Raw genomic sequence first — 57,671 nt, forward strand, 5'->3', positions numbered from 1 at the left:
TTCGACGATGATGCAGGCAATATCTTCCCCGTACTGCTCGAATGCCGAACGGACGGCTTCCAGATCATTGTACGGGACGGCAATCGTGTTTTGCGCGATCCCGAGCGGCACGCCGGGGCTGTCCGGCAAACCCAGTGTAGCAACGCCCGACCCTGCTTTGATCAGGAGCGAATCGCCATGTCCATGGTAGCTGCCTTCGAATTTTAAAATTTTATTCCGGCCTGTATAACCTCTTGCCAGGCGCAAAGCACTCATCGTGGCTTCCGTACCGGATGAGACCATGCGGACAATTTCAATCGACGGCACGCGTTCTTTCACGAGTGACGCCAGTTTATTTTCCATGATCGTCGGCGTGCCGAAACTCGTCCCTTTTTCAGCCGTTTTTTTCAGGGCATCCACGACTTTGGGATTGGCATGGCCAAGGATGAGCGGCCCCCATGACAGCACGTAATCAATATATTCATTTCCGTCAATATCATAAATTTTTGCGCCTTTGCCGTGGTCCATAAAAATCGGGTTCATGCCGACCGCTTTAAAGGCACGGACAGGGCTGTTCACCCCGCCCGGCATTAATGTGACCGCTTCTTTGTATGCTTCGATTGAGTTTTCATATGAGCGCATCTTTCAACCTCCGTTTATTCCGCAAGCCAGCGGGCAATATCGAGTGAAAAATAGGTAATGATGAGATCGCAGCCGGCGCGTTTCATGCTTGTGATCATTTCAAGAACAATCGCTTTTTCATCAATCCAGCCGTTTTGTGCAGCGCCTTTTACCATAGAATACTCTCCGCTCACATTATACCCGACAACCGGGAGGCGGAATTCATTCCGCACATCACGGACGATATCAAGATAAGAAAGCGTCGGTTTTACGATCAGAAAATCCGCCCCTTCTTCCACATCCGACTGCGCTTCACGCAATGCTTCGAGCCGGTTGGCCGGATCCATCTGGTAGGTTTTCCGGTCCCCGAAAGCGGGGGTGCTGTCAGCGGCTTCGCGGAACGGGCCGTAAAAAGCGGATGCGTATTTGACCGCATAACTCATGATCGGCACATCTTCAAAGCCTGCTTCATCAAGCCCTTTGCGAATCGCTGTGACAAATCCGTCCATCATATTCGAAGGCGCAATGATATCAGCGCCTGCTTTTGCCTGGCTGATCGCCGTTTTCGCAAGCAGGTCAAGGCTCGGGTCGTTTAAAATTTTCCCGTCTTCCACAACGCCGCAATGGCCGTGATCGGTATATTCGCACAGGCAGGTATCAGCGATGACAATGATATCCGGGTAATTTTTTTTGATGAAACGGATGGCTTCCTGGACGATGCCGTGGTCGTGGTACGCTTCCGTTCCGGTTGCATCCTTATGGTTCGGTACGCCGAATAAAATGACGGATTTGATGCCGAGGGAAACAACTTCATCCATGATTTCATGGAGGCGGTCCAGCGACCAGTGGTACACACCCGGCATCGAAGCAATTTCATTTTTAACATTTTCGCCTTCAACAGCAAAAATCGGATAAATCAAGTCGTTCACTGTTACATTCGTTTCGCGCACCAAAGCCCGCATATTGGCGCTTTGGCGGAGCCTGCGGTGGCGGGCAAACTGCAAATCTTTCATTTTATTTCCTCCTAAACTGGTAGAATGCCGCAATGCATTGCATATGCACGACGGGCCGGCTTGTTGGCGATGATTGCGGCGGCGGGCACATCCCGCTTTTTCTATTTTTTCTTTGCGGTCAAGCGTCGCCCGGCTGTCCCCCGGGCAAACCATGCACGGCAACCGTCTGTCAGGCCGGCCGCTTCAATCCCGGGTTCTTGCCGGTTCTTGCTATTTTTCTTCTAAACGGACAAAATCGCATAATGCCCCAAGCATGGCCCCGACGGTGTATTCATCCGGGCAAACCGCTGCACGGCTTCCGGCTTTTTCCACTGCCTGCCTGGTTGAAGGGCCGATGACTGCGATCCGGGTTGAAAGCCCCGCGATATCTATGCCGTTTTCCTCAAGCGCGCCTTTAAAATGGTGGAAGGCGGAAGGGCTTAAAAACAGGGCAAAATCGATTGTTTCCCGCCCGAGCAAGCGGGCAAGCTTTTCTTTTGCCCCTTCTGGCATATACGTTTCATAGACAATCCATTCCTCTGCTATTATACCGCTTTTTCTTAGAAAATCCGCAATTTCTGTCCCGGCCAGGTTTCCTTTCGGGAGAAGGACGCGTCCTGCACGGTGCCCGCTCCGCATAAATTCCCGGGCAAAATCTTTTGCCGTAAACTTCCCGGGTGCAAAGGAAACCTTTAAACCGGACTGTTCCATACAGGCAGCCGTCTTTTTCCCCACGGCTGCCCAGTTTATGTTCAAATGCTCACATGCTATACCCGCACGGCTGCATGCTTCCAAAAAATAACGGACCCCGTTTTTGCTTGTAAACACAACCCAGTCGTATGCCGGCAGTTTTCGCAAAAATAAAGGTGCGGACGGGTCGGCATATGCACGGAAGGCAACCATCGGGAAGACAAAAGGGGTGCCGCCGAGCGCTTCAATTTGTGCTGCGAGCTTTTCGCCGTCTTTTCCGCCTCTTGTGACCAGAATGTTTTTTCCGCTTAAAGGCCCGTTTGCCGTCATGGCTGCCCGAGCTCCGCTTTCACTTGTTCAATCAGCGCCTTTGCCCCCTGCCGGCTTAAAATATCTGCCGCCTTTTCTCCGGCTGTTACCGGGTTGCGGGAGACAACCGTTTCTTTGTAAACCGTTTTGCCATCAGGGGAGGCGACAAGGGCCGTGAGGGAAATGCCTTCTGCCGTTTTCTTCGCAAGGCCGGCAATCGGTACCTGGCAGCCGCCTTCCATTTTATCAAGGAAGACGCGCTCCGCCCTTACTGTTTCCGCCGTTTCTGCGCTCTCAAGCTCCCGGAGCGCATCGAGCAGTTCCCCGTCATCAGCGCGGCATTCGACAGCCAGCGCGCCCTGCCCGATTGCAGGCAGGCAAATATCCGGGTCAAAAAATTCGGTGACGGTGTCCGCACTCCAGCCCATCCGTTTTAAACCGGCTGCCGCGAGGACGATCGCATCGTAATCCCCGTTTTTTAATTTTTCCAGCCTTGTATCAATATTGCCGCGAACAGACTTAATCCGGATATCGCTTCTTACGGCAAGCAGCTGGGCGCCGCGGCGGAGGCTGCTTGTCCCGACAACCGCCCCTTCCTTAAGGCCGGAAAAAGGGGTGCCATTTTTGGAAATCAATGCGTCCCGCACATCTTCGCGCTCCGGAATGCAGCCGATCACAAGCCCGTCCGGAAGCACAGCCGGCACATCTTTCATGCTATGTACAGCCATGTCAATTTCATGATGCAGCATGGCATCTTCAATTTCTTTGACAAACAGGCCTTTCCCGCCGACTTTGGACAGGGTGACATCGAGCACTTTATCGCCCTTTGTGATGATTTCCCTGATTTCAAAACGAAAAGGCAGCCCGAGCTGTTCAAGCTTCGCCACCACCCATTTCGTCTGCGTCAGGGCAAGTTTGCTCCGCCTCGACCCTACGACAATTGTTCTCATCCGGCAATCCTCCTAATAATACAAATGAAAATCCGATAATCCCGTAATTAGAAAAAAGTTAATCAAAATGATCAAAAAAGCGGCCGTATTCCAGTAAGCCAGTGTTTTTCCGAACATGCGGCGGCGTTCGCCGGCATACAGGAGAAAACTGTATACAAGCAGCACGGCAAACGAACCGACAATTTTCGGATCGAACCAGTGAATGGCCGGAAGCCGCAAGTATGCCCATTCCAACCCGAGAATCAGCCCGATCAAAAGGACCGGGACCGCAATGGCATTCATCCATTTCGAAAGCCGCTCCAGTTTTGCCAGATCATTCAGGCGCCAGATTCTGTGGCTCCATTTCTTTTCCTTCAGCCACTTATATTGTAATAAATACAGAATGGAAAAGACAAAGGACAGGGAAAACAGCACGTAAGCGATCAGCGTCATCGTAATATGCATGAGCAAAAGTTCCGATACCCTTCTCCCTGCCCCTTGTGAGACCTTCCCCGGCGCAAAAGCGTGGACCGTCATGATGAAAAAGCCGATGACGTTTGTAAAAAACACGGTAAAGTCAACGCGCAGCAGGCGGTTCAGGGCCAGAGACAGCGTCAGCAATGCCCATGCATAAAAATAAAGCCCCTCAGACAATGTCAAGACAGGGAACCGTCTGGTGTGGGCCATATATAAGATAAATATCAAAGTCTGCAATGCCCAGACAACGGAAAGAAAACGGAAGGCAGCCTTGTTGGCCTTCCGGTTCCGGTGGAGAAAGTCAAGAAAATAAAGCAAAATACTGGCGGCATACAGCAAAATCATGCCTTCATGCAGCCTGTCCGTCCATACGGCATACATTGCCGGGCTCTCCGGTTAACCCGAATAGGACGGGCGGACTGCATGCCGCGCCATTTCGGCTGCCGGCTCCGCTTGCCCCGTCTCTGTTTCTAAATTGAAAATTTGGCGGAACAGTTCCAGATTCCGGGCTGCATCCGGCGAACCCGCCATTTCTTTTGCCTGCAGAATCGGATCTTTCAGCATCTGGTTGATGATGCTTTTTGTATGTTTGCTGATGACTTTCCGTTCGCGTTCTGTTAAGTCCGGCAGCTTCCGTTCAATGCTTTTCATCGTTTCCGCCTGGATCGCGAGCGCTTTTTCCCGGAGCGCCGTGATCACCGGCACCACTCCGAGTGTATGGACCCATTCATTGAATGCGCAAACGGCATCGGAAATCATGTCCGCAATCTGCCGGGCAGCTTTTTCCCGTTCTTTCAGATTGGCTTCCACGATGCCTTCCAGGTCGTCAATATCATACAGGAAAACGGATTCAAGGGACGCGGCTTCCGGATCAATATTGCGCGGCACGGCAATATCCACAAGCAGCAGCGGGCGCCCGTTCCGTTTCTTTTCAATGGGTTTCAGCATATCTGCTGTAAGGACGTACTCTTTTGCCGAAGTGGAGGTGATCGCGATATCCGCATCCAAAAGCGCGGTTTCCAAAGATGACAGCCCGAGTGCCTCGCCATGGAAGCGTGCGGCAAGGCGCCCGGCTTTTTCCGGCGTGCGGTTGATGACGGTAATCCGAGTGGCGCCGCTGCCGTGAATGTTTTCCACAGCCAGTTCGCCCATCTTGCCGGCGCCGATGATGGCCACTTTTTTATCAGCCATGCCGCCGAAAATTTTCTTCGCAAGCTCCACAGCCGCATAACTGACCGAAACGGCATTGGAAGCAATTTCCGTTTCTGTATGGGCTTTTTTTGCCAGTGTAACCGCATCTTTGAACAAGCGGTTAAAAATGGTGCCGGTTGAACCGGATGCTTGGGCCAGCAGAAAACTGTCTCTCACCTGCCCGAGAATTTGCGTTTCGCCAAGCACCATCGAGTCAAGCCCGCAAATCACTTTAAACAAATGCGCAATGGCTTCGTTGTCTTCGTAAATAAGCAGATAGGGGGCAAATGCTTCCTTATCTATCCCGAACCATTCCGACAAAAAATCTTTAATATAATAACGCCCGGTATGCGCCTGGTCGGCGACCGCATAAATTTCCGTACGGTTGCATGTAGACACGATGACATTTTCCAAAATGCTCTTTTTCTTTTGCAGCGCCGCCATCGCATCCGCGAGGTCCGCCTCATCAAATGACAGCTGTTCGCGGATTTCAACCGGCGCAGATTTATAGTTTAAACCGACAGTAAGTATTCTCATTGTTGCCCTCCGGCACCCCCATTTTATCTTGCCAAATGCATAGGATTGAATGTTGATCTATGTTAAGATGAATAAAAGAAAAAAGCTCGTTTTTCCCATTTGGCATAATAACCATTCCTACCTGTAAAATAGCAGAAACAGGCGATGGTTTCAAGCAACTAGATTGAAGGAAAGAAGTGTGTCCCATTGAAAAGCCGCAAAATTTTTTCCGCGATTATCCTGATCGGGTTCGGCCTGTATTTTTATTTGCAGCGTTTTGACCTTACCGGCATGAAGGATTACTTTACATGGCCGACGCTGTTGATCATTGTCGGGCTCGCTTTTTTAGGCGAAGGCTACTGGGGCCGGGACGAGGAATCGATTTTGCCGGGGGTCATTCTCGTCGGGTTCGGCCTCCACTTCCACCTTGCCGGCAAAATCGCAATTTGGCCGGACAATATCGGGGTCTTTGTTCTCATCATTGCCATCGGTTTTTTGCTCCGTTCGCAAAAAACTGGGGATGGCACGTTTTACGGCCTGCTGTTTCTCGTGCTGTCCATCCTGCTCCTGTTTTCCGATAAAGTGATGGGGTGGTTCGGCCTTGTCGAGAACAATGTTTCTTCCCTGATCAATTTCTGGCCGGCCGTGCTTGTCGTTATCGGCGTCTACCTGCTGTTTGCGAAAAGAAGGGGGCGGAAATAACCCGCCCGTAAAAGCCGGGCATTCAAACAGCCCGTGCGCCCGAAAAAAACGGCCAGGCGATTCCCACCGGCAAATTCCGGGGAGGGGCCGCTACAAGCCCGGCTGAATAAATACTATTTCGGATGCGGTCCCGAAGCCTGCAGAAAAGCCCGGCGCCCACATTGGCCCCGGGCTTTTATTCACTTGATTCTTTCCATCAGGGAAGCCCACACTTTGTCCTTCCCCTCTCCTGTTTCAGATGAAAATAAAATGATTTCGTCTTCTTTTTCCAAATTCAGCGTTTCTTTTGCCGTTTTCAAATGGGATGCCCATTTGCCTTTCGGGATTTTATCGGCTTTTGTGGCCACGATGATACACGGGATTTTGTAGTACTTTAAAAAATTGTACATCAGACAGTCGTCGTTTGTCGGCGGATGCCGGACATCCACAATGAGCACGACCGTCTTCAGCTGTTTTCTTGATGTCATGTACGCCTCAATCATCTGGCCCCATTTTTCCCGTTCTTTTTTCGACACCTTCGCAAACCCGTAGCCGGGAACGTCGACAAAGTACAATTTGTTTTCGATTTTGTAAAAGTTCAGCGTCTGGGTTTTCCCCGGCTTGGAAGAGGTCCGGGCAAGGGCTTTGCGGTTGATCATTTTATTAATAAAGGAAGACTTTCCCACATTTGATCGGCCGGCAAGCGCAATTTCCGGCAAATGCCCTTCCGGATATTGCTCCTGCCGCACCGCGCTGATGACCAGTTCTGCCTCCGTTACTTTCATTTCTCCTCACCTGCAATGGCAATTTCAATGACTTCATCCATATGCGTGACCGGGTAAAAATGGAGATCCCCGCGCACGCTTTCCGGAATGTCATCCAAATCTCTCTCATTTTCTTTCGGAATAATAATTTTTTTCAGCCCCGCTCTATGTGCGCCGAGCGATTTTTCCTTCAATCCGCCGATCGGGAGTACTCTGCCGCGCAGGGTGATTTCGCCTGTCATCCCGACTTCCTTATGCACGGCATGCTTCGTCAGTGCGGAAATCAGGGCGGTTGCAATCGTGATCCCGGCAGAAGGGCCGTCCTTCGGCACAGCGCCTTCCGGAACGTGGATATGAATATCATACTTTTCATGGAAATCCGGCGCAAGCCCGAGTGTTTCCGCTTTGGAGCGGACAAAACTGAAGGCGGTCTGGGCGGACTCTTTCATCACATCCCCAAGTTTTCCGGTCAGGACCAGCTTTCCTTTCCCCGGTGAAAGCGACACTTCGATCTGAAGTGTATCGCCGCCGACGGTCGTGTAGGCAAGCCCGGTCGCCACGCCAACCTGGTCTTCCATTTCGGCCTGCCCGTAATGGAAAAGCGGCTTTCCCAGAAAGTCAACGATATTTTTTGCTGAGACCGTGACCCGTTTTCTTTTCCCGGATACAATGACTTTCGCCGTTTTCCTGCAAACTTCGGCCAATCTCCGTTCCAGTCCGCGCACGCCTGCTTCGCGCGTATAGCGGCGCACGATCAGGCGGAGAGCCTCCGCATCCACCCTCAGCTGATTGCGGGCAAGCCCGTTTTCTTTTATTTGCTTAGGGAGCAGATGGGACTTGGCAATTTCAATTTTTTCCAATTCCGTATAGCCGGAGATCGAAATGATTTCCATCCGGTCGCGCAAAGGGCCGGGAACTGCAGACAGATCGTTGGCCGTTGCAATGAACATCACTTTCGACAAATCATACGGCTCTTCAATAAAATGGTCGCTGAACGCATGGTTCTGTTCCGGATCAAGCACCTCAAGCATCGCTGCTGAGGGGTCGCCGCGAAAGTCGCTGGCCATTTTATCGATTTCATCGAGCAAAAAAACCGGATTTATCGTGCCGGCTTTTTTCATGCCCTGGATGATCCGCCCCGGCATTGCGCCGACATATGTTCTGCGGTGGCCGCGGATTTCCGATTCGTCCCTCACGCCGCCGAGCGAAACGCGGACAAATTTTCTGCCCAAAGATTTTGCAATTGACCGTGCCAGGCTCGTTTTCCCGACACCCGGAGGCCCGGCAAGGCAAAGGATCGGCCCCTTGATCGACCGGGTCAGCTGCTGCACCGCCAGGTATTCAAGGACGCGCTCCTTCACTTTTTCAAGGCCGTAGTGGTCTTCGTTCAAAATCTTTTCCGCTTTTGCGACGTTGAGGTCATCTTCTGTAGCGTTCGACCACGGGAGCGTGATCAGCCAGTCCAAATAATTGCGGATCACCGCGCTTTCAGACGAAGCGGCCGGAATTTTTTCATACCGGTCCAATTCTTTGAACGCGGTATTGGCCACATGCTCGGGCATGCCGGCATTCAGAATTTTTTCGCGCAGCTCATGCACTTCCGCCGTTTTGCCTTCTTTATCCCCGAGTTCTTTCTGGATGGCTTTCATTTGTTCCCGCAAATAATATTCTTTTTGCGTCCGCTCCATCGACTTTTTCACTTGCTGGCTGATTTCTTTTTCAAGCTGCAAAATTTCCTGTTCATTTTTGATCAGCCCGATCAGCTTTCGAATTCTTTCTTTTATGTCAATCGTTTCGAGAATGTCCTGCTTTTGCGGAAGGCGGAGCGGCAAATGGGATGCGATAATATCGGCCGCCTTGCCCCCGTCTTCCATATCGGAGACCGCTTGGAAGGTTTCACCCGAAATTTTTTTCGACTGGCTGATGTACTGATTGAAAAATTCGAGCATCGTGCGCATCAACGCTTCCGTTTCTGCATCCGGCAGAAACCGCTCATCAAATGTTTCGACTTCGACGGAATAGAAGGTGCCTTCATCTTCAAAAGATACAATTTTTGCGCGCCGCACGCCTTCCACGAGCACGCGGATGGTCCCGTTCTGCAGTTTCATCATCTGGTTCACTTTTGTGAGCGTTCCGGTTTGGTATAAATCTTCCTGTTTTGGTTCTTCGATGGAAACGTCTTTTTGTGTCGTCATGAAAACTTCGCTGCCATGCATCATGGCGTTTTCAAGGGCCTGTACAGAGTAGTCCCGGCCGACGTCCAAGTGCAAAACCATCGATGGATACACAAGAATCCCCCGTAAAGGAAGCAAAGGAACTGTGTATGCGGATTGTGTTGTCATCTCAGCACCCCTATCTTGATACGTCTTTAGGGGGCCTGTCCATTAACCCCCTATGAGCGCATTGTCGTTAAAATGTTTCTTTAATGCGATATCCAGGACTTCTTCAAGCTGCCGGACCGGAACGATCGCAATGCCGGTGATTTCCTTGAATGAGGCCTGCATGTTTTCGGCAGGAATGATCACCGTTTTGGCGCCTGCCTGTTTTGCTGCTTTTATTTTGGCATACACGCCGCCGACCGGTTTGACCTTGCCGTGCAGGCTGATTTCCCCTGTCATGGCTGCTGTCTGGTCAACAGGAATTTTATAAATGGCGGAATAAATGCCGCATGCCATCGCAATCCCGGCGGAAGGGCCGTCAACCGGAATCCCGCCCGGAAAATTGACATGGAGGTCATACTGGTCAGCGGGCACACCCATCGTCCGTAAAACGGTAATGACGTTTTCGGCGGAACCTCTCGCCATGCTTTTTCTGCGGACCGATTTCCCTTCGCCGCCGATGCTCTCTTCGTCCACAATCCCGGTAATGTTGACGCTGCCCTTTTCTTTTGCCGGAATGGCCGCCACTTCAATTTCAAGAAGTATCCCTGTGTTCGGCCCGGTTACGGCAAGCCCGTTGACAAGGCCGGCCGCCGGCTGTTCAGGGGCCCTTTTCTCATAGCGCGGCGACAACTGGCTGGCTGTTGCCACCCATTCCAGGTCCTCCTCCCGGATAAAATCCTGTCCTTCCTGGATCGCAAGTCCTGCAGCAATTTGCACCATATTGACCGCTTCCCTGCCGTTTTGGGTATATTGCGCCAAAATGTCCAGGCCGTTTTCGCTGATTGCCATATGGATTTTATCAGCTGCCTTTTTTGCAACCTGTTTAATTTCGCTGCGGTCAAGTTCGCGAAAAAACACTTCCATGCAGCGCGAACGGATGGCCGGCGGAATTTCGTTCGGCGTTCTGGTCGTTGCGCCGATCAGCCGGAAATCCGCAGGCAGCCCGTTTTGGAAAATATCATGGATATGATGCGGAATTTCCCGGTTTTCAGGATTGTAATACGCACTTTCCAAAAAAACTTTCCTGTCTTCCAGTACTTTCAATAATTTATTCATTTGAACCGGGTGCAATTCCCCGATTTCATCAATAAACAGGACGCCGCCGTGGGCAGAGGTGACCGCACCCTGCTTCGGCTGCGGGATGCCGGCCTGCCCCATGGCGCCCGCCCCCTGGTAGATTGGGTCGTGAACGGAACCGATTAAAGGATCGGCAATGCCCCTCTCATCAAAGCGGGCTGTTGTGGCATCCAGTTCAACAAAAACAGCGCCGTGTTGAAAAGGGGATTTCGGATTTTTTTTGGCTTCCTCAAGCACAAGCCGGGCCGCTGCCGTTTTGCCGACACCGGGCGGCCCGTAAATGATACAGTGTTGCGGGTTCGGGCCGCAAAGCGCCGCCCGCAGCGCTTTAATGCCGTCTTCCTGGCCCACAATATCCGCGAACGCTGCCGGGCGGACGCGTTCCGAAAGCGGCACAGATAAAGAAATTTCCCGCAGTTTCCGCAACTGTTCCATTTCTTTTTTCGATTCCCTGTCTATCGTCATTTTTTGTGTTTTTTGGCTTTTTAACAAGTTCCAAAAGTAAAGCCCGATTATGACCCCGAAAAATAACTGGATCAATAAGGCAATCCCCGTCCAATTCATCCTATTCCCTCCAAGCATTTCAGTTGCAGCCTGATCATGCCGCTTCCTTATTTACCTAGTATCTCCGGCTGCCGGAGGGAATAAACGGGGATTTCTGAAAACCGGGAACGGGTAAGTGGAAGAAAAAAAGGCAAGCGCACCGCTCGCCCTTTGCTTCTTTATTCTGCTTCGCTTTTCATTTTGCCGGCGCTGTGCCAATACCGAGAATTTAACCCTGCTGCCGGAGGCCGGTTCCTGCTCAAAAAGAATGTTCACGCCGGATTGCCGGCGGGCAGCCCGGCTCCGTTTTATTTATGCCGATTTTGTCTGGTCGCTGCCTTCAATGACTGTGCCGTCTTTCAGCACAAGCCGCGGGAATTCTTTGTCCAGGACGGATTCTTTTGTGACAATACATTTTTTAATATCTTCCCGGGACGGCAAGTCGAACATCACATCGAGCATAATGCCTTCAATAATGGAACGCAGGCCGCGTGCACCCGTTTTTCTTTCGATCGCTTTTTTCGCGATTTCCTTCAGCGCATCCTGTTCGAATTCCAATTCTACATGGTCGAGTTCCAACATTTTTTTATACTGCTTGACCAGCGCATTTTTCGGTTCGGTCAAAATTTTAATCAATGCCTCTTCGTCCAATTGTTCCAAAGTGGCAATGACCGGAAGGCGGCCGATGAATTCCGGAATCAGCCCGAAAGAAAGCAAATCTTCCGGCAGTACCTGCTTCAGGAGCGATTTTTCATCGAGTTCGTCATTTTTTAAATCGGTGCCGAAACCGATCACTTTTTTGCCGAGGCGGCGTTTAATGATCTGGTCGATGCCGTCAAACGCACCGCCGCAAATAAACAGAATATTGGTTGTGTCAATCTGGATAAATTCCTGGTGCGGATGTTTGCGCCCTCCTTGAGGCGGAACGCTCGCAACCGTGCCTTCCAAAATTTTCAGGAGCGCCTGCTGCACGCCTTCACCGGAAACATCGCGCGTAATCGAAGGGTTTTCCGATTTACGGGCAATTTTATCAATCTCATCAATATAGATGATGCCTTTTTCCGCTTTTTCCACATCATAATCAGCCGCCTGGATCAGCTTTAACAAAATATTTTCGACGTCTTCTCCAACATAGCCGGCTTCCGTCAGCGATGTGGCATCGGCAATCGCAAACGGCACATTCAAAATGCGTGCCAGCGTTTGCGCAAGCAACGTTTTCCCGCTCCCCGTCGGCCCGATTAAGCAAATATTGCTTTTTGCCAGCTCTACTTCATCAATTTTGCTGTTGGAATTAATCCGTTTATAATGGTTATATACGGCAACCGCAAGCGATTTTTTCGCCTGTTCCTGGCCGATTACATATTCCGCAAGAATTTCACGGATTTCATGCGGTTTCGGAATGTCTTTGAATTCCACTTCTTCTTCCGTGCCAAATTCCTCTTCAACAATTTCCGTGCACAATTCAATGCATTCATCACATATATACACACCCGGACCAGCGACCAATTTTCGCACCTGGTCCTGCGATTTTCCGCAGAAAGAACATTTTAACTGCTGTTTTTCATCGCTGAATTTGAACATTCCATTCACCCCTTATATTGTACTTCTTCCACTCCATTGGCAGTTCCTGAAATAACAGGAACCCTTCATGACTCCCGCTTACCATTATACAAACCCCTTTTGCTGTGATTTGTATATGGATTGTATCACAAAACTATGGTGGCAGGAAATAAACTGCTTATATCATTCTCCATGCATATGTAAAATTCCTGTCTACTCCAGATTTTCCCAAAAACCAGACAAATATTCTTCTCCATCCTGAAAAATTGCACCGCTAAGTTTCTGGTGCGCTTCTCTTACAGTATAGGCTTCTATGTATTTTTTTGGCACAGCCCGCAGGTTAGAAAACAAGACACGAGCCAGTGCCGTGCCTTGTATTTCTATTTATATTATGCAACAGTTTTGCTGTTTTGCACAAGAAAATCGATCGCTTTGCGCGCTTTCAGATCGGCTTTGATGCCATCCGTAGAACCGAGCACCCGCCTGATATCTTCAACGGGCATGCCGTACATTTCGGACATGCGTTTCAGTTCTTCATCCACTTCTTCATCGGATACTTCAAGCTTTTCCGCATTGGCAATCGCTTCAAGCGTCAGATTAAAGCGGACGCGTTTTTCCGCATCTTCTTTCATCTGATTGCGGAGCGCTTCTTCATTCTGGCCGGAGAACTGATAGTAAAGTTCAAGGTTCAGCCCCTGGGCACTCAGGTTTTGTTCGAATTCTTGCAGCATGCGGTTCAATTCCGTATTGATCATCGCTTCCGGAATGTCCATTTCCGCATTTTCCGCTGCTTTTTCGACCACTGCATCTTCAACCGCGTGTTTTGCCGCATGTTCTTTCGATTCTTTTAAGTCTTTTTTGATTTTTTCTTTTAATGCATCCAGCGTTTCCACTTCGTCATCCGCATCCTGCGCGAATTCATCGTCCAGTTCAGGCAGGTGTTTCGCTTTGATTTCATGGACTTTTACCTTGAAAACAGCTTTTTTGCCTGCAAGTTCACTAGCATGGTATTCTTCCGGGAAAGTGACTTCGATTTCTTTTTCATCGCCGGTTTTTACGCCTACTAATTGTTCTTCAAAACCCGGGATGAAGTTGCCCGACCCAAGTTCAAGCGAATAGTTTTCCGCAGATCCGCCTTCGAACGCTTCGCCGTCAACGAATCCTTCGAAGTCGATGACAACCGTGTCGCCCATTTCCGCTTCGCCGTCTTCCTTGATCACGAGTTCGGCAAGGCGTTCCTGCAGTTTCTTCAATTCTTCTTCCACGTCTTCGTCCGTTACTTCTGTATCCGGTTTTTCGACTTCAAGGCCTTTGTATTCGCCAAGTTTTACTTCCGGTTTCACGGTAACAGTCGCTTTAAAGATTAACGGTTTGCCTTTTTCCATTTGTTCGACATCAATATTCGGCGTATCGACCGGTTCAATGCCGGTTTCTTCGATCGCTTTTTCGTATTCGCCAGGCACGATCATATCCAGTGCATCCTGGTAAAGAGATTCCACACCGAAACGTTTTTCAAATAAAGGACGCGGGATTTTCCCCTTCCGGAAACCCGGGACATTGATTTGTTTTACTACTTTTTTGAAGGCTTTATCCAGACTTTTATCAACCGTTTCAGCATCTACTTCAACTGTCAGGATCCCCTGGTTTCCTTCAGTTTTTTCCCATTTTGCTGACATACCTTTCCCTCCAACAATCTATAAATAATAATGTAATAATAGGAAATAGACCGGGTCTGTTTCCTGATTCCCTTGTCTATTGCTTTTTTCAAATACGGATTGAAAAAAGACAGTTTACAACCATTTAATTATAACACAGCTTTTTTGTCTTTCAATGATGAGCCTACAGATTCGGCAAAGAAATTTCCTCAAGGCTTTCGAGATAGCGGACGGCCTCAAGCAGCGCATCCGGCTCCACCGAATAGTACATCGCGATTTTATCCAAATACGCTTCCTGCCCGAAAAGCTTCAGGCCCATGCTGTAATAGGCAGCCGCCCACAGCGAGGGATCTTCCGGCTCCGGTTCAAACGGATACAGCAGGAAAAAGTGCCGATCCAAAACCGTTTTAACTTGGGCAAAAAGGGTCGGATTTTTTTGTTCGACATCCCTTGAAAGCCGCGTAATCAAAAGATTGTACAGCTGCGTTTCAAAAATCGGCAAAAGATGCGCGGGATTTACGGCGCCAGCCTTGCCGAGTTTTTGCACTTCGAATTCATCCGTGATCCCCTGTTCTTTTAAAACATTCAGCAAAAGGGTCTGGATAAACGGATGTTCGTCCGGATCCCGGATATACGCCCGGATTTCATCGAGATACGGGCGTATATTTTCATGCACCAGATGCGAAACCCGCAAGATTTGTTCTTCCTGGTTCTCGGTTTCAAAAAGTTTGCGGCCTGTCTGCCCGGGCTCCTGTTCCGGTTTTGGCATCTGCATCCGCTTTTCACTGAAAGCGAGCAGTTTTTCATAATGGTCCAGCTTGTCCGGCGGGGCTTCTTTTTCTTCCAGCAGGGCATGCAGGGTGCTGCTGATTTCTTCATGTTCACCGAGCTGCACAAGAATCATGAGAAACAGATCGAGAATTTCGAAGTAATCGCCGGTTCCTTCACGAAGCATTTGCCTGCCCTGTTCTTTCGCTCTTTCATAATCGCCGGCTTCATAGAGTGCAATCATGTAGGCGGTCCCGATCTCCCCATCGTCATGGTCAAGCCGGCGTGCCTGGCGAAGCAGCGCGGCAGCTTCTTTATATTCTTTTTGGCTGATGGATTCGAGTCCCCGCTCCAAGAGGCGTTCTTTCAGACGAGGGAACGGCACCACATTGCTTTTTCCGTTTTTCATTGTCCATTCCGCCTTTTTTTAGATCGTCACTAGTGTAGCATGAACCGGTTTTTTTGCAAAGGGATTATACTGCCGGGGGGCTTTCCATTATGAAAAAAGCCAAACACAGAAAGCCATAAAGCTTCCGTGTCCGGCTTGCTTATTTCTTATCCGGCCTGATATCGTGAATGTCCTCTTCCTCAGCCATTTCCGTGCCGTAAGCAAGGCGCTGGTTTTGCCTTTTTGCCGTTTTTTCGCCGCTTGGGGCATCATGTTGCAAAAACCTGTGCACGAATACTTCCGCAGCCGAAATCAGGCAGGCGGCAATGATGCTGCCCCATGCAATTTGCAAATAATTGTCAAGCACCACGTTCCCGAAAATCCAGACACTGACATAAACAAGCAAAAAGTCGACAACTGTTGCTTTCCAGTTCCCGATGCGCGGTAAAAGGAGCACATCCCCGACAACATAAGACACAATTGTTACAAGCAGGCTGAACGATAAAATATCTGTGATCGTCGCATAGAAAAAGAAGTCAAGCGCAACCGCAAAAGCGACGATGCACGTGATAAATTTTGCCAGTAAAACCATTGCATTCCGCATTCCAGTTCCTCCCTTAAACAGGCAGTTTTACTTATAGTTTGTCCAAATGAAAAAGGATTGAAACATATTGTGATGATTTAAAAGAAGAAAAAAGGGGTAAAGCTATAACAAGTCTACACATGACGGAGGGATTCGATGAAAAGGTCAACGATGAATCTGATTTCAGGCACTTTGCTTTCCGCCGGGGTAGCCGTGCTGGCCATGGCCGCTTGCAACAAACGGCAAAAAGATTCGGCTGAAACTTGGGAAGACACGGATATGAGAAACAGCAAAAAAATCGACCGGATGGAAAGTGTGGATGCAGACAAAGTGCCGGAAGAAAAAGGACTTACACAGCTGGACTCCACATACCGTTCCGAATGGATCGCAAACGGATTTCCGCAAACCCATAAAGAAATGAAAGAACTGGAAAAAGAAGGGCAAAAATCATAACTGCTCTTTCCGCCATTTTACACAAAAGGCCGGGCAACAAGGGAAAATCCCTGCTGCCCGGCCTTTTTGCGGTTATACGCTACGTCCCAGGAGGGATTCGAACCCCCGACCTGCGGCTTAGAAGGCCGATGCTCTATCCTGCTGAGCTACTGGGACACTTTAAAATGGTTTGTTGTCAAATATTTTCCATTTCAATCAAAAATCACTTGAAAACAAACCTTATAAGGTTTGTTACGAACATATTTCATTTTAATCAGCAGGTGGGCAAATGTCAATCATGAATTTGAAAAAAAACACGATTTTTTCCTGCAACGGGCGGGTGCAGCAGCAGGCAGCGGTTTCCGCAACCGGATTGGCCCGGCTTCGTACCCGCCTTGCTCTGCAGCCGGAGTTCCCGGCGTCATAACGAGAATTCCTGGCGTAAATCCTCAAGTTCGCGGTGCTTGTCCGTATAAAATGAAACACGGATCGTATTTCCGTTTTTCTCCACAATCGCATACGTCCGTTCCGTCCTGCCCCTTGGCATCAAAAGGCTGCCGGGATTCAGGAAAAGAGTATTTTCAATCAGCTCGGCACCGAGAATATGGGAGTGCCCGAAAAAAACAAAATCCGCCCCCACTTCTTTTGCTTTATAAGACAAATTCAACAGGGTCATTTTTACATTATAATGGTGGCCGTGGGTGACAAATATTTTGCTGTCCCCAATTTCTTTCGTGATATCAAGCGGAAATTTCCGCTCATAATCGCAATTGCCGCGCACGGTTAAAAAGTCCCGGATGGCCTCCTCGTCCGCACGCAACTCCGAATCGCCGCAATGGATCATCGCGTCCATTTCCCCAACGTACCGCCGTTTAAGCTCGAGCAGCTCTTCCGTAAGTCCGTGGCTGTCACTTGCAATCAGCAGTTTCATTTTTTGCCTTCCTCCCCTAAAATCGAATACAGTGCATCCGAAAGTTTCGCCAGTGCATGGGCACGGTGGCTGATTTTATTTTTTTCTTCGGCAGAAAGCTGGGCAAGCGTTTTTCCGGACGAAAGCATAAAAATGGGATCGTACCCGAATCCGTTCTCTCCGATCCTTTCCCGCGTGATCCTTCCCTGAAGCGTTCCGGAAACCGTAAATGTTTCTTTTCCGGGGCGCGCAACCGCAAGTGCACAATAGAAAGAAGCTGTACGTTTTTCATTCGGTACCCCTTCAAGCTCGGAAAGCACCTTATCGATGTTTGCCTCATCATTTTTCTCTTTCCCTGCGTAGCGTGCAGAAAAAACCCCCGGCCTGCCGCCAAGCGCATCGATCATAAGCCCCGAATCATCGGCAATCGCCATCATGCCGTATGCATTGGCCGCCGCTTCCGCTTTTAAAATCGCATTTTCTTCAAACGTTTTCCCCGTTTCCTCTACGTCCGGTGCGCCTTCCATATCCAAAAGCGTTTTAACCTCGAGCCCGAACCGGGAAAATAAAGCTGCAAATTCTTTTGCTTTGCCTTTGTTTTTTGTTGCAATTAAAACAGCCGCCAATTTTCTCCCCCTTTACCGGAAATGTAGTATGTATGCACGATACAAATAAGAGGTAGTCTGGCTACCCCTTTTGTCTCATATTCTATAGTATAACAAAAAAACGATGCTAAAAACTACCCGTGTTGACTTTTTCCGGCCTTGTCACCGGTTCTGAAACCGATTTTCCGTCTTCCGTAACAACCTTTGTACTGCCGTCCACTTCGACTGCAACGCTTTTAATCCCTTTTTGCTCTGTCAGCGTCAGGACGAGCGGCTCCAGCACTTCGTTTGAGATCATCTTTTTATCGAGGCTCCCTAAAATTTCTTTATTAAAATCAAGCGTCACTTTCCCGTTTGCAATTTCCGGCTGTTTCTTCAGTTTGACATCGTCCATGAATCCGGACACAAGATGGGAACCCGGGGAAGGACCTTTGACCAGTTCTTCAACCGCTGCTGCCACATCGTCCTTGCTGCTGTTCGCAACACGCTTTGTTACCGGCACATAATAGCTTTGTCCGCCTGTTTCCGCCAAATAATAAACGGTGACCGGATGGGTATTTGTAATATCGGCAACATACTTTGTATCTGTATTGATGCCTGCTTCCCTTGTCAAACCGCCCGGGCTTACCGGTGTCCCTGCAACCGGCATCGCCTTCAGTTTTTTGCCGTTCATTTTAAGCGAGACTTTTTGAATGGAGTCGAACTGGGTCAGCGTCCATGTGACCGATTCCAATATTTTTTGTTCATCGTGCGCTTGATAGTCTTTAAAATCCCCCGAAAAATCGACCGTCGCCAAACCGTCTTTCACATCTACCGACAACTGCGTATTCGCAGGAAGCACCGCGCGGAAGCCGTTCGGCAGCAAATTGGAAACCGGGCCGTCCTGCACGAGGTATTCCAGTGCCTGTTTTGCAATGCTTTTGCTTTCAGGCAAGGCGATCGTTTGCGGAACGACATAACCATTTTTGTCAATCAAATACAGTTCTGTCAGCACCTGCCCTTTCTTTGCTGTTGCGGTTTGTTTGGTCCCATCTTTTACAGAAACACTTTGATGCGGATCGATTTTTTCCGGCTGCTTCTCAGGCAGCAGGCTGCAACCCGAGATCCAGATGCCGCATGCCGCAAGCGCCAGGGCAAACTTGCCGGCTGCCTTTATCTTTTTTGCCATCCCTTTCCCCTCCCGAAGACTGTTTGTACTACTATGTATACTGGCTTTCCGCAAATTTAGACCGGACATGCAAAAATTTCCGGGGCAGAATAAAAACGGCACGCTTTTCCATAATAAAAATACAGCTGAACAGGAGAGATTGATTTGGACCAGACACTGGGCGTCCATGAAACGCTTGATATGCACGAAATATTAATGTTTAAAAACATCTGTTTAACAAAATCCGCAACCATGTCGGCCATTGCCGTTTCTATGCGGACTTGGGCTAAGGCAAAACAAAAAACCATCCAATCAGGAGAGCGTCTCCCCTAATTGAATGGTTTCCACACAAGTAATATCCTGTTCAAGCCAGTCTGATGCAAGCGCGGCAAATATTTTGCTCGAGCCGGTGGTGTAAAAGCGGTGCTTCTGCCGCGTGTCTTCCATATTAAAAAGGTCGTGGAAGTAAAGAAGCGTGCTTACTTCGCGCGCGGTTTCCTCCCCGGAACTGATGACCGAAACGCCCGCGCCCATCACGTTTTTGATAATCGGCCCGAGGAGCGGATAATGGGTACACCCGAGAATGACTGTGTCAATGCCGCAATTTTGGATCGGATACAAGGTTTCGGCGACAATTTTTTTGGCAATCGGGCTGTTGTACTGGCCGCTTTCCACAAGCGGGACAAATTTCGGGCAGGCAAGCGCTGTAATCCTGACTTTTTTATTGATGCTTTTTAACGCCCGTTCATACGCCTGGCTTTTAATCGTGCCGACCGTGCCGAGCACGCCGATCCGGAAATTTTTTGTATGTTTTAAAGCGGCCCGCGCGCCGGGATAAATGACGCCGAGAACCGGAATCTTCAGCTCTTCCCTGACTTCGTCCAAAATCACTGCCGTAGCCGTATTGCAGGCGATGACCAGCATTTTAATTTGTTTGTCCATCAGAAAACGGATCATCTGCCAGGTGAATTTTTTGACTTCTTCCACCGGCCGCGGTCCGTACGGGCATCGTGCTGTGTCGCCCACATAATAAATGGTCTCATTCGGAAGCTGGCGCATCATTTCCTTTGCCACGGTCAGGCCGCCAACCCCCGAATCAATCACGCCTATTGGTGCATTCAAACTTCTCGCCTCATTCTGTCTTCATTTCCTGATGCAACTGCAGCAAGTTGCTTTTTAATTTGACCAGCTCATCCGGTGAAAAATGGCTCAGCACACCCTGCAGGTAAGCTTGCCGTTTCCGGATCACTTCGCCGATTAATACCCGCCCTTTTTCCAGTAAATGAATGCGGACAACCCGCCGGTCATGCGGATCTTTTACGCGTCTGACGAGTTCATTTTTTTCCATCCGGTCAATCAGGTCCGTCGTTGTGCTGAAAGCCAGATACATCCGGTTCGACAGTTCCCCGATCGTCATGTCGCCTTCTTCAAAAAGCCATTGAAGCGCCAGAAACTGCGGCGGCGTGATTTTATAATCGCTTAATAATTCACGGCCCTTTTGCTTGACAATGCCGGATATGTAACGCAAATCTTTTTCAATCTGTGCCACAACTTCCGGATCATGTATGTATGGTTGCTGTTCCATGTCCAAAGCGGCCCCTCTCTCAAAAATACGGTGATGACTGTTTTACTATAAGCTATTTTGACCCTTTTCACCCGAAATTTCAAGAAAGAGTTTCACATAGGCTTTCGTTCCATTGCTTTCCAAGTAAAGCTGCGGAAGGAAAAGCGGCCCGGTGCACGGTTGTGAAAACACTGTCCGGGCAAAATTTGCATATTGAATAAGCTTCCGGCCTTCCATTTTTTGTAAAATAAAACGGCACGCTGCGGTTCCAAGCCAATGGCGCTTGATGGAACGTGCACCGGGTGCGGATACAGGGGAATTTTTCACCCGGCATTTCCTTTATGGGCGAAAAAACATGCGGCAGGCATTCGGCCGGGTAGCCGTCACTCGGTTACGAGATTCGTGATAACGGCACGGCCGCGGTAAATTTTCACCACTGCTACAGCGCGCCCTTTTGTTGCCGCCTGCTCGATTTCTTTTCCGGCATGCTGGGGCACAAAAAATTTGTCAAGATGATAATCAATATACACTTTTTGATCGCCGTCTTCCCAAGCTTTCCCTTTTAAATATATTCCGCCCCGCGGCTTTTCGGCGGATACGGTTTTCACATGGCAGATGCCTGCCTCATCTTTTTTAAGCAGGGCATACACGGTCAGCTCCCCGCCTTTATGGCGCGCAAAATACTCGATGGCACTGCGGTCCAGGCGGCTTTCCGGCACCGTTTCCGCTTCAAGATTCACCTGTATATAATCGCCCCTGAAGGCATCCGTCGGGTCCACCGGCTCCATTCGCAATTTGACCGGTTCCCCGACAGCAACCGTATATAACGGCGGAACAATCATCCCGAGTAAAATGGCAATCGGAACAAATGCAGCAAGCCCTCTTTTCACCAGATCATGCATGGCCGTTTCCCCCTTCTTTCCGCTGCTTTTCAAAATAAAAGCCAAAACCGATAAAAATCAGGCCGCCAATGATGAAAACAATGGATTTCGGCAAAAAGCCGTAGGAAAAGTCAAGGTAAAAACGCAGCACAAAAATGCAGAGAATGAAGATATTGGTAAGGCTGCCGGTTTTGATAAAATACAGGACAAGCAAAAAGTACACAACGGAAAATGCTAAATTGAAATGGCTGCCAAAAACCGTGCCTTCCCAAACAGACGAAAAAGTAAGCAGGATGCCCGTCAAGCCGTGAAGCAAATGGCCTTCCAGCCGCATCACTTCTTTGTACGCTTCCTGAACCGGCAATCGCAGCATAACGAAGCCGGCAACAAAGAGAAGCAGGAGGGCAGCCAAATGTCCGTATGCGGGGAAAAACGCATTGAGTTTAAACAGAAATACGGACAGCACAGCAATCGAAAGCGCGTTTACGAAAAACAGCAGCAGCCGGGAAGCAACCATTTTTTCATTTATCCAGTAAAGGAATGCTGCCAAAAGTGCGGTGATGAGAACAGCGAAGTACCCGATGCTGGTATTTTCAGCATCCAAATACAAAAGGAAAAGCACTGTGGCAAAAATGAAGAGCCATTTGTCTTTCAGCACATAGGCCATCGGCAGCGACCCGATCCCCCACCATAAAAATGCCTGGCCGAATGGGCCGCCAAGGTTAAAAATTTGCCCGGTGAGAAAAATGCCTGCCCCGAAAAACAGGACACCGAGAAAGTACAAGCCGCGCGCTGTTTTCGGATGGCTGTTCTCCAATTTAATAGCCGCTCCGTTCACGCCTGCAATCGCAGCAAGGATGATGAGAAATTTGACTGTTTTGCCGAGATAGATCCAATTGCTGGCAATAAAGCTAAAAATGCCGGCCCCGAGCAAAAGGGCCCCGACCGTGACAAGAATGCGGACAAGGCTCACCCCGCGGGAAACCTCATACTGTGCGAGCATCTCGTCCTTTTGCGTACGCGTAATGGTCCCCTTTTCTTCAAAAAAAGCAAGCTCGCTTTTCATCCATGTATAATTTTTCCTGCCAATCTTTCTTTTCATTTTGACTCCCCCTCATTTTGAAAAAAGCGCATACAGGACAAGCAAGACATGGATGATAAATAAAAATAGAATGCACAGTGACGCTTTGTATGACTTTCCTTTCCTTGAAGGCAGCCAGATAAGCAACATCACGGCAGGCAGAATGGAAAAACCAGCCCATTTATTTATAAATCCGTCCGGCCGTAAATGTCCGTTAAAATGGATCGGAATGATCGCTGGCGCAAATGCAAACCCGGTCAGGGATACAAGAATGGCAACCAGTATCAAAATAAACAAAAATGCCGGATCCGTCACTTTGAGAAAAAGCCGCATCAACACACATCCTTTCATGCGATTGTACTGTATTTTGGCGGATGTTTTCATGTGGGAAAAGCCGGAAACAAAATGCCGGCAAAGCATCGTCCACCTGTATGTTAAATTGCGATGTTTGCGAATAAATCTATTAATCTCTCCTGAAAATATGCGCCGGCTGGCTTTCATCCTTCTGCTGGTGCCGCATTCATTCGGCATGGGCGTCTGTTTGCAAATTTGGGTGCAGCAGCGTTTGATTTAAAGCCAAATCGTCCAACGTCTTTGGAGAAAACTTCACACTGCCTCATGAGGGCTTTGGAAAAAATTTTAATGCCGTCTTTTGAGATAACAACGCCGTTTGTTTTCGTAAGCCTCGTGATTTTTTTATACGGTATCCGGCGTCTGGACGCCCCGCCTTTTACTAACATGATCGATTGTCGTCCGGAGTTTCATTTAAAGGCACCATTGAAAACGATTCCGCTTCGTGCGCTTGTGGCCATTTTACTAAAACCGCCGGCAAATTTCCAGCTTCATCTAAAAATATGAAAAATGTAAAAATCGGAGTCAAAAAGAGTAAACGCTTTATCCGCAGATCCTTCCGTTTCTCTCCCCCTCTTTAAACCACAAAATCGACTGCAACATTGCAGCCGATTTTGTTTCAAAGCTTTAATTCCCCCATGCGGAGTAATTCAACAACAGCTTGCGAGCGCCCCTTGACTCCCAATTTCTGCATGGCATTGGAAATATGATTTCGAACTGTTTTTTCGCTGATAAACAATTCGCTTGCGATTTCTTTTGTTGTCTTGTCTTGTACTAACAGCTCGAATACTTCTTTTTCTCTTTTTGTCAGCAGCGGTTTATGTGTGAAATCGTTGTCCTTCAACTATGATAACCCTCCTTGCCTTCGCCAGCTCTAAACCGCGGGGATGGGTATTTTGGTTGTCACAATATCTTATGTTTTAGCGCAGCCGGGAGTGACTTGGCGAGGCAAGGAACAGCACAAATCAGCAAAAAAGGGCGGATACCGGAAATCCTTTCTGTGCAAAAGAAGAATGAAGCATTATCCGGCATTGTAAACTGGCAGTTATGGATTCTGTTTATGGCCTGTACGAAGACGGCAAAGCAGGCAAGCAATTGTTGTAAAAAATACCACGTATTGCCGCTCTTTTCTCCGCTCGAATTAATCCCCAACGCACGCACTTAAGTTTATATTATACGGCGGGATGGACTCTTTCGTTCAGTTGCCGGATGAGACATAAGCTTGCGGGTCGGCGAATCTCGCTTTTTCTTCCGCCGTCCACGGTTTTCCTTTTCCGGTTGCGGCCGAAATTTGCACCATTGTCCCGCGCCCGGTAAAACAGATTTCATCCGCTTCATTTTTCGCCATATAGTGCAAGTCAACGGACGAATTGCCGATTTTCGAGACTTTTACATAAATGCGGAGCTTGTCATTGAAAAAAACCTGCTGCAAAAAATCACACTGCAAATCCGCCACGACCGGGATGGATCCGGTGCCTCTTTTTGCCCAGTCGCCCATAAACCCGAGCTGCTGGAGAAATTCAATCCGCGCTTGTTCAAAATAAATAAACGGAACGGTATTGTTCATATGGCCGAACATATCGGTTTCGGAAAAACGGACCGTCACCGGGAGATAAAACGAAAATCCTTCTTCCCAGGCGTCCCAGTCATCAATATAAGAGATATGTTTTTTCAATGGAATGCCTCCTTTTAATGAGTGAATAGCCATTCATTTTTTGTTTGAAAAAGAGCGCCACATCGTACTGTTTCCGCTTTGATGTGGCACTTTCGGCATTAGTCAACCGTATGGTCACTGCCAAAGAATTTTTTAAACATATAAATAGTTGTTTCACGGTTTAACGCTGCGATGGATGTTGTCAGCGGGATACCTTTCGGGCAGACTTGCACACAGTTTTGCGCGTTGCCACAATTGGCAAGGCCGCCGTCAACCATGATCGCTTCAAGCCGTTCATCACGGTTCATATGGCCGGTCGGGTGCGCATTAAATAACCGTACTTGCGAAAGCGGGGCCGGCCCGATAAAGTTTGAACGGCTGTTGACATTCGGGCAGGCTTCCAAACATACGCCGCACGTCATGCATTTTGCCAGTTCATAAGCCCACTGCCTTTTTTTCTCCGGCATGCGCGGCCCTTCCCCTAAGTCGTAAGTGCCGTCAATCGGAATCCAGGCTTTCACTTTTTTCAGCGAGTCGAACATGCGGCTGCGGTCAATTTGCAAATCTCTTACAACCGGGAAGGTCCGCATCGGGGCAAGGCGGATCGGCTGCTCCAGTTTGTCCACAAGCGCTGAACAAGCCTGGCGCGGCTTGCCGTTAATCACCATGGAACAGGCGCCGCAAACTTCTTCCAAACAGTTCATTTCCCAAACAACAGGTGTTGTTTTTTCCCCTTTGGCATTGACCGGATTCCGGCGGATTTCCATCAGGGCCGAAATGACATTCATATTCGGCCGGTACGGAACTTCAAACGTTTCGTCGTATGGTTCTGATTCCGGATTATCCTGGCGTTGTATGATAAATGTAACGGTTTTTTGTTCACCCATCCTTATTCTCCTCTTTCCTTATGAAATCACCCGGGCAAAAGCCGGAAAAAGTCCGCTTTCGCCCGATCCGAATCAGTGCTTCTTCGTGTAGTCGCGCACGCGCGGCTTGATCAGCGATACATCCACATCTTCATAGCTGAAAACCGGCTCATTGTTCACAGGGTCATAATTTGCCATCGTCGTTTTCAGCCATTCTTCGTCGTTGCGGTCCGGAAAATCAGGTTTATAGTGGGCGCCGCGGCTTTCATTACGGTTCAGGGCGCCGATCGTAATGACGCGCGCCAGCTGCAGCATGTTATACAGCTGCCGTGTAAACGAAGCCGCCTGGTTGCTCCATTTCGATGTATCTACAACATTAATATTTTTCCATCTTTCCATTAATTCCTGAATCTTTTCGTCCGTTTTCTTCAGACGGTCATTGTAACGGACAACCGTCACATTGTCTGTCATCCATTCGCCCAGTTCCTTATGCAACACATAGGCATTTTCGGTTCCGTCAAGCGACAATATATCGTTCCATTTTTTCTCCTGTTCCTGGACAGCACGTTCAAAGACGGTTGACGGCAGTGCATCCGCGCTCTTTTCAAGCCCGTCGATGTAGTTGACAGCTTCAGGCCCGGCTACCATCCCGCCATAGATGGCAGAAAGCAGGGAGTTTGCCCCTAAGCGGTTCGCGCCGTGCATCGAGTAGTCGCATTCGCCTGCTGCGAACAGCCCCGGAATGCTCGTATGCTGCTTATAGTCCACCCATAATCCGCCCATGGAATAGTGGACGGCCGGGAATACTTTCATCGGCACTTTATGCGGGTCATCCCCGACAAATTTTTCATAGATTTCAATAATCCCGCCCAGTTTAACGTCCAGTTCATGCGGATCTTTGTGCGACAAATCGAGATAGACCATGTTCTCGCCGTTAATTCCGAGTTTCAAGTCCACGCAGACATGGAAAATTTCACGGGTTGCAATATCGCGCGGCACGAGGTTCCCGTATACCGGATATTTTTCTTCCAGGAAATACCACGGTTTGCCATCTTTGTACGTCCAGATGCGCCCGCCTTCCCCGCGTGCGGATTCACTCATCAGCCGCAGTTTGTCATCACCCGGGATGGCAGTCGGGTGGATCTGGATAAATTCGCCGTTCGCGTACGTTGCGCCCTGCTGGTATACAATAGAAGCCGCCGATCCGGTATTGATCATCGAGTTGGTCGACTTCCCGAAAATAATGCCAAGGCCGCCTGATGCCATAATGACAGCATCCGCAGGAAAAGCTTTGATTTCCATTGTGGTCAGGTTTTGCGAAACAATGCCGCGGCAGATGCCTTCATCGTCTTTGATAATGCCGAGAAATTCCCAGCCTTCGTATTTCGTGACAAGCCCGTCCACTTCATGGCGCCTTACCTGTTCATCCAATGCGTATAAAAGCTGCTGGCCGGTTGTCGCGCCTGCAAATGCTGTGCGGTGGTGCTGGGTGCCGCCGAAACGCCTGAAGTCCAAAAGCCCTTCCGGCGTGCGGTTGAACATGACACCCATCCGGTCAAACAAGTGGATAATCCCCGGCGCCGCTTCGCACATCGCTTTTACCGGCGGCTGGTTGGCAAGGAAGTCGCCCCCGTATACCGTATCGTCAAAGTGGATCCATGGCGAATCCCCTTCCCCTTTTGTATTGACAGCGCCGTTAATGCCGCCCTGTGCGCAAACAGAGTGCGACCTTTTTACCGGCACTAAAGAAAACAGATCAACCTGCCGGCCTGCTTCTGCAATTTTTACAGTCGCCATCAAACCGGCAAGCCCTCCGCCGACAACAATGATTTTGCCATTAGCCAACTTGATTCACTCCCTTTTCATACTTGATGCCTCTTACAAACCAGTAAACTGCTATTTTTCGAGTCTTTTCATTATGCAAATGCTAATAAAGCCCTGACGCCGACAACGGAAAGCAGCACAAAGACCACGATCATCACATATGTGGAAATTTGCTGTGACCGGCGTGACTGTGTAATGCCCCAGCTGACCAGGAACGACCAGAGACCGTTGGCAAAGTGGAAAATGGCAGCCACTGTCCCAATTATGTACCAGGCGAGCATCCAACGATTTGCTAAAAGATTTGCCATCAGATCAAAATTCAATTCCTTGCCAAGCGCCATTTGAATGCGTGTTTCATAGATGTGAAATACGAGAAAGATCAGGACCAGCACACCGCTGATTCTTTGCAATAGGTACATCCAGTTCCGGAAGTAGCCCATCGTGCCGACATTGCTCGATGCCGTAAACGAAATGTATAAGCCGTAAATTGCATGGAACAGAAGCGGCAGATAAATGAATACTACTTCCACAAAAAGCAGGAACGGCAGGTTTTCCATAAAACCGGCTGCTTTATTGAAGGCAGCAGCACCGTTTACCGCATAGTGGTTTACGGTCAAGTGGATGACTAAAAATAAGCCGATGGGTACAACACCCAGCAAAGAATGCAGTTTGCGGTTATAAAACTCTCGATTTCCAGCCACATTGTATCCCCCTTTGTAGTGTGAATTTATGCAAAGAAGACAAATTTTGCATAGCTTCCTCCCGCATAAATATTTTATAACAATTATGTGACAGTTTTATTGTACTCCCGACAAATGGGCGCGTCAAGGAAACGCATTCATGAATTTGCGATGAAAATGCCGTTTATTTGTCATATTTGTCAGTCTTTCTTCCATTTTTTTAAAATTTTTTCAGTATAGCTCTTTTGCCATATGCTTTTGCATAAAAAAGGAATTTTTATCCAAGGCTTGTCTTTTTTCATCGGATTTTACCGCAACCGGTACCACTTCCCCGTATAACGCGGAAACCGGCGGAAAAAGTTCCCTTTATTTTTGTGTATACTTAAAAAATGCTTTTAAGTCCGGTTTTATTTTGTATATAATATAGCATATAGAAAGAGGGGAATTGCGTGAAATCTTCTGGCGGAAATGAACAAACCGTTGCGGAACAGCTGATGGTGCCCGCATTCGGATATGAGCTGTTGCGCAATATATTAATTCCGGATATACTCGGCAAGGAAACGCCGGATATTCTGTACTGGGCGGGAAAACATTTGGCAAGAAAATTCCAGTTGCTTACCTATGAAGAAATGGTTTCTTTTTTCAAAGAGGCAGGCTGGGGAACGTTGTCAATCAAAAAAGAAGAGAAATATCATATTGAATTTGAGTTATCCGGGCCGATGATTGAACGGCAGCTGGATATGGGCGCAGGCGCAGAACCGACATTCAAGCTTGAAGCCGGGTTTTTGGCCGAGCAGTACCAGATGCAGAAAAAACTGATCACGGAAGCTGTGGAAGAAGTTGCGAAAAAGGCAAAAAAAATCCGGATCACCGTGCAGTGGGATGCGAAAGACCCGGCCGAGGAATAAATATGAAAAAGCAGGGGGCTCCCCTGCTTTTTCATATTTTCATATATTTTGTTCCACTGCATCCAGTTCAAATGCTTCATGCAGGCACCGGGCGGCCCGGACCATCTCTTTTGCATCGACAACGGTGGATACTTTGATCTCGGACGTGCTGATCATTTTAATCGCAATGCCGTGGTCGGCCAGAACCTGGAACATTTTTGCCGCAACGCCTGGGTTGGAAACCATGCCCGAGCCGATGATGGACACTTTTGCGAGGCCGGTTTCCGTTTCAAAATGGTCGATGCTGAGGGCTTCTTTCCCGGCTTCCAAAAGATCGGCCGTTTCTTTTAGATCTTTATCTTTTATCGAAAATGATAAATATGTTTTATGGTCCGCCGTCCGGTTCTGGATGATGATATCGACATCAATATGGTGTTCCGCCAGTGTCGTGAATATATCCGGCAAATTCCGGAAGCCGTTTTCCAGCCCGAAAATGGTTACCCTTGTAATGCCGTCTTCAAATGCAACGCCGCGGACAATTAAATTTTTTTCCACCGAAACTTCCTCCTCTATTAACGTGCCTTCCTCCCTTTCAAGGCTCGAACAAACGATCAGCGGCACAGCCGCATTTTTGGCAAACTCCACCGCCCTTGCATGCAGGACGCCCGCCCCGAGGCTCGCCAGTTCAAGCATCTCATCGTAGGATACAGCCTTAAGCTTCCGGGCAGTCGGAATATAGCGCGGGTCGGACGTAAACACGCCGGTTACATCCGTGTAGATCAGGCAGCGGTCGGCATGAAGCGCTGCTGCAAGCGCCACCGCCGTTGTATCCGAGCCGCCCCTGCCGAGCGTCGCAATTTCGCCTTCCGGGGTAATGCCCTGAAACCCGGCGACAACGACAATTTGCCCGGCTGCCAGACGGGATTTGATTTTTTCAGTCCGGATTTCCGTGATCCGGGCGTTTCCGTGCACGGGTTCCGTTATAATGCCGGCCTGCCAACCGGTATAAGAAACGGCATCGTAGCCGCGATCGATCAGCGCCATGGCGACAAGCGAAATCGTCACCTGTTCGCCGGTTGAAAGCAGCATATCCATTTCGCGTTTTGCAGGATACGCCGAAAGTTCATTTGCAAGCCCGACAAGCTGGTCCGTTGTTTTGCCCATCGCGGAGACAACGACGACAACATCATGGCCTTTTTCCTTTTCTTCAATAATCCGGTCGACCGTATTCCGGATCCTTTCCACATTTCCAACCGAAGTTCCCCCGAATTTCTGAACAATGATTCCCAATAACTCCGCCACCTTCTGCAGTTTATAAGTAAGATGAGGCTGTCAGATTGAAAGCAAAGCAACTTGGCGCCCATTTAAAAAAAGCAATGAGAACGGATATCTCATCGCTTTTGCATACGCGGGTACGCAGTTATTCCTGTGAGATAGCGCTCCAAGACATTCCATCCTGACAGTTCCGGACTTCTTCAGTACAGAACCAGCAAAAACGGCATTGAGGCCATTTCCACTTCGGCAAAACTTCCTTTCAGGAACGATCCCGGAAGCCCAATCTTCTCCCGTTCCTTACTCTTAAGTTTTGCGCCTCTATCATGTAACGGCTTTGCCGGACGCCGGGATATCCGCTCCCGAAAGTCTGAAACAAAGCCTGCCATATGAAATTATCATGATTATACCATATACGGAAAAACCCTGCTAGGTTATTCTTGTAATTTTTTGATTAATGTTTCGGATACCGGGCGCGGGATGCCCGCTTCCACAAATTCTTCCAACTTCGCTTGCTTCATTTTCTTTAAGGAACCAAAGTGGCGGAGCAGTTGTTTTTTCCGTTTCGGCCCGATGCCCGGAATATCGTCAAGCGCCGATTGAAATGCGGATTTTCCGCGCAATTCCCTGTGGAACGTAATCGCAAACCGGTGCACTTCATCCTGGATGCGCTGGAGCAGGTAAAATTCCTGGCTGTTCCGCCCGAGCGGCACGACTTCCAGCGGGTTGCCGAACAAAAGCTGCGATGTATTGTGCTTCTCATCCTTTGCCAGGCCGCCGAGCGGAATCTCAAGCCCGAGCTCATTTTCGAGCACATCCCTTGCCGCGTCAATTTGCCCTTTTCCACCGTCAATGATGATGAGGTCCGGAAGCGGCAAGTTTTCCCTCAGGGCACGGATGTAACGGCGGCGGATCACTTCGCGCATCGATTCATAATCATCCGGCCCTTCCACCGTTTTGATTTTATATTTGCGGTATTCTTTTTTTGCCGGCTTGCCGTCCACAAACACGACCATCGCCGAAACCGGGTTTGTCCCCTGGATATTCGAATTATCGAACGCTTCAATCCGGTGCGGCGTATAGATGCCGAGCTTTTCGCCTAGATTTTCAACGGCTTTGATCGTCCGTTCCTCGTCCCGTTCAATCAACGCAAATTTTTCTTTCAAAGCAATCTTTGCGTTTTTCTCGGCCATTAACACAAGTTCCCGTTTCTGGCCTTTTTTTGGCTGGAGCACTTTGATTTCCAGCAGTTGTTCTGCCAGTTCCCGGTCTGCTTTTTCCGTAATCAGCACTTCTTTCGGCTTAATATGCTCCGGTTTGGCGTAAAACTGCCCCAAATAGCTCAAAAATTCCTCTTCCGGCTCATCGTAAGACGGAAAAAGCGAGACATCCCGTTCAATCAGCTTTCCTTGGCGCATGAAAAACACCTGGACACACATCCAGCCTTTATCCACTGCGTAGCCGAAAATGTCGCGGTCCGTAAAATCGGTCATGGTAATTTTCTGTTTTTCCATCGTCATTTCAATATTGGCGATCTGGTCGCGGTATTCTTTTGCCCGCTCAAATTCAAGTTTTTCAGCAGCCTCATGCATTTTTTCTTCCAGTTCTTTTTTGATTTCCGTGTAGCCCCCGTTCAAAAAGCGGGTAATTTGGTCGGTGATCTCTTTGTATGTTTCTTCTTTCACCTCATTGACACACGGCGCAAGGCACTGGCCCAAATGGTAATAAAGGCAGACGCGGTCCGGCATATTGGTGCATTTCCGCAAAGGATACAACCGGTCCAGCAGCTTTTTTGTTTCATTGGCCGCCTGCACGTTCGGATACGGGCCAAAATATTTTCCCTTATCTTTCTTCACTTTCCGGGTGGTGATCAGACGCGGGTGGCGTTCATGGGTCAGCTTAATATACGGGTATGTTTTATCATCTTTTAACATGATGTTGTATTTCGGGTCATGCTTTTTGATTAAGTTGATTTCAAGAATAAGGGCTTCAATATTGGAAGAAGTGACAATATACTCAAAGTCTTCGATCTCGCTGACAAGCCGCTGCGTTTTTGCGTCATGCGAACCGGAAAAGTAAGAGCGGACACGGTTTTTTAAAATTTTGGCCTTCCCGACATAAATGATGGTCCCCTGTCTGTCTTTCATTAAGTAGCAGCCGGGCTGGGCGGGCAGGAGGGCAAGTTTATTGCGGATCGTTTCGTTCAATTTTTCTTCACCTCAAAATCCTGCGTTCTGTAAAAAACCCGGACCACAGCCGGTCCGGATTTTAAAATGCATTTGCTCACGGCTTGAAGCCGCGCGTTTATTGTATTATAAATGTTTGTTCACTAATTCTTGCAAAGCTTCTTTCGGCTGGTAACCGATCACTTTGTCGACCGGTTTGCCGTCTTTCATGAGAACAAGGGTCGGAATGCTCATGATGCCGAATTTGCTGGCCGTTTCCTGGTTCTCGTCAACGTCCACTTTGACAATTTTCACCTTGTCGCCCATTTCAGCATCGATTTCTTCAAGTACCGGTGCAATCATTTTGCACGGGCCGCACCATGTTGCCCAAAAATCCGTTAATACCAAACCTTGGCTGACTTCCTGATCGAAAGTCGCGTCGGTAGCATGTGTAATTGCCATATTGAAAGACCCCTCCTAAATCAAACTATTACTGCTTGGGATTAGTATATCATCCTTTATCATATGTTGCGAACAATTTGTCCGGTCCGGGTAAGCAGTAATGATTTTATTATTTTATACCCTTTTTCCGCGAATATCCAACAGAAAACAGGCCCGGAACGATTTTTTTCGTCCGGGCCCGGGATTTACGCCGATGTGACTTTCAGTTTTTTGATTTCTTCCGTGAGAAGCGGGACCACTTCGAACAGGTCGCCGACGATGCCGTAGTCCGCTACGTTGAAGATGTTTGCTTCCGGATCTTTGTTAATGGCCACAATGACTTTTGAGTTGGACATGCCGGCCAAATGCTGGATGGCGCCGGAAATGCCGCATGCGATATACAAATCCGGTGTCACCACTTTGCCCGTCTGCCCGATTTGCAGGGAATAATCGCAGTATCCGGCGTCACATGCGCCGCGCGAAGCCCCAACCGCGCCGCCGAGCACATCGGCAAGCTCTTTCAGCGGTTTGAAGCCGTCCGCACTTTTCACGCCGCGGCCGCCTGAAACGATGACTTTCGCTTCCGAAAGGTCAACCCCTTCACTTACTTTCCGGACTACTTCTTTGATGACCGTGCGCAAATCTTTAATTTCCGCCTGGACGGTTTCGATATCCCCTGTCCGCGATTCATCTTTTTCAAGCGGGCTGATGTTGTTCGGCCGGATGGTCGCAAAGATGATCCCGTCTGTTACGATCTTTTTCTCAAACGCTTTGCCGGAGTAAATCGGGCGGGTAAAGACGACATGTTCTCCGGCTGATTCCACTGCGGTCGCATCCGAAATCAGGCCGGCATCCAATTTAGCCGCTACTTTTGGGGCCAGGTCTTTACCAAGCGCCGTATGGCCGATTAAGATGCTGTCCGGCTTTTCAGATTCGACAACCGCAAGCAATGCTTGGGAAAAACCGTCTGAAGAATAGCTTTTCAGCTTCTCGTCTTCCACCACGGCAACACGGTCAGCACCGTATTGAATCATGTCTTTCCCCAAATCTTTCACAGCGTCCCCGATCAAAACGCCGACTACTTCCCCGCCTTCCGCTACCGTTTTTCCGGCAGCAATGGTTTCATATGATACATTGCGGAGCGACCCGTCACGGACTTCGCCCACTACTAATACTTTTCGACTCATGCTGATCCCCTCCATTTCCGGTTTCTTCGCTTAAATCACTTTTGCTTCGGCATGCAATAATTGGACAAGTTCTTTTACCTGGTCGGCGATTTCGCCTTCAAGCACTTTTCCTGCTTCTTTTTTCGGCGGCAGGTAAACCTCGATGGTTTTGGTTTTCGGCTCCACGTCTTCTTCTTCAAGGTCAAGATCATCCAGTTCCAGTTCTTCAAGCGGTTTTTTCTTCGCTTTCATGATCCCCGGTAGCGAAGGATAACGCGGCTCATTTAAGCCCTGCTGCGCTGTGACGAGCAGCGGAAGGTCCGTTTCAATGATTTCGGAATCCCCTTCGACATCTCTTGTGACCGTCGCTTTGCCGCCGTCAATTTCCAGATTGGTAATTGTCGTTACATACGGGATGCCGAGCAACTCCGCCACCCGCGGGCCGACCTGTCCGGAAGCGTTGTCAATGGCGACATTCCCGCCGATAATGAGGTCTGGTTCCTGCTCTTTCAAATAAGCGGCAAGCACTTTTGACGTTGTGACCTGGTCGCTTGCTTCCACATCGTCTTCAATATTAATGAGGACTGCTTTATCCACACCCATCGCAAGCGCCGTCCGCAATTGCTTTTCGGCATCTTCATTGCCGACTGTGACCACTGTGACTTCGCCGCCCTGGGCATCCCGCACCTGGATGGCCTCTTCAACGGCGTATTCATCGTACGGGTTGATGATATATTCCGCCCCGTCATCCTGGATGCGGCCGTTTGCAATTGCAATCTTTTCTTCTGTGTCAAAGGTCCGTTTTAATAATACGAAGATATTCATGCCGTTCCCTCCCTGAATCGTTAAAAAATAAAATCATTTAAGCGCATACAAAATAAAAATGTTATGCCCCTGTAAAACGCGGTTCCCTTTTTTCAATAAAAGCTTTGATACCTTCCTCTGCATCTTTTGAGCCGAACAGCTCAAGAAAACGTGCGGATTCCTGCTCCAAGCCTTTTTCGTAATCATTTGTTTTTGCATAATTGACGAGTTCAATAGAGGCTTTCAGGGCCAGCGGGCTTTTCTTTGCAATTTTTTCAGCCAGCGCCTTTGCTTTCGAGAGCAGTTCCTCTTCCTTATAAGCATGGTTTGCAAGCCCCTGCTGCACGGCCTCCGTTCCGGTCAGCGGTTCGCTTGTCCACAGCATTTCAAACGCTTTGCCGCGCCCGATATACTTTGGCAGCCGCTGCGTTCCGGCAAAACCCGGCACAAGCCCGAGGCTCAGTTCCGGAAGGCCGAGCTTCGCATTTTCTGTGACAAGCCGGATATGGCATGCCATCGCAAGTTCGAGCCCGCCGCCAAGTGCCGCGCCGTGGATTGCGGCGATGACCGGTTTCGGGAACGCTTCCACTTTTTCGAACAATTCCTGGCCGGAAACCGCTATCGCATCGGAGCCGCCGGATTCCCTTAATTGGACAAATTCTTTAATATCCGCTCCCGCCGAGAAAAATCTTCCTTTCCCGTAAAGGAGCACGACCCGGGTTTCAGGATCGTTTTCAAGCTGTCCAAACGCTTGCGCAAGTTCTTTTAAAAGGGCCTGCGCAAGCGCGTTGGCGGGCGGCCTGTTCATTTCAATGCAGGCAACCGCATTTTCCCGTTTGATCGTAATAAATTCCATCCCGTCTCCAACCCCCTTGTGAAAGCTGCGGCAATTAAACCGCCGTTTTTTTGCCGCAGCCGTTAATGATCAATTGATGGACGGGAGCAGCCAGTGAAACGAGGTCGTATTTTTCTTTATTCATCACCCATGTCGTCACCGTTTCATCGACTGTCCCGAAAATCATCTGCCGGACGAGCCGGACGTCAAGCCCGGAATCGAATTCGCCTTTTTCCATGCCTTCGCGGATGATTTGGTCAAAGAGCGTCAAATATTCTTTCAGCACGCTGTTGATTTTAAGCCGCAGGTCTAAATTTGTCTGCCGCAGTTCCAGCTGGGTCACGACCGCCAAATGGTGGTCGGCGGCAAGGACTTTGAAGTGGTTTTCGATCATCTTGAGCAACTTTTCGGAAGGGGAAAGGTCCCCTGCAATATATTCGGAAACCTTTTCGATAAACAGCTGCATTTTTTCTTCAAACAAAGAAATCAGGATATCTTCTTTGTTTTTAAAATACAAATAAATTGTGCCGTCCGCTACGCCCGCCTGTTTTGCAATTTTTGAAACCTGTGCCTGATGATAGCCGTGTTGTGCGATAACCACCACTGCTGCATCAATAATTTGTTTGTACTTTGGCCTGTTTTTCCTCACGGGCTATCACCTTTCAATCTCATGATCTGTCAATTTGGCCGGCCGGTTTGATGGCGGCCGGAAAATGAATGACCATTCATTCATATTTTCATATTATACAGGAATGCAGCATTTGTCAAGTCCTGTTTATAAAAAATTTTCCTTAACCGATCTTCTCTCCTTCATTTTCCATCTTTTCTTTTTCTTCTGCAACCAATGAGCGCCGCAAAATTTTCCCGACGGCCGTTTTCGGCAGTTCATCCCGGAATTCGTAAATGCGCGGGACTTTATAGGCCGCCAGATATTGGCGCGCAAACCGGTCCAGTTCTTCTTCCGTTACTGCCATATTCTCTTTCAGCACAATATAGGCTTTGACGGTTTCCCCGCGGTACGGGTGCGGCACGCCGGCCACCACGGCTTCCTGGACGGCAGGGTGCTCATACAGCACTTCTTCTACTTCGCGCGGATAAATATTATAGCCGCCTGCAATGATGATGTCTTTTTTCCGGTCGACAATATAAAAATAACCTTCTTCGTCCATATAAGCCAGGTCCCCCGTAAACAGCCACCCGTCTTTCAGCACTTCCTGCGTTTCTTCCGGGCGGTTCCAGTAGCCTTTCATCACTTGCGGCCCTTTTACCGCCAGCTCGCCGACTTCACCGGGCGGCAACGGCCTGCCGTCTTCGAGCGACCGGATTTCGCAGTCCGTATCCGGCCATGGCACGCCGATGCTACCTTTGACGCGTTTTCCCCATACAAAATTGGCATGGGTGACGGGAGACGATTCACTGAGGCCATACCCTTCCACAAGCTTGCCGCCGGTTGCCTCTTCAAATTTCTGCTGGACTTCTACCGGCAGCGGGGCAGAACCGCTGATGCATGCTTCAATCGATGACAAATCATATTCCTTGATTTTCGGGTGGTTTAAAAGCCCGATATAAATGGTTGGCGCACCCGGAAACAGGGTCGGCCGCTGTTTTTCGATCGTCTTCAGCAGCGACTCCGCATCAAAGCGCGGAATTAAAATCATTTTAAAGCCCTGCATGACAGAAAGAATCAGCACGGTCGTCATGCCATACACGTGGAAAAACGGAAGCATGCCGAGCACCACTTCTTCTCCTTTTTTGGTCCTGTACATCCAGGCATCGCACATCGTCGCGTTTGCAATCAAATTCAGATGCGTCAGCATAACCCCTTTTGGCACGCCGGTTGTGCCGCCGGTGTACTGGAGAATCGCAAGGTCCTCTTCGATATCGAACGGCGTGTCAAGCGGTTCCGGAATTTCTTCCTTCATGATGTTCTTTAGCAAGTGATGGTGCCCGCCGTGCTGAACCCGTACTGTGACGCCCGTTTGCTTTTTCTGCATAAACGGGTAGATGACGTTTTTGGGAAAAGGCAAATAATCGCTGATAGCGGTTACAATAATATGTTCGAGATCGGTTTTCTCAAACACTTTTGCCACTGCCGGATACAGGAAATCAACCGTCAGGATGGCCTTCGCGCCGGAGTCTTTCAGCTGGTATTCCAGTTCCCTTTCCGTATACAGCGGATTCGCCATGACGGCTATCCCGCCCGTGTAAAGGATGCCGTAAAACCCGATGACGGCCTGCGGGGAATTCGGGAGCAGCACGGCAACCCTGTCGCCTTTTTCCACTCCGAGTTTTTTTAAATACCCGGCAAATTTGAGCGCAGCTTCGTACACTTCACGGTATGTCATTTCTTTCCCCATAAAATGGAGCGCTTTTTTGTCAGGATACTGCTCAGCTGCTTCGGTTAAAAATGCACAAACCGGTTTTCGCGGATACGTAAGAGAACCGGGTATTTCCGGCGGATATTGGGACAGCCATGGCCTGTCTGTCATTTGCATCAACTCCATTTTTGCATTTTTTATTGACTTATTTTATTATAACGAAAATTGAAACCGCTGACAATTGTTTGCAGCCGAAACAGGAGAAGGATACGCTCCTTCTCCTTGTTACGGGTTAATCTGCAACAAACAAATAAATGACGCCAAGCAATGCAAAAACAGCACAGCAAACAAGCAAAACCTTTGCCAGCTTTTCGAGAAACAAAAGGCCCTCCCCCTTGCCCTTGAAGATTACTTGAATTCTACAATCGTGACGCCGCTGCCGCCTTCGCCCGGTTCCCCAAGGCGGATGCGTTTTACGGCGCGGTGATGTTTCAAAAATTCCTGTACCCCGTTCCGGAGCGCCCCTGTTCCTTTCCCGTGGATGATCGAAACGCGCGGATACCCGGCTAAAAGCGCATCATCAATATATTTTTCAACTTTTAAGAGCGCATCTTCATAACGCTCCCCGCGCAAGTCGAGTTCCAGGCTGACATGGGAATCGCGCCCCCTGACCGTTGCCAGGTGCTTCTCCGGCTGTTTTTGTTGCGGCGGCCGGATATATTCCATGTCGGATTCTTTTACTTTCATTTTCAAAATGCCCATTTGCACGAGCCACTCGCCGCCTGCCGTTTGTTCAAGCAGCGTGCCTTTCTGGTTGAAACTGAGCACTTTGACTTCGTCGCCCGGCTGGTAGACATGCTGTTTCTTTGCCTTTGCCGCCGGTTTGCGGTCCAGTTTCGGCGCCAGTTCCTCCAACTGTTTTCTTGCATCAATCAGTTCATGTTCTTTCACATTGGCTTTGGATTCAAGCTGCATTTTCCGCAAATCACGGATAATCTCTTCCGCTTTTTCCTTTGCCTCTTCCACCACTTTTGCTGCTTTTTTCTCCGCTTTTCCATACAGCTCATCGCGGCGGGCATAAAACTGTCTCATTTGTTTTTGCAAATCATGGTGCAGCCTCTCGGCATCCTTCAACAGTTTCTGCGCTTCCTGCCGTTCTTTTTCCGCCTCGCGCCTCGCCGATTCGAGCGCGGCAATCATATTTTCGACCTCGTTCGTGTCCGCGCCGATTAATGATTGGGCGTGTGCAATGACGGACGGGGAGAGCCCGAGGCGCCTTGAGATTTCAAACGCATTGCTCCGGCCGGGAACGCCGATTAAAAGCCGGTATGTCGGGCTTAATGTTTCCACATCAAACTCGACGCTTGCATTGACGACACCTTCGCGGTTGTAGGCGTATGCCTTCAGTTCCGGGTAGTGGGTGGTGGCGACAACGCGGGCCCCCCTTTTGTACACTTCGTCCAAAATTGAAATCGCAAGGGCAGCCCCTTCCTGCGGGTCGGTGCCGGCGCCGAGCTCATCAAACAGGACGAGCGACTGATCGTCGACCCGTTTCAGGATTTCAACGATATTTGTCATATGGGAGGAGAAGGTGCTAAGGCTTTGCTCAATCGACTGTTCATCACCGATATCGGCAAATACTTCTTTAAAAACAGCCATTTCCGAACCGTCCAAGGCGGGAATTTGCAGCCCGGCCTGCGCCATGAGCGTGCACAGCCCGATTGTCTTCAGCGTAATCGTTTTTCCGCCTGTATTCGGGCCGGTTATTACAATTGTCGTATAATCCTGCCCGAGCGTAATATCATTCGGCACCACTTTATCAGCCGGAAGCAGCGGATGGCGCGCTTTGAACATACGGATGGCGCCGTGGTTGTTGATCACCGGTTTCGAACCTTTAATGGACCGGCCGTATAAAGCTTTGGCAAACATAAAGTCAAAATCGGCGAGAATTTCGACGATAGTGTTAAGCTCCCCGCCGGCTGCTGCCACTGCGGCGGACAATTCGCTTAAAATCCTTTCAATCTCCTGCTGTTCTTTTAAATGCCATTCACGCAGCTGGTTATTCAAGTCCACGACCGATTGCGGCTCAATGAACAAAGTCTGCCCGGAAGAAGACTGGTCATGGACGATTCCCCCGTAATTTGCCCGGTATTCCTGTTTTACCGGGATACAATAGCGATCATTCCGGATCGTAATAATCGCATCCGACAGCATTTTCGCCGCATTTTTGCCGCGAATATAGCCTTCCAGTTTTTCACGGATGCGCCGTTCCGTGCCGCGCAGCCCGTGGCGGATTTGGCGCAGCGTTTCGCTTGCAGTGTCCAGTATTTCCCCGTTTTCATCCACCGCATTCCGGATGTCATGTTCAAGCGGAGTAAGGACCGCAATTCTGTCCGCCATACTTGTTAAGGTTAAGATCGGCAGTGCTGTTTCTTCTTCCGCGATTCCTTCAATAAACCGTTTCATCGTCCGGCTGACATGGATGGTGCTCGCAATCTGCACCAGTTCCTGCGGGTTCAGCCTGCCGCCGATCGCCGCTCTTTTCAGGTGGCGGCGGATGTCATAAATGCCTGAAAGCGGCACATGCCCTTTTAAACGCAGTACTTGTGCCGCTTCATCCGTCTCTTCCTGCATCCGGACCACTTCTTCGTAGGAAGAGGAGGGGAAAAGGGCTTCAATTTTTTCGGCCCCAAGCGGTGAAGAAGCGTGCGCAAGCAGCAGATTTTTAATTTTATCAAACTCGAGTGTTTTGATGATTTTATGTTGCATCTATTCGTCCTCCATGCATTCCGGATTCCAGCGTTTCGGAAAACTGCCCTCTTTTCATTGCAGAACGGGAATGGGTCAGTGCTGATGTTTCTGTTTTAAAAAATCAAGGAGTTGTTCTTTCGTATACGTATTGACCACATTTTTCCTTTCAATCCAGCCTTTTCTCGCGGTCCCGACACCGAAAGCGATATTGCCCAGTTCCGCGGTTGCGTGTGCATCGGTGTTAATCGCGATTTTCACACCGGCCGCCTGCGCTTCTCGTGCACGGGCCGCGGACAGGTCCAATCGGGCGGGATCGCCGCTTAATTCAAGGATCGTGCCGGTTTCTTTTGCCCATTGGAAGAGCAGGTCCAAATCAACATCGTACCCCTGCCTTTTGCCGATTAATCTTCCGGTCGGATGGGCAATCATGTCCACATGCGGGTTGAATAAAGCGCTGTGCAGCCGTTTCATGATCTGCGCGCGGCTGTTCCCAAAACCCGAATGGATGGAAGCAATGACGAAATCTAGGCCTGACAGCACATCATCATCAAAATCCAAAGTCCCATCCGGCAAAATGTCCATCTCAATGCCGGATAAAATCAGGATATCCGGATATTTCTCATTTAACCGGCGGATTTCATTCATTTGCCTGATCATACGTTCACGTGAAAGCCCGCCGGCCACTTTTAAATATTTGGAATGGTCCGTGATCGCGATATATTCGTACCCTCTTTTTCTGCATGCATTGACCATGTCTTCAAGCGAATCTTTCCCGTCCGACCAGACAGTGTGCATGTGCAGGTCGCCCTTTATATCATCAAGCTGGACAAAAGGCGTCCCCTTGTAGGTTTCCACTTCGCTGCCGTCAGCGCGGATTTCCGGGGGGATGTAAGGCAGCCCATAATGATGATAGAACGAAGCCTCGCTCGGAAAACGGAGCAATTCGCCCGTCTTCAGGATTTTGACGCCGGATTTTGTCAGCCGTTCGCCATGAAGGCCGGCAATCTGCTGCATTTTTTCCAGATGCGGCTCCGGCCCTGTTGAAAGAAAAAGCGTCAACGCATACAGGTCAGGCTTTGCGATCCGGAAGTTGATCCGCAAGCCGGCTTCCCCTTTTAATTTAGCCGTCACTTTTAAACTCCGGATCGAAACAGCTTCCACGACTTCGTTCATTTGAAGAATGTCCTCCGCAACCGATTTTGGATCGAATGTGGAGATGACATAATCGAGCTCTTCTATTCTTTCTTCAAACCGGCGGATGCTGCCAGCGCGCGAATAGGTTTCTATTTTCCTGTTTCCGGACAGCGTTTCTTCGATCAGCAGAAGAACCGGCAGCAGCCGGCCGATGGTATAGGCCGGTTTCCCTGAAAGCTGGTCAAGCGCGTGCAAAATATTGGACTGCGTCGTTTTTCCAAACCCTTTTAACCTTTCAACTTTTCCTTCTTCACAAGCCTTTCGTAAAGAATCCGCATCTGTAATGCCGAGCTCCCTGTAAAGCCTTGATATTTTTCTGGCACCGAGGCCCTGTATCTCCATGAGCGGAACCAGCCCTTTTGGGACTTCGTCTTTTAATTGTTCAAGCAGGGTGGACCGCCCTGTTTCCACGAACTCTTCGATGACGGAAGCGGTTGTTTTCCCGATATTCGGGATATCCGTAAAACGGCTGATTTCCGACAAGTCGCGCCCATCCGCTTCCAATGCGGATGCAGCCCTGCGGTAAGCCGCGATTTTAAAATGGTTTTCCCCTTTCAATTCCAAGTACACCGCAATTTGTTCCAGCAGCCGGATGACACTGCGTTTATTCGTCCGCATTCGCCTGCCCCCTTTTTTTAACTTATTAAGTGAAGGATCGGGTTTTTACCGTTTACCCGCCACGGTGATTAAAAAGCGCCCTTCCAATGGCCGCGCCTTTTTTCCTGGAAGCATGGGGAGTGCTTGGATCCGAACCCGGCATCCCGGCCCCGTCCATAAAGAAACACTCCCCCGCCGCGAGAAGTGCTGTTTTGAAAAACCCGTTTCCAACCCGTTTTGCAAATGGTAAACGTGACGGCCGGGTTTCTATTTCACCCACCATGACGCCACAAGAGCTGAAATATAAGGTGTATTTTTAATCATGCCTTCTGCGACTGCGGATCCCTTGAGCGCGGACTGGATCTCATCCACCGGCAGCAAAGATCCGATATATAAAACGATAAAAAGGATCAGGTACAGCTCGGCAAACCCGAGGATGCCGCCCGCCCATCCATTGACTTGTTTGAGGACCGGGAGCTGGGCCAAAAAAGTAAGGGATGACCCGACAATATTCAGAATAATCCTGACAGCAAAGAAAAGGATGGCAAACGCAATAATCCGGTAAAAGGCCGTTTCCATATTGCCTTCGTGCATCAGAAGGGCAAATGAGCTGTCGCTGTTAAAAGAAGGATACGGAATCATCAGCTTCAATTTTTCCGCCAGGTCATCATACAATATGTACGCAACTGCGGAGGCAATTACAAACCCTGTAATATGGACAGCCTGCAATATAAATCCTTTCCGCTTCCCGTTCAGGAATCCAAGCACAAGCAAAATGATGATGGCCATATTAACCATTTTCATCTTCATCCTTTTTCAGCAATTGTAAATAGTGCTGTTCAAGCAGCTCATATTGCTCTTTCAGCTTTATATAATCATGGACAGCATTTACGGCTGTCAGCACAGCCACTTTGCCGGTATCTAATGAAGGATTCTTCGCGCTGATTTCCCGCATTCTTTCATCAACCATCGAGGCAACCAGGCGAATATGGCTTGCCGGATCCGTTCCGATTATGGTATATTGCTGTCCGTATATGCCAACTGTAATTCGGGTTTTTTCCAATGTTGCCTGCCTCCCCATTTGTAAGAATCCTATTCTCTATCATAGCATGGCGGAAAAGCCTTTGTCTAACAATGTCGAACAAATTCACGGAGATCCTGAAACTGCCGGAGGAATCAAAATGCAAAACACTGTCATTCTCGTTTCTGCTTCAACCATGCAAAAAATGAAACAATCTTACCAGAACAGCCTGACGGGGAAAGTTCCGCCCGGCGCCGTTTTTGCCGCAAAAATACCGGGCTGCTCCATTACCGGCTATAAGTCCGGAAAAGTTTTATTTCAAGGGCCGACCGCAGAAACGGAAGCGTCAAAATGGGGACAGCCGCCGGAAAAAAAGCCGGATGCCGCCCGGCGCGCAAAATCTTCCGGCAACCCGCTGCCTCCTAATATCGGGCAGCTTTCCGTCATTGGGTCAGATGAAGTCGGGACAGGCGACTTTTTCGGGCCGATTACGGTTGTCAGCTGTTACGTCGAAAAGGGGCAGCTCCCGCTTTTAAAAGAACTGGGCGTAAAAGATTCAAAAGGATTAACAGACAGCCAGATTGCCGGAATAGCGAAAGAGCTTCTCACCTTTATTCCGTACAGCCTGCTCATTTTGCCGAACGAAAAATACAACCGGCTCCAACAATCGGGCATGTCGCAAGGAAAAATAAAAGCATTGCTCCATAACCGGGCTTTGTACAATACCGCCCAAAAAATTGCGCCGGCAAAACCGGATGCAATTTTAATTGATCAGTTCGCGGAAGCATCCACGTATTACCGGTATTTGCAAAACGAAAAAATCGTCATGCGCGACGGCGTCTATTTCAGCACAAAAGGGGAAAGCGTCCATCTTGCGGTTGCAGCCGCTTCCATTCTCGCACGCTATGCTTTTGTCCGGGAGTTAGAAAAATTAAGCAAAAAAGCCGGCTTTGTTTTGCCAAAGGGCGCCGGCGCACAGGTGGACCAGGCTGCCGCGCGGCTCATCAAGGAAAAAGGCATGGCCGCGCTGCCGCATTTTGTCAAACTGCATTTCGCCAATACGGAAAAAGCGAAGCGGATCGCGGGCGTGAAATAAAGGATGGTGGGAAAAGCCATGGGGTGACGATAGGCGATAAATTTTGAAGGAAAGGCGAACGAGGAGGGACGTTAAGCGAAGAAAACGGATGCATTTTTCTGCGTAACTTAGCGTAGGCGGGGGCTATGGGAAGGAAGACCCTCAATTTTCCGTGCTTTCTTCACATAGACGCGTTCTATGTGAAGAAAGACCCTCGTTTTTGCTTGCTTCCTTCACGTAGACGACCTCTACGTGAAGAAAGACCTTCGTTTTTCCGCGCTTCCTTAACGTAGACGCCCTCTATGTTAAGAAAGACCTTCGTTTTTCCAAGCTTCCTTAACTTAGATGGGCTCTATGTTAAGAAAGGCCTTCGTTTTTCCGTGCTTCCTTCACATAGACGGGCTCTACGTGAAGAAAGACCCTCGTTTTTGCTTACTTCCTTAACGTAGACGACCTCTATGTGAAGGAGGGTCCGCGCTTCCTTAACGTAGACACGCTCTATGGGAAGGCACGCTGATTTTTTCTTAATATTTGCCCGTGCCCGCTTCTAACTGGCACTAGTGGAAGAATAAAAATGAGCAAGCGCATATTTTCAGGATAGGTGCTCCTCAAGTTATCGGGACTATTTACGGGAATTTTTTAGTAGAGAGAGGAATCGAAATTCAGAAAACTGTAAAATTAAAATACACCTGATCATTTGCTCAAGTTGTTAGAAAAACCCTTGAAACTTGTAAAAAATGAATTATAATAGAGTTGTAGTTTGAATTTTTAGAAAGGATGTGAACTATGCTTTATAAAGCCCGCAAAGAATCAACAGAGTTGCTTACTTTAAGATTCTTAAACAGACGGATAGAACTTGAAGAAAAAGACAGGCAATACTATCTGAACCTTGAGAAAGGCTTTGAAGGGGAACGCCAATTTGACAAGTATACGGAAAAGCTGAAATGTGATTGCCTCGTGTTAAATGATTTACGTCTCTCGGTAACCAATACAACATTTCAAATTGATGCATTGGTTATCACCGACGAAACGGCCTTCTTATTTGAAGTGAAAAATCATGAAGGAGATTTTTATTTAGATAGAGATAGAATTTATTATCGAAAAAACAAATCCGAAGTCAGCAATCCCCTTATTCAATTGCAACGGTGTGAATCCCTTTTCCGTCAACTAATTCATTCACTCGGATTAAGCCTTTCCGTTACGGCCTTCGTTGTATTTATTCATCCAGAATTCACATTGTATCAAGCCCCTTTAAATTTACCCATTCTGTTTCCAACCCAACTCAACCGGTTCTTTAAAGAATTAAATACACTCCCGTCAAAGTTGAGTGGCAAACACAAAAAACTTGCGGATAAATTGCTGTCGTTGCATATGGAAAAAACGCCCTATACAAAACTACCGACATATAAATTTGAACAGTTGCGAAAAGGTATCATATGCACGGCATGCGGGGCATTTGCATGTAACGCTGAGGGAAGGCATATTGTATGCAGGAATTGCGGCCAAGAGGAAGACATTTATTCCGCTATATTTCGAACCATCCAAGAGTTTCGGCTTTTGTTTCCGGAACAAAAGATGACGACAGCCATGATGAAAGAATGGTGTAAAATTATCGAGTCTAACAGCAGCATTCGAAAGGTGCTGGAAGATCATTTTAAAACCGTGGGAAAAGGACGTTGGGCTTATTATTGTTGACACCTTTGATTACAGGAATAGGGATGCATGCATAATTTTAAAGAACAATGGTTAAAAAAAGAGCCCGTTGGTTTATGGTGGATCTTAATGTAATAGACATGGCCTATATTAAGAAAGACCTTCGTTTTGGCTTGCTTCCTTAACGTAGAAACGCTCTATGTTAAGGAAGCGCTTTGTTTTTCCGTGCTTTCTTAACTTAGACGGGCTCTATGTTAAGAAAGACCTTCGTTTTTCCAAGCTTCCTCAACTTAGACGGGCTCTATGTTAAGAAAGGCCTTCATTTTTCTACGCTTCCTTAACTTAGACGCGCTCTATGTTAAGAAAGACCTTCGTTTTTCCGTGTTTCCTTAACGTAGACGGGCTCTATGTTAAGAAAGGCCTTCATTTTTCCACGCTTCCTCAACTTAGACGGGCTCTATGTTAAGAAAGGCCTTCGTTTTTCCGTACTTCCTTAACGTAGACGCCCTCTATGTTAAGAAAGATCTTCATTTTTGCGCGCTTTCTTAACATAGACGGGCTCTACTATGTGAAGAAAGACCCTCAATTTTCCGCGCTTCCTTCACATAGACAGCGCTTTGATTTTTGCACTAAAAAAGAAGAGGCCTTTAAGCCTCTTCTTTTTTCTTGGGATTAGCCCCGTAGTACCGCGCCTGCTTTTTCTTTTACGGCGGCAAGTACTTTCTCATGCTGGGCGACGACTTCTTCATCTGTTAATGTGCGTTCTGGATCGAAGTAAGTAAGTGAGAAGGCAATTGATTTTTTGCCGGGTTCCATATGCTCGCCTTCGTATAAATCAAAAATCGAAACAGATTTCAAAAGGGTTCCGCCGGCCTCCTGAATGATTGCCTGCAGCCGGGCTGCTTCCACATCGCGGTCGACAACAAGCGCAATATCGCGGGTGATAGCCGGGAAGCGCGGGATCGGCCGGTATTGAACCGGTTCGGCCGGGTAATCGTATACCGGCTCCAGTTTCAGTTCGAACACGTATGTTTCTTTGATATCGAGTTCTTTTTGTACGTTTGGATGCACCTGGCCGACGAAACCGATCGCTTCCCCGTCCAGCAAAATTTCCGCTGTCCTTCCCGGATGCAGCCCGTTAAATGCGGCCGCGTGGTAGGAAACAGCGCCTGAGACCCCGAGTTTTTCAAACAGGCCTTCCAAAATCCCTTTTGCCACAAAGAAATCTACTGCTTTCTTTTCTCCTTGCCACAAGTTGGCAACCCAAAGCCCGGTGATAGCGCCGGCGAGGTGTTCCTGTTCTTCCGGCTGCGCTCCGTCTGCCTTTTTCAAAAAGACATTGCCAACTTCATACAGGGCAACCGACTCGTTTTTACGCGCGACATTATACGCGACAGATTCCAAAAGATGCGGCAAAAGGCTTAAGCGCAGCACACTGCGTTCTTCGCTCATCGGCATGGCGACGCGGACCGGTTCGCGTTTTTCAAGCGCATACTGGTGTGCTTTTTCTTCGCTTGTTAAAGAATACGTAATTGCCTGGTACAGCCCCGCTCCTTCAAGGAAACGTTTCGTGGCGCGGCGTTTTTGCTGGATGGCGTTCAAGCCGCCCCGCGTTCCCCTGCCCGCCGGCAATGTCTTTGGCAGCAGGTCATAGCCGTACAGGCGCGCCACTTCTTCAATCAGATCTTCCTCAATCGTAATATCGCCGCGGCGGGTCGGCACAATAACGGTAAAACGGCCGTCTTCCCATGATGCTTCAAACCGGAGGCGTTTGAAAATACGGAGCACTTCTTCCGCTGAAATTTGCGTTCCAAGCACACGGTTGATTTTTTCTAGCGTAATGGTGACAACAGCCGGCTCAATATGCAAATGGTTTTCGGCAACCGTCCCGGCGAGCACTTCCCCGCCCGCATATTTGCTGATCAGCATGGCGGCCCGTTCTGATGCAGGCAGGACGCGGTTCGGATCAACCCCTTTTTCATAGCGGCTGCTTGCCTCGCTGCGCAGGCTGTGGTCTTTTGAAGCCGCGCGGATCGTTCCGGCATCAAAATAGGCGGATTCCAAAAGCACGTTTGCCGTCGTTTCGGTTACTTCTGAATTGGCGCCGCCCATGACACCGGCCATTGCGACAGGTTCAGTGCCACTCGTAATGACAAGATGGACGTCTTTTAACGTGCGCTCCTGGCCATCGAGCGTCACCATCTTTTCCCCTTCATGCGCCATGCGGACGACAATTTCTTTGGAACCGAGCTTGTCATAGTCAAACGCATGCAGCGGCTGGCCGTATTCGAGCAAAATATAGTTCGTAATGTCGACCACATTGTTGTGCGGGCGGATTCCTTCTGCCATGAGCCGTGCCTGCATCCAGAGCGGGGACGGGCCGATTTTCACATTGCGGATGACTTTTAATGTGTAAAGCGGCGCCGCTTCTTTTGCATCGACACGGACCGAAATGGCATCAGCAGCTTTATCGGCTGCTTCCTGCACTTTTGTTTCCGGCAATTTCACATCTTTCCCGAGTATCGCCGCCACTTCGTAGGCAACGCCGAGCATGCTCATGCAGTCCGCCCGGTTCGGGGTGAGGCCCAGTTCGATAATGGTGTCATCCAATCCTAAAAGCGGTAGCACATCCTGCCCCGCTTCCACATCATCCGGGAACACATAAATGCCGTTTGCGTACTCTTTTGGGACGAGCTTGCTTTCAACACCGAGTTCCTGCAGCGAGCAGATCATCCCGTTCGACTCCTCGCCGCGCAGTTTCGAACGTTTGATTTTCACATGCCCCGGCAGCCAGGCGCCCGGTTTGGCAACAGCAACTTTCTGCCCTTTATCGACGTTTGGCGCGCCGCAAATAATCTGGACAGGCTCGCCTTCCCCGATATCGACCAGGCATTTGTTTAATTTATCGGCGTTCGGATGCTTTTCTTTTTCCAATACATGCCCGACAACGACATTTTTAATGCCTTCCCCCTTAAATGCCACGCTTTCGACTTCAATGCCGGTCCGCGTAATTTTTTCAGCCAATTCTTCCGGCGAAATGCCGTCCAAATCCACATATTCCTGCAGCCATTTATATGAAACAAACATGTTTGACCCTCCTTATTCTTGTACGGAAAACTGCCGTAAAAAACGAATGTCATTTGTATAAAAGTGGCGGATGTCATCAACGCCGTATTTCAGCATCGCAATCCGCTCCGGCCCCATGCCGAATGCAAAACCGGTATATTTTTCCGGATCAAAGCCGGACATCCGTAATACGCGCGGGTGGACCATGCCGGCGCCCAAAATTTCAATCCAGCCGGTGCCTTTGCATACATGGCAACCGTGCCCGCCGCACATCTTGCATGAAATATCCATTTCAACACTCGGTTCGGTGAACGGGAAAAAGCTCGGGCGCAGCCGGATTTCGCGATCTTCGCCGAATAATTTTTTCGCAAATACTTCCAACGTCCCTTTTAAATCGGCCATCGTGATGTTTTCGTCAACAACCAGCCCTTCAATTTGCATAAACTGGTGGGAATGTGTCGCATCATCATTGTCGCGGCGGTACACTTTCCCCGGGCAGATGATTTTGACCGGCCCTTTGCCGTGATGCTTTTCCATTGTCCGCGCTTGGTTCGGTGAAGTATGGGTCCTAAGCAGCATTTCATCGGTTATGTAAAAGGTATCCTGCATATCGCGTGCCGGGTGCCCTTTCGGCAGGTTCAGCGCTTCAAAATTGTAGTAATCGGTTTCCACTTCCGGCCCCTCGGCAATGGTATAGCCCATCCCGATAAACAAGTCTTCGATTTCCTCAATGACTTTTGTAAGCGGATGGTGGCTGCCTGCTTTTACCGGGCGGCCCGGCAGCGTGACATCAATTTTTTCAGATGCCAGTTGCCTCTCGACGGCTTCTGCTTCCAATGCCGCCTGTTTCTTTTCAATACCTGCTTGAATGGCGGCACGCACTTCATTGGCGAGCGCGCCCATTTTCGGTCGTTCTTCCGCTGGCAGCTTCCCCATGCCGCGCAAAACTTCCGTAATCGGGCCTTTTTTGCCGAGATAGGCGACACGGATCCCGTTCAGCGTTTTTAAATCAGCAGCCGCTTCAATTTTGGCAAGCGCTTCGGTTTGCAGTGCTTTCAACGTTTCTTCCATTTTTTGTACCTCCTTTAGGTTTTGGGCGTTAAAAAAGCCCCGCCCTGGAAAAGGGACGAGGCTAATGGTTCGCGGTACCACCCTAGTTAACATAACTAAATTATGTTCGCTTCATTTCAATAACGGCTTTTAACCGTCCCGCCTTTACATTGCAAGCAATGGTCCAAGCGGCAACTCGAGGGGTGAACTTCGCTTCATTTCCCCATAAAAATGCTTCCAGTCTGCGGCATTTTCTCCCTGCATGGCGAAGATCAAGCTACTTTTCCCTGTCATGGTTTTTATCATTTTTCAGTTATTTTTTATTATAGCGGGAAATGCCCGCAATTTCAAACGGAAAGTGAAAATAGGCATGGGCCCGGCCGTTTTGGCACGGAATATTTCCCGTTTTCCGCAATAAATGGACGCTTTGACCACGCGGTTGTCCCTGTTTATCCTGGCCAAACAACGCAGCCGCCCTCATGAAAAATCGTCTGCCTCGATTGCCTTTTGGCGCCTATCCTGAAAAATGGTGCCGGCTGTTTTTCATCTTCTTCTGGTGCCGCGTTCACCGCATGGATAAGGCCTGCTTTTCTGCCTCAAACACGGGGCAGCAAAGGTGGCATCCATTATTTCCGCCAAAGGTTACGCCCGCATTGCAAAGTCATACATTAAAATGCCGGCTGCCACCGCAACATTCAGCGACTCACTTTTGCCGAAAATCGGGATGGACAGGTTTTGTTCCGTTTGCGCAAGCAAGCCGGGGTGTACGCCGCTTCCTTCATTGCCGACAAGGATCGCAAAGGCATCGCCCGGATTTACATCGCGAAAAGTTACGCCGTTTTCAAGCGCTGTTCCGTAAACCGGCACTGCCGCTTCGTTCAGTTTTTCAATCCACATGTTTAAATCGCCTTTTAAAAGCCCGACGTGGAGATGGCTTCCTTGTGCCGCACGCAACACTTTCGGGCTGTACGGATCCGCCGTGCCCTTGCCGAAAATAACGGCATCAAACCCGGCTGCGTCCGCCGTCCGGATCATCGTGCCGGTATTGCCAGGATCCTGCACGGCATCAATTAAAAGATAACGCCTGCCGATGATTTTGGACGGCTGTTTTTTCATCCGGCACACGGCAAAAATGCCTTGCGTCGTTTCTGTATCGGCAAGCGTTTTGCTGATTTCATGCGTGACAGTTATCACCGGCACCCCTTCCGTATTCCAGCGGTTTGGCAGGTCTACGCCTTCTTCAACGATGATTTCTGCCACCACTTCCTCTTTCAGCGCTTCTTCGACAAGATGGAACCCTTCCAGCAAATAAGTAAATGTTTTTTCGCGTTCTTTTTTCGCGGCGAGTTTTTTCCAATGCTTTACTTGCGGATTTTGCAAGGATTGTATGTATTTCAACGTGTTTGCTCCCTTTTCGTTAAGTTTTCCTTGGAATAGTATACATAAAAATAGTGGCCATGTGAAATGCTAGCAGTGAAACGATCAAAGGAGCTGAACCGAAATGGATTTGGACTTGCGGAAAGCAGTCATTCACAATGTAAAAGATGACACGCAGGATCAGTTAAAAGATACGATTGTCGATGCCATTCAAAGGGGCGAAGAAAAAATGCTCCCGGGGCTCGGCGTCCTCTTTGAAATCATTTGGAACCATGCGGATACACAGGAACAAAAAATGATGCTGGAAACGCTCGAGCAGGGGCTGGGCCAGGTGTAACAAGGGAGCGGAAAGAGCCGCTCCTTTTATATGTGCACCGGCTTTTCCAACCCGTTTACAGTTGCAATGAAGGATGCTAGATTCCTTTTATGCCGGCCGTAACCGATCGGCACTTTGTTTAATTGAATGGAAGACAAAACGACAAAAAATCCGATAATAGAAGCGCTTATTTCCTTGTTGTACGTTTTTACCTCTAGATTGCCGATCTCCTGCAGATGGATCCTTTTTCTGATCCAAAAATAAAGAAAGAAAAGATGAAAAAGCACACAAGCCGCTATACTGTACAGCGCCGTCCAGACGTAAACATCATCAATATGCTTGTCTTTTGCTAACATCATAAATGCAACAAATGCGTCAAACGCAGCCTTGTACATAAAAATAACGGCGGCAATACTTGAGAACCTCCAGCTGAAAGGACGGCTCGGAATAGATAAAAGGATTGAAAGTACATGCACGATAAACAACAGGATTTCAAGGCGAAATACCCGTTGCCAAAAAGGAGACAAGTTTTCCCATCCGATATTTCCGCCATTTACAACTTTGTATGCGACTCCGATCATCACCAAAGAATAAACAAACAATGCGCATAAAAATTTCCGCAGATCGGAAAATGTCAGCAACCGGCTTCTCGCATCAGCATTTAAAATGAGCAAAAATTTTTCTTCGGTTAATTTTTTCACTACATCCCCCCGTGCTCTATTTAGGGCTTGCTGAACGAATCAAATTTGGTCAGATACAAGCCAAATTTGATTCGTTCAGCAAGCCCTACTTGTAGAAACAAAAAGCCCCCGGGTTGGGTGCATGTACATTAACCTCTTAACATATTCATAATATGGTTAATTTCTGTGTCATGCTTGCCGGATTTCCCGCTAAGAAACTCAATATCGCCCTTAATGCCTTTGATTTCATTTGAAACAACTGTAAAAATGCTTTTATGTTCTTCCAGTTTATCGTTTGTGAATTTAAAATTGCTTCGCAGTTCCAAAGCAAGGTTGTCTACTTTCGTTTCAATGCGTTCCTGCCCTGCTTTTAAGCTGGAAACATCACTCTTTAAACTGGAAACATCGCTCTTTAAACCGGACACATCACTCTTCAAACTGGAAACATCGCTCTTTAAACCGGACACATCACTTTTTAAATCTCTCAATTCATGAAGAATTTGCTGCAAAATCTCATCCATCATTTTACCTCCTTCCTTTTTCAAATAGTATATCACAAAGATTGCTTTTCCTACTATCTATCATTTCTGTTTGTTATCAATTTTTTCTCGACAATTCGTATACAATTGTATACAGAAAGGAGCACGTGTATGAGATCATCAATTGACCCCGGAGGGAAATTTGAAGGCCCTTTTTGTCCTTCATCAACCCAATGAAGGACAGTTCACTGTTGCAACCTTGTTTTTTTTGTCCTTCATCAATTCAATGGGGGACAGTTCGAGAATACTGGTTGCCCGTTTTGTCTTTCATCAATCTGATGAAGAACCTTTCACGATCCCCGCTGTTTTTTTTGCAATTGCGTGCAGCATAGCTGGCGCATGCAAAACCCGTGGCGAAACCGCACACGGGCTTTTGAACAACAGATTTATTGCACGCTAGAACTATATCCCCCGGGACTTTGCTGCTTTCTCCCAGCTATAGTAAACCCCTAAACTCACCACACCTAAAACGAGCGGCAACCACCACGGATAAGAAAAGGACGGGCCGATTTTTGGCATGAATTTATCCAGCAAAATAACGCCGCCCAGAAAAACAAAGATTACGGCATATATTTTCAAAAAAGTTAGGATTTGCACCTTTTTTGTCTTTTCCTTAAACAAACTCTTTCTCAAGATACGAAAGATATACCAAATGGCAAAGATCACGTATAGCCCGGCAATGAAAAAGTTCAGGGCCGCGGGTACAGGATAAAACGGCAGCAAAGGTCTGGAAAAGAACCGTTCAACAACAAAAGCAGTAATGCCATTAATGACCAAATCTATCCCCAAAAGCAAGATCATTATCCTGATTGTAAAAGAAACCATATTGCGTTTGTTTTCTTTCGGCAGCTGCCTGATGATTTCGTCGGCAAATGCTTTCGGGTCACCGCCGAACATTTGCGCAGCTGTCTTGTTTTCTTTTTGGCCTTCGAGCAGATGGTCAAGCAGTTCCATCAGCACTTCTTCTGTTTGCTGCTCGGACAAAACGGTTTGCAGGCGAAGGTAGTCAAGCAGATCGTTGTAAAATTTTTTGTTCTCAGGTGCCAGTTTCTGCCGTTTACGGTTGTTTTCCTCAATCAACTGTTTTACACTAAGCATCCTCACTTCTTCCTTTCAATAAAAGTTGAACAGGGGCTGCGATTTGCTGCCACTCTGTTGTAATCTCATCTAACGCGGATTTTCCTTTCTCCGTTAATTCATAATACTTGCGGCTTGGCCCGGAATCGGATGGTCGCATCTCTCCATGGATCCAGCCGTTCTTTTGCAGGCGCAACAGAACCGGGTAAAGCGTCCCCTCGCTAATTTCCTGGAGGCCTATTTGCTGAAGTTTTTTTGAAAGAATGTAGCCATAAACCGGTTCTTTTTCAATCACAGCCAGCACACAGCCGTCTAAAATGCCTTTCAGTAACTGGCTTCGAATGGACATCCCTCCACCCCCATTTCAACTACTTTGTTATGCAAGTTAGTTTATCAAAAAACGAACTACTTTGCAATGCAAAATAGCAAAAAACAATAAAAAAATCCAGCGGCAGGCAAACCGCTGGAGAAATGTTATGATTGCTTTTTTCGCTTGGAAAAATAATGAAGGAAAAAGGACAGAATCATATAGGCCAAAATTAAAAATACCACATAATTTGCCCAAAAGTTTTCAAGGTTTAACACATCCAGTGTGCTCAGCCCTTTCTGGATGCCCATTACAATGAGCACCGTCACCGCAAACATGAAAAATAATTGCACATATCGTTTCATAGCCGTCCCTCCCAAATAAAGATAATCACTATGATGATCTTAAAAAATGGTCCGGGCGAAAACTGTGATCTGGATCATAGCAAAGCCGGCTGTTTATGGCATTTATGTGAAAAGACGTGTTTTGGGATTAGCACGGATGTTTTAAAAGATGGCGCCTGTTCCATGGTATAATCAATTGGGAAGAACCCCTCATTTATGGCAGAGGTTTTTAGGAAACCCTCTCTAAAAAACTAAGAAAACAGCATCCTTTTTCGGTGCTGTTTTGCGTGAAAGGACGATTATCAATGAAAAAAGAAAAAGCAGTCGTTGTTTTCAGCGGCGGCCAGGACAGCACCACCTGCCTTTTCTGGGCAAAGCAAAAGTTTCAGGAAGTGGAAGCCGTTACGTTCGATTACGGGCAGCGCCATCGTCTTGAAATAGCATGTGCAAAAAATATAGCGGAAGAGCTCGGGGTAAAACAGCATATTCTTGATATGCAACTGTTGAACCAGCTCGCCCCGAACGCGCTGACGAGGGAAGACATGACCGTGAAAGCAGGGGCTGACGGGGAGCTTCCGAATACGTTTGTGCCCGGGCGGAATTTGCTGTTTCTCTCTTTTGCCGGGGTGCTTGCCAGCCAGATCGGCGCAAGGCATATCGTAACCGGTGTGTGCGAAACGGACTTCAGCGGTTACCCGGACTGCCGCGATATCTTCGTCAAATCTTTAAACGTCACCTTGAACCTTTCAATGGACCAGCAGTTTGTCATTCATACGCCGCTGATGTGGCGCAACAAAGCAGAAACATGGGCGCTCGCGGATGAACTCGGGGCATTTGATTTTGTCCGTGAAAAGACGCTGACCTGCTATAATGGCATCATCGCTGACGGCTGCGGGGAATGTCCGGCGTGCAAATTGCGAAAAAGAGGGCTAGAACAATACCTGGCCATCCGGAACGGGCAGCCTGAATGACAGTTTCTTTGGAATTGTGGTAAAATAACAAAAAAGGAGGCGGGGGAATGGCTGAAATCAAAACCGTATCGATCATTGGGCTCGGCGCGCTCGGGATTTTATTCGGGCATCATTTATCGAAAAAAATGCCGGCGGAAAACTTGCGGATCATCGCCGACCAAAAGCGCATTGAACGGTATGAGCGGGAAGGCGTTTACTGTAACGGCGAAAAATGCCGCTTTCACTATGCCACACCAGAAGAAACAGTGGAGCCTTCGGATTTGGTGCTATTTACGGTCAAATTCAACGGACTGGATGAGGCAGTTGAAGCAGTTAAACAGCATGTCGGGCCGGATACAGTGATTTTGTCTGCCCTGAATGGGATCTCAAGTGAAGAAATCATTGGCCGTACATATGGAATGGACAAAATGTTATACTGTGTCGCCCAGGGGATGGATGCCGTCAAAACCGGAAACCGGCTGACATATGCGCATATGGGCATGCTTTGCTTCGGGGAAAAAGAGCCGGGCATATTTTCGGACAAAATGAAAAAAGTGGCCCGTTTCTTTGAGCAAACGGATTTGCCATACAAAGCCGATACCCAAATGATGAAAAGGCTTTGGGGCAAGTTCATGCTCAATGTCGGCGTCAACCAGACCGTCGCCGTTTACAAAAGCAATTACGGCGAAATCCAAAAAGACGGCCCTGCGCGCGAGATGATGATTGCCGCCATGCGGGAAGTAATGGCATTGTCCGAAAAAGAAGGGTTTCCGCTTACGGAAGAAGATCTCCGTTACTGGCTGAAAGTGGTCGGAAACCTGAGCCCTGCCGGCAAGCCGTCAATGGCGCAGGATGTGGAGGCAAAACGGTACAGCGAAGTCGGCCTGTTTTCCGGAACCGTCATCAAACTCGGCAAAAAATATGGCGTTCAAGTTCCGGTTAACGAGGAACTGAACCGGCGCATCCGGGAAATCGAAAGCACTTACGCCCCAGTGCATTGAAGCAGAATACCAAAAAGGGAGCTTTCCGGAAAGCTCCCTTTTTGGTATGGGATACGCTTCCTGTTGTTTGCAGTGAAGACCAGGAAGACGGTCTGATGGCAGAACAAAACGTAAATATCTTCGATTGATGTTTCCCTCTCCAGTCCAGAATCCACCTTTTTCTTCGTTAATGCTTGTTGTTCTCATGTATTCCAATCCAGCAAAGCCAATAGGTAATCTTTTATGCAGATACGCGCTGTATAAAGAAAGATTTTCGTTTTGATTATCATGAAGAAGAATGGTCAATACTGTAATCGGGAAATGTCAGATTGGCCTTCGATTGCTTTTGCTGTCACCAGAAATCAGGAAACCACCAGCCGGCTTAGGGCACAGCAACATAGCAAGCGGAAATTTTGACTTTCTGGTGCGGTTTACTTATCATTATCTAACATAAAATATAAATGGAAGCAGGTCGATAAAATGACAAAAGTTGGAATTTTGCTTGGTTCTTTGCGGAAAGCATCTTTTTCAAGAAAACTTGCGGAAAATGTAGCTAACCTTTTTCCTGAAGGATATGAAACAGAATTTATCGAGATTGGAAATCTCCCTTTATACAATCAGGATTTTGATGACCATAACCAGGTTCCGGCCGAGTATACGGCATTCCGGAATACAGTAAAATGGCTCGATGCGGTGCTGTTTGTCAC

The 57,671-nt window shown here is 48.5% G+C and carries 57 protein-coding genes, 1 tRNA gene, 1 riboswitch and 1 other annotated feature (2 of these 60 only partly in view); of the genes, 11 read left to right on the forward strand and 47 right to left on the reverse strand.

Features of this window, described 5'->3' with window-relative positions; all coding sequences use genetic code 11:
- The 6 genes from hemL to hemA form a co-directional block, all read right to left on the reverse strand.
- On the reverse strand, positions 1-621 hold the beginning of the coding sequence (gene hemL, locus NSU00_RS09850; protein WP_013859833.1) for a glutamate-1-semialdehyde 2,1-aminomutase. 669 nt of this gene lie to the left of the window's left edge; only the first 621 of its 1,290 coding nucleotides appear in the window; the start codon lies at positions 619-621; its stop codon lies beyond the left edge, outside the window.
- A 14-nt stretch (positions 622-635) separates the two neighbouring features.
- Positions 636-1,613, reverse strand: a complete 978-nt coding sequence (hemB, locus tag NSU00_RS09855; RefSeq protein WP_340703622.1) for a porphobilinogen synthase — start codon at positions 1,611-1,613, stop codon at positions 636-638.
- 210 nt (positions 1,614-1,823) lie between these two features.
- Entirely contained in the window at positions 1,824-2,612 is a 789-nt protein-coding gene (locus tag NSU00_RS09860) for a uroporphyrinogen-III synthase (RefSeq protein WP_340703623.1), read from the reverse strand.
- Positions 2,609-3,541, reverse strand: a complete 933-nt coding sequence (gene hemC, locus NSU00_RS09865; protein WP_061567037.1) for a hydroxymethylbilane synthase — start codon at positions 3,539-3,541, stop codon at positions 2,609-2,611. Before hemC ends, NSU00_RS09860 begins: the two co-directional genes overlap by 4 nt.
- A gap of 12 nt (positions 3,542-3,553) precedes the next feature.
- Complete coding sequence (gene ccsA / locus NSU00_RS09870) at positions 3,554-4,378, reverse strand: cytochrome c biogenesis protein CcsA (protein ID WP_340703624.1); 825 nt, start codon at positions 4,376-4,378, stop codon at positions 3,554-3,556.
- A gap of 15 nt (positions 4,379-4,393) precedes the next feature.
- Positions 4,394-5,725, reverse strand: coding sequence for a glutamyl-tRNA reductase (hemA, locus tag NSU00_RS09875; protein WP_019720883.1), 1,332 nt, complete (start codon positions 5,723-5,725; stop codon positions 4,394-4,396).
- Positions 5,726-5,911: 186 nt separating this feature from the next.
- Here hemA and NSU00_RS09880 point away from each other — a divergent pair, with 186 nt between their 5' ends.
- Positions 5,912-6,406, forward strand: coding sequence for a LiaI-LiaF-like domain-containing protein (locus NSU00_RS09880; RefSeq protein ID WP_019720884.1), 495 nt, complete (start codon positions 5,912-5,914; stop codon positions 6,404-6,406).
- Positions 6,407-6,585: 179 nt separating this feature from the next.
- On the opposite strand, the gene yihA is transcribed toward NSU00_RS09880, so the two are convergent.
- From yihA to NSU00_RS09915, 7 genes are all read right to left on the reverse strand, one after another.
- Positions 6,586-7,170, reverse strand: coding sequence for a ribosome biogenesis GTP-binding protein YihA/YsxC (gene yihA, locus NSU00_RS09885; RefSeq protein ID WP_017553800.1), 585 nt, complete (start codon positions 7,168-7,170; stop codon positions 6,586-6,588).
- Positions 7,167-9,491, reverse strand: coding sequence for an endopeptidase La (gene lon / locus NSU00_RS09890; RefSeq protein WP_019720885.1), 2,325 nt, complete (start codon positions 9,489-9,491; stop codon positions 7,167-7,169). Before lon ends, yihA begins: the two co-directional genes overlap by 4 nt.
- Positions 9,492-9,533: 42 nt before the next feature.
- Positions 9,534-11,171: an ATP-dependent protease LonB gene (gene lonB / locus NSU00_RS09895; protein ID WP_013859842.1), complete on the reverse strand. Its 1,638-nt coding sequence runs from the start codon at positions 11,169-11,171 to the stop codon at positions 9,534-9,536.
- Between the two features lie 291 nt (positions 11,172-11,462).
- Positions 11,463-12,731: an ATP-dependent protease ATP-binding subunit ClpX gene (gene clpX, locus NSU00_RS09900; protein WP_029142254.1), complete on the reverse strand. Its 1,269-nt coding sequence runs from the start codon at positions 12,729-12,731 to the stop codon at positions 11,463-11,465.
- 368 nt (positions 12,732-13,099) lie between these two features.
- On the reverse strand, positions 13,100-14,386 hold the full coding sequence (gene tig, locus NSU00_RS09905) for a trigger factor (protein WP_017553805.1): 1,287 nt from the start codon (positions 14,384-14,386) through the stop codon (positions 13,100-13,102).
- Between the two features lie 163 nt (positions 14,387-14,549).
- Entirely contained in the window at positions 14,550-15,542 is a 993-nt protein-coding gene (locus tag NSU00_RS09910; RefSeq protein WP_019720887.1) for a tetratricopeptide repeat protein, read from the reverse strand.
- 139 nt (positions 15,543-15,681) lie between these two features.
- Positions 15,682-16,125, reverse strand: coding sequence for a YndM family protein (locus tag NSU00_RS09915; protein ID WP_340703625.1), 444 nt, complete (start codon positions 16,123-16,125; stop codon positions 15,682-15,684).
- Between the two features lie 135 nt (positions 16,126-16,260).
- On the opposite strand from NSU00_RS09915, the gene NSU00_RS09920 reads away from it, so the two are divergent.
- Positions 16,261-16,557, forward strand: a complete 297-nt coding sequence (locus NSU00_RS09920; RefSeq protein ID WP_013859847.1) for a hypothetical protein — start codon at positions 16,261-16,263, stop codon at positions 16,555-16,557.
- Positions 16,558-16,639: 82 nt separating this feature from the next.
- Here NSU00_RS09920 and NSU00_RS09925 read toward each other — a convergent pair.
- The 4 genes from NSU00_RS09925 to NSU00_RS09940 all read right to left on the reverse strand — a co-directional run bounded on the left by NSU00_RS09925 (position 16,640) and on the right by NSU00_RS09940 (position 19,219).
- Positions 16,640-16,713 (reverse strand) — tRNA-Arg (locus NSU00_RS09925).
- 244 nt (positions 16,714-16,957) lie between these two features.
- A complete protein-coding gene (locus tag NSU00_RS09930) occupies positions 16,958-17,467 on the reverse strand; it encodes a metallophosphoesterase family protein (RefSeq protein WP_019720890.1) in 510 nt (169 codons plus the stop codon).
- Complete coding sequence (locus tag NSU00_RS09935) at positions 17,464-18,072, reverse strand: XTP/dITP diphosphatase (RefSeq protein WP_019720891.1); 609 nt, start codon at positions 18,070-18,072, stop codon at positions 17,464-17,466. The genes NSU00_RS09930 and NSU00_RS09935 overlap by 4 nt, the downstream gene beginning before the upstream one ends.
- Positions 18,073-18,178: 106 nt before the next feature.
- Positions 18,179-19,219 (reverse strand): GerMN domain-containing protein, encoded by a 1,041-nt coding sequence (locus tag NSU00_RS09940; RefSeq protein ID WP_019720892.1) that lies wholly within the window; start codon positions 19,217-19,219, stop codon positions 18,179-18,181.
- A 144-nt stretch (positions 19,220-19,363) separates the two neighbouring features.
- Here NSU00_RS09940 and NSU00_RS09945 point away from each other — a divergent pair, with 144 nt between their 5' ends.
- Positions 19,364-19,531: a hypothetical protein gene (locus tag NSU00_RS09945; protein ID WP_340703626.1), complete on the forward strand. Its 168-nt coding sequence runs from the start codon at positions 19,364-19,366 to the stop codon at positions 19,529-19,531.
- Here the strand turns inward: NSU00_RS09945 and racE are convergent.
- The 10 genes from racE to NSU00_RS09995 all read right to left on the reverse strand — a co-directional run bounded on the left by racE (position 19,511) and on the right by NSU00_RS09995 (position 28,120).
- Positions 19,511-20,320 carry a glutamate racemase gene (gene racE / locus NSU00_RS09950; RefSeq protein WP_013859855.1) on the reverse strand — a complete coding sequence of 270 codons (810 nt, stop codon included), beginning with the start codon at positions 20,318-20,320 and terminating at the stop codon, positions 19,511-19,513. The genes NSU00_RS09945 and racE overlap by 21 nt on opposite strands.
- A gap of 10 nt (positions 20,321-20,330) precedes the next feature.
- The gene (locus NSU00_RS09955) at positions 20,331-20,783 is read right to left on the reverse strand and encodes a MarR family winged helix-turn-helix transcriptional regulator (RefSeq protein ID WP_013859856.1); all 453 of its coding nucleotides are present in this window, start codon (positions 20,781-20,783) and stop codon (positions 20,331-20,333) included.
- Between the two features lie 362 nt (positions 20,784-21,145).
- Positions 21,146-21,664, reverse strand: coding sequence for a GDYXXLXY domain-containing protein (locus tag NSU00_RS09960; RefSeq protein WP_328013897.1), 519 nt, complete (start codon positions 21,662-21,664; stop codon positions 21,146-21,148).
- Positions 21,657-22,745 carry a DUF2157 domain-containing protein gene (locus NSU00_RS09965; protein ID WP_118497796.1) on the reverse strand — a complete coding sequence of 363 codons (1,089 nt, stop codon included), beginning with the start codon at positions 22,743-22,745 and terminating at the stop codon, positions 21,657-21,659. The genes NSU00_RS09960 and NSU00_RS09965 overlap by 8 nt, the downstream gene beginning before the upstream one ends.
- A 12-nt stretch (positions 22,746-22,757) precedes the next feature.
- A complete protein-coding gene (locus NSU00_RS09970) occupies positions 22,758-23,057 on the reverse strand; it encodes a DUF1648 domain-containing protein (protein WP_019720898.1) in 300 nt (99 codons plus the stop codon).
- Positions 23,058-23,694: 637 nt separating this feature from the next.
- A complete protein-coding gene (locus NSU00_RS09975) occupies positions 23,695-23,919 on the reverse strand; it encodes a helix-turn-helix domain-containing protein (protein ID WP_014097816.1) in 225 nt (74 codons plus the stop codon).
- A gap of 354 nt (positions 23,920-24,273) precedes the next feature.
- A complete protein-coding gene (locus NSU00_RS09980; protein ID WP_013859860.1) occupies positions 24,274-24,750 on the reverse strand; it encodes an acyl-CoA thioesterase in 477 nt (158 codons plus the stop codon).
- Positions 24,751-24,848: 98 nt separating this feature from the next.
- Positions 24,849-25,616: a succinate dehydrogenase iron-sulfur subunit gene (gene sdhB, locus NSU00_RS09985; protein WP_340703627.1), complete on the reverse strand. Its 768-nt coding sequence runs from the start codon at positions 25,614-25,616 to the stop codon at positions 24,849-24,851.
- A gap of 72 nt (positions 25,617-25,688) precedes the next feature.
- On the reverse strand, positions 25,689-27,440 hold the full coding sequence (sdhA, locus tag NSU00_RS09990; RefSeq protein ID WP_340703628.1) for a succinate dehydrogenase flavoprotein subunit: 1,752 nt from the start codon (positions 27,438-27,440) through the stop codon (positions 25,689-25,691).
- A gap of 71 nt (positions 27,441-27,511) precedes the next feature.
- Positions 27,512-28,120, reverse strand: a complete 609-nt coding sequence (locus NSU00_RS09995) for a succinate dehydrogenase cytochrome b558 subunit (RefSeq protein ID WP_017553822.1) — start codon at positions 28,118-28,120, stop codon at positions 27,512-27,514.
- 428 nt (positions 28,121-28,548) lie between these two features.
- On the opposite strand from NSU00_RS09995, the gene NSU00_RS10000 reads away from it, so the two are divergent.
- Positions 28,549-29,007, forward strand: a complete 459-nt coding sequence (locus NSU00_RS10000; protein WP_019720780.1) for a YslB family protein — start codon at positions 28,549-28,551, stop codon at positions 29,005-29,007.
- 39 nt (positions 29,008-29,046) lie between these two features.
- Here the strand turns inward: NSU00_RS10000 and NSU00_RS10005 are convergent, their stop codons facing one another.
- The 12 genes from NSU00_RS10005 to zapA form a co-directional block, all read right to left on the reverse strand.
- The gene (locus tag NSU00_RS10005; RefSeq protein WP_013859866.1) at positions 29,047-30,276 is read right to left on the reverse strand and encodes an aspartate kinase; all 1,230 of its coding nucleotides are present in this window, start codon (positions 30,274-30,276) and stop codon (positions 29,047-29,049) included.
- A gap of 136 nt (positions 30,277-30,412) precedes the next feature.
- Positions 30,413-30,590: riboswitch (Lysine riboswitch) on the reverse strand.
- Positions 30,591-30,692: 102 nt separating this feature from the next.
- A complete protein-coding gene (gene uvrC, locus NSU00_RS10010) occupies positions 30,693-32,465 on the reverse strand; it encodes an excinuclease ABC subunit UvrC (protein WP_013859868.1) in 1,773 nt (590 codons plus the stop codon).
- A gap of 105 nt (positions 32,466-32,570) precedes the next feature.
- A complete protein-coding gene (gene trxA / locus NSU00_RS10015; protein ID WP_013859869.1) occupies positions 32,571-32,885 on the reverse strand; it encodes a thioredoxin in 315 nt (104 codons plus the stop codon).
- Between the two features lie 185 nt (positions 32,886-33,070).
- On the reverse strand, positions 33,071-34,051 hold the full coding sequence (locus NSU00_RS10020) for an electron transfer flavoprotein subunit alpha/FixB family protein (RefSeq protein ID WP_019720778.1): 981 nt from the start codon (positions 34,049-34,051) through the stop codon (positions 33,071-33,073).
- Positions 34,052-34,081: 30 nt separating this feature from the next.
- Complete coding sequence (locus NSU00_RS10025; protein ID WP_013859871.1) at positions 34,082-34,855, reverse strand: electron transfer flavoprotein subunit beta/FixA family protein; 774 nt, start codon at positions 34,853-34,855, stop codon at positions 34,082-34,084.
- 61 nt (positions 34,856-34,916) lie between these two features.
- Positions 34,917-35,690, reverse strand: a complete 774-nt coding sequence (locus tag NSU00_RS10030; protein WP_340703629.1) for an enoyl-CoA hydratase — start codon at positions 35,688-35,690, stop codon at positions 34,917-34,919.
- 34 nt (positions 35,691-35,724) lie between these two features.
- On the reverse strand, positions 35,725-36,318 hold the full coding sequence (locus tag NSU00_RS10035) for a TetR/AcrR family transcriptional regulator (RefSeq protein ID WP_029142316.1): 594 nt from the start codon (positions 36,316-36,318) through the stop codon (positions 35,725-35,727).
- Positions 36,319-36,460: 142 nt separating this feature from the next.
- Positions 36,461-38,158, reverse strand: a complete 1,698-nt coding sequence (locus NSU00_RS10040; protein ID WP_019720775.1) for an AMP-binding protein — start codon at positions 38,156-38,158, stop codon at positions 36,461-36,463.
- A gap of 237 nt (positions 38,159-38,395) precedes the next feature.
- Entirely contained in the window at positions 38,396-40,756 is a 2,361-nt protein-coding gene (locus NSU00_RS10045; protein ID WP_340703630.1) for an endonuclease MutS2, read from the reverse strand.
- 75 nt (positions 40,757-40,831) lie between these two features.
- On the reverse strand, positions 40,832-42,550 hold the full coding sequence (gene polX / locus NSU00_RS10050; RefSeq protein WP_340703631.1) for a DNA polymerase/3'-5' exonuclease PolX: 1,719 nt from the start codon (positions 42,548-42,550) through the stop codon (positions 40,832-40,834).
- Positions 42,551-42,796: 246 nt separating this feature from the next.
- On the reverse strand, positions 42,797-43,333 hold the full coding sequence (locus NSU00_RS10055; protein ID WP_019720771.1) for a CvpA family protein: 537 nt from the start codon (positions 43,331-43,333) through the stop codon (positions 42,797-42,799).
- Positions 43,320-43,610 carry a cell division protein ZapA gene (zapA, locus tag NSU00_RS10060; RefSeq protein WP_013859878.1) on the reverse strand — a complete coding sequence of 97 codons (291 nt, stop codon included), beginning with the start codon at positions 43,608-43,610 and terminating at the stop codon, positions 43,320-43,322. The genes NSU00_RS10055 and zapA overlap by 14 nt, the downstream gene beginning before the upstream one ends.
- A 100-nt stretch (positions 43,611-43,710) precedes the next feature.
- Between zapA and rnhC the strand changes: the two genes are divergently transcribed.
- Both rnhC and NSU00_RS10070 read left to right on the forward strand, forming a co-directional pair.
- Positions 43,711-44,646, forward strand: a complete 936-nt coding sequence (gene rnhC, locus NSU00_RS10065) for a ribonuclease HIII (protein ID WP_340703632.1) — start codon at positions 43,711-43,713, stop codon at positions 44,644-44,646.
- Between the two features lie 765 nt (positions 44,647-45,411).
- Complete coding sequence (locus NSU00_RS10070) at positions 45,412-46,320, forward strand: NERD domain-containing protein (protein ID WP_013859880.1); 909 nt, start codon at positions 45,412-45,414, stop codon at positions 46,318-46,320.
- Between the two features lie 630 nt (positions 46,321-46,950).
- Here the strand turns inward: NSU00_RS10070 and pheT are convergent.
- The 3 genes from pheT to NSU00_RS10085 all read right to left on the reverse strand — a co-directional run bounded on the left by pheT (position 46,951) and on the right by NSU00_RS10085 (position 51,792).
- Positions 46,951-49,365, reverse strand: a complete 2,415-nt coding sequence (gene pheT, locus NSU00_RS10075) for a phenylalanine--tRNA ligase subunit beta (protein WP_340703633.1) — start codon at positions 49,363-49,365, stop codon at positions 46,951-46,953.
- 12 nt (positions 49,366-49,377) lie between these two features.
- Positions 49,378-50,415 (reverse strand): phenylalanine--tRNA ligase subunit alpha, encoded by a 1,038-nt coding sequence (gene pheS / locus NSU00_RS10080; RefSeq protein WP_013859882.1) that lies wholly within the window; start codon positions 50,413-50,415, stop codon positions 49,378-49,380.
- A 48-nt stretch (positions 50,416-50,463) separates the two neighbouring features.
- Positions 50,464-50,697: a binding site (T-box leader), on the reverse strand.
- A gap of 339 nt (positions 50,698-51,036) precedes the next feature.
- Positions 51,037-51,792, reverse strand: a complete 756-nt coding sequence (locus NSU00_RS10085) for a TrmH family RNA methyltransferase (RefSeq protein WP_029142307.1) — start codon at positions 51,790-51,792, stop codon at positions 51,037-51,039.
- A 103-nt stretch (positions 51,793-51,895) separates the two neighbouring features.
- Between NSU00_RS10085 and sspI the strand changes: the two genes are divergently transcribed.
- Entirely contained in the window at positions 51,896-52,108 is a 213-nt protein-coding gene (gene sspI, locus NSU00_RS10090) for a small acid-soluble spore protein SspI (protein WP_017553838.1), read from the forward strand.
- 26 nt (positions 52,109-52,134) lie between these two features.
- Here sspI and NSU00_RS10095 read toward each other — a convergent pair whose 3' ends face one another.
- Positions 52,135-52,788: a hypothetical protein gene (locus NSU00_RS10095; protein WP_019720764.1), complete on the reverse strand. Its 654-nt coding sequence runs from the start codon at positions 52,786-52,788 to the stop codon at positions 52,135-52,137.
- 128 nt (positions 52,789-52,916) lie between these two features.
- Positions 52,917-53,288, reverse strand: a complete 372-nt coding sequence (locus tag NSU00_RS10100; protein ID WP_017553840.1) for a hypothetical protein — start codon at positions 53,286-53,288, stop codon at positions 52,917-52,919.
- A 160-nt stretch (positions 53,289-53,448) separates the two neighbouring features.
- Between NSU00_RS10100 and NSU00_RS10105 the strand changes: the two genes are divergently transcribed.
- Positions 53,449-53,706 carry a hypothetical protein gene (locus tag NSU00_RS10105; protein ID WP_340703634.1) on the forward strand — a complete coding sequence of 86 codons (258 nt, stop codon included), beginning with the start codon at positions 53,449-53,451 and terminating at the stop codon, positions 53,704-53,706.
- A gap of 2 nt (positions 53,707-53,708) precedes the next feature.
- On the opposite strand, the gene NSU00_RS10110 is transcribed toward NSU00_RS10105, so the two are convergent.
- From NSU00_RS10110 to NSU00_RS10120, 3 genes are all read right to left on the reverse strand, one after another.
- On the reverse strand, positions 53,709-54,404 hold the full coding sequence (locus NSU00_RS10110; protein ID WP_328191955.1) for a DUF1129 family protein: 696 nt from the start codon (positions 54,402-54,404) through the stop codon (positions 53,709-53,711).
- Positions 54,397-54,732: a PadR family transcriptional regulator gene (locus NSU00_RS10115; protein WP_003353767.1), complete on the reverse strand. Its 336-nt coding sequence runs from the start codon at positions 54,730-54,732 to the stop codon at positions 54,397-54,399. Before NSU00_RS10115 ends, NSU00_RS10110 begins: the two co-directional genes overlap by 8 nt.
- Before the next feature lie 125 nt (positions 54,733-54,857).
- Positions 54,858-55,055, reverse strand: coding sequence for a hypothetical protein (locus NSU00_RS10120; RefSeq protein ID WP_019720761.1), 198 nt, complete (start codon positions 55,053-55,055; stop codon positions 54,858-54,860).
- A 254-nt stretch (positions 55,056-55,309) separates the two neighbouring features.
- Between NSU00_RS10120 and queC the strand changes: the two genes are divergently transcribed.
- The 3 genes from queC to NSU00_RS10135 form a co-directional block, all read left to right on the forward strand.
- Entirely contained in the window at positions 55,310-56,005 is a 696-nt protein-coding gene (gene queC / locus NSU00_RS10125; protein WP_371729383.1) for a 7-cyano-7-deazaguanine synthase QueC, read from the forward strand.
- A 47-nt stretch (positions 56,006-56,052) separates the two neighbouring features.
- Positions 56,053-56,985, forward strand: coding sequence for a ketopantoate reductase family protein (locus tag NSU00_RS10130; RefSeq protein ID WP_029142480.1), 933 nt, complete (start codon positions 56,053-56,055; stop codon positions 56,983-56,985).
- Between the two features lie 459 nt (positions 56,986-57,444).
- Positions 57,445-57,671, forward strand: the beginning of a protein-coding gene (locus tag NSU00_RS10135; protein WP_013859893.1) for an NADPH-dependent FMN reductase. The gene runs 328 nt beyond the window's last position; only the first 227 of its 555 coding nucleotides appear in the window; its start codon is at positions 57,445-57,447; its stop codon lies beyond the right edge, outside the window.

The organism is Weizmannia sp. FSL W8-0401, from assembly GCF_038009125.1.
Lineage (GTDB): Bacteria > Bacillota > Bacilli > Bacillales > Bacillaceae_C > Weizmannia > Weizmannia coagulans.

What these genes read in the sequence shown, in the direction of transcription:
- hemB (WP_340703622.1), bottom strand. Translation starts at nt 1,613, where the DNA reads ATGAAAGATTTGCAGTTTGCCCGCCACCGCAGGCTCCGCCAAAGCGCC.
- lon (WP_019720885.1), bottom strand. Translation starts at nt 9,491, where the DNA reads ATGACAACACAATCCGCATACACAGTTCCTTTGCTTCCTTTACGGGGG.
- NSU00_RS10025 (WP_013859871.1), bottom strand. Translation starts at nt 34,855, where the DNA reads ATGAATATCTTCGTATTATTAAAACGGACCTTTGACACAGAAGAAAAG.
- sspI (WP_017553838.1), top strand. Translation starts at nt 51,896, where the DNA reads ATGGATTTGGACTTGCGGAAAGCAGTCATTCACAATGTAAAAGATGAC.
- zapA (WP_013859878.1), bottom strand. Translation starts at nt 43,610, where the DNA reads ATGGGGAGGCAGGCAACATTGGAAAAAACCCGAATTACAGTTGGCATA.
- NSU00_RS10120 (WP_019720761.1), bottom strand. Translation starts at nt 55,055, where the DNA reads ATGAAACGATATGTGCAATTATTTTTCATGTTTGCGGTGACGGTGCTC.
- pheT (WP_340703633.1), bottom strand. Translation starts at nt 49,365, where the DNA reads ATGTTTGTTTCATATAAATGGCTGCAGGAATATGTGGATTTGGACGGC.
- rnhC (WP_340703632.1), top strand. Translation starts at nt 43,711, where the DNA reads ATGCAAAACACTGTCATTCTCGTTTCTGCTTCAACCATGCAAAAAATG.
- hemA (WP_019720883.1), bottom strand. Translation starts at nt 5,725, where the DNA reads ATGAGAATACTTACTGTCGGTTTAAACTATAAATCTGCGCCGGTTGAA.
- NSU00_RS10030 (WP_340703629.1), bottom strand. Translation starts at nt 35,690, where the DNA reads ATGGAATTTATTACGATCAAACGGGAAAATGCGGTTGCCTGCATTGAA.
- NSU00_RS09915 (WP_340703625.1), bottom strand. Translation starts at nt 16,125, where the DNA reads ATGCGGAATGCAATGGTTTTACTGGCAAAATTTATCACGTGCATCGTC.
- NSU00_RS09920 (WP_013859847.1), top strand. Translation starts at nt 16,261, where the DNA reads ATGAAAAGGTCAACGATGAATCTGATTTCAGGCACTTTGCTTTCCGCC.
- lonB (WP_013859842.1), bottom strand. Translation starts at nt 11,171, where the DNA reads ATGAATTGGACGGGGATTGCCTTATTGATCCAGTTATTTTTCGGGGTC.
- NSU00_RS09970 (WP_019720898.1), bottom strand. Translation starts at nt 23,057, where the DNA reads ATGCGGCTTTTTCTCAAAGTGACGGATCCGGCATTTTTGTTTATTTTG.
- NSU00_RS09940 (WP_019720892.1), bottom strand. Translation starts at nt 19,219, where the DNA reads ATGGCAAAAAAGATAAAGGCAGCCGGCAAGTTTGCCCTGGCGCTTGCG.
- NSU00_RS10100 (WP_017553840.1), bottom strand. Translation starts at nt 53,288, where the DNA reads ATGGATGAGATTTTGCAGCAAATTCTTCATGAATTGAGAGATTTAAAA.
- NSU00_RS10110 (WP_328191955.1), bottom strand. Translation starts at nt 54,404, where the DNA reads ATGCTTAGTGTAAAACAGTTGATTGAGGAAAACAACCGTAAACGGCAG.
- NSU00_RS10070 (WP_013859880.1), top strand. Translation starts at nt 45,412, where the DNA reads ATGCTTTATAAAGCCCGCAAAGAATCAACAGAGTTGCTTACTTTAAGA.
- tig (WP_017553805.1), bottom strand. Translation starts at nt 14,386, where the DNA reads ATGTCAGCAAAATGGGAAAAAACTGAAGGAAACCAGGGGATCCTGACA.
- pheS (WP_013859882.1), bottom strand. Translation starts at nt 50,415, where the DNA reads ATGGAAGAAACGTTGAAAGCACTGCAAACCGAAGCGCTTGCCAAAATT.
- NSU00_RS10045 (WP_340703630.1), bottom strand. Translation starts at nt 40,756, where the DNA reads ATGCAACATAAAATCATCAAAACACTCGAGTTTGATAAAATTAAAAAT.
- NSU00_RS09860 (WP_340703623.1), bottom strand. Translation starts at nt 2,612, where the DNA reads ATGACGGCAAACGGGCCTTTAAGCGGAAAAAACATTCTGGTCACAAGA.
- NSU00_RS09960 (WP_328013897.1), bottom strand. Translation starts at nt 21,664, where the DNA reads ATGCATGATCTGGTGAAAAGAGGGCTTGCTGCATTTGTTCCGATTGCC.
- NSU00_RS09965 (WP_118497796.1), bottom strand. Translation starts at nt 22,745, where the DNA reads ATGAAAAGAAAGATTGGCAGGAAAAATTATACATGGATGAAAAGCGAG.
- polX (WP_340703631.1), bottom strand. Translation starts at nt 42,550, where the DNA reads ATGCGGACGAATAAACGCAGTGTCATCCGGCTGCTGGAACAAATTGCG.
- clpX (WP_029142254.1), bottom strand. Translation starts at nt 12,731, where the DNA reads ATGTTCAAATTCAGCGATGAAAAACAGCAGTTAAAATGTTCTTTCTGC.
- NSU00_RS10020 (WP_019720778.1), bottom strand. Translation starts at nt 34,051, where the DNA reads ATGAGTCGAAAAGTATTAGTAGTGGGCGAAGTCCGTGACGGGTCGCTC.
- ccsA (WP_340703624.1), bottom strand. Translation starts at nt 4,378, where the DNA reads ATGTATGCCGTATGGACGGACAGGCTGCATGAAGGCATGATTTTGCTG.
- NSU00_RS10130 (WP_029142480.1), top strand. Translation starts at nt 56,053, where the DNA reads ATGGCTGAAATCAAAACCGTATCGATCATTGGGCTCGGCGCGCTCGGG.
- NSU00_RS09930 (WP_019720890.1), bottom strand. Translation starts at nt 17,467, where the DNA reads ATGAAACTGCTGATTGCAAGTGACAGCCACGGACTTACGGAAGAGCTG.
- NSU00_RS10115 (WP_003353767.1), bottom strand. Translation starts at nt 54,732, where the DNA reads ATGTCCATTCGAAGCCAGTTACTGAAAGGCATTTTAGACGGCTGTGTG.
- trxA (WP_013859869.1), bottom strand. Translation starts at nt 32,885, where the DNA reads ATGGCAATTACACATGCTACCGACGCGACTTTCGATCAGGAAGTCAGC.
- yihA (WP_017553800.1), bottom strand. Translation starts at nt 7,170, where the DNA reads ATGAAAGTAACGGAGGCAGAACTGGTCATCAGCGCGGTGCGGCAGGAG.
- NSU00_RS09955 (WP_013859856.1), bottom strand. Translation starts at nt 20,783, where the DNA reads ATGGAACAGCAACCATACATACATGATCCGGAAGTTGTGGCACAGATT.
- NSU00_RS10040 (WP_019720775.1), bottom strand. Translation starts at nt 38,158, where the DNA reads ATGACAGACAGGCCATGGCTGTCCCAATATCCGCCGGAAATACCCGGT.
- sdhB (WP_340703627.1), bottom strand. Translation starts at nt 25,616, where the DNA reads ATGGGTGAACAAAAAACCGTTACATTTATCATACAACGCCAGGATAAT.
- hemC (WP_061567037.1), bottom strand. Translation starts at nt 3,541, where the DNA reads ATGAGAACAATTGTCGTAGGGTCGAGGCGGAGCAAACTTGCCCTGACG.
- NSU00_RS09910 (WP_019720887.1), bottom strand. Translation starts at nt 15,542, where the DNA reads ATGAAAAACGGAAAAAGCAATGTGGTGCCGTTCCCTCGTCTGAAAGAA.
- NSU00_RS10055 (WP_019720771.1), bottom strand. Translation starts at nt 43,333, where the DNA reads ATGAAAATGGTTAATATGGCCATCATCATTTTGCTTGTGCTTGGATTC.